Here is a 57,497-nt window from a genome sequence, read left to right on the forward strand (position 1 = left end):
GGCGGTGGAGCAGGCGTAATCCAATGCTGAAGAAGGCGCAAAACCACGAGCAGGAAGAGCAGGATTCCGATGCTCTTGTGATAGAAGTAGAGCGTATTCTGAAGGGCTCCAGGCCCCAGATCTGTCATCACCAGTCCCATTGGAACCATGATTAAGACCAGAATGGCGACGATCCAGTGATACGTCTTCGCCATGGCTGAATATCCGGCAACTTTATAGGCCATGCTCTATTCTCCTGATAATCCCAGAGGTTCCTGAAGAGCCCCTGCAATCTCCTGATCGACAGATTAATCAAGGTTCGTTACCACTAGGCTAACCTTAGGTGAGGTGAGCTGTGAACTCGGTAAAACAAGGGGGCTTGATGGACAGGGGCCACACAACACCAATACATCTGCAAGATCATCCGAATAATTCTCAGTTGACCTGCGAAAAGCCACTAGAACAGTCCTCGGGATATTTGTCTCCTGATGAATGGCAGGAGGTCTTAGCAGCATCAGTGGAGAGGCGTGCACCAGACCTACAAGGCTATGGTAGTGTGTTTGCACCCCTTTGCATGGCGCAAAAGCAATTTGTTATTGGTCAGCTTGGACAGTCAGTTGATGGCCGTATTGCAACGGTCACCGGAGACTCCAATTATGTGAGTTGTTCTGAAGCATTGATCCATCTTCACCGGCTCCGAGCACTTTGTGATGCTGTCGTGGTGGGAGTGGGAACTGCGGTTGCGGACAACCCTCAGCTCACTGTCAGGCATGTCAGTGGACGTCACCCGGCACGCATTGTCATCGACCCTTATGGCCGTATGCCTCGCGACAGTACACTCCTGCAGGATACAAATGCTCGCCGCATTGTGATTACGCGAACAGATGCCCATGCACGTTATCCTGATGGAGTGGAATGCTTTCAGCTACAGCCGAATGCAAAAGGCCGTCTGTCCTGTGCTGAAATCCGGCATGCACTGCGAGAATTTCGATGCATCCTCGTTGAAGGTGGTGCTTGGACGCTGTCTCGCTTTATCGAGCTGAAAATGATCGATCGTCTTCACTTGATGATCGCCCCACTAATCATCGGATCAGGGCCAAGAGGTCTTCAGTTACCTGCGATTGATTACCTCGCACAGGCTATCCGCCCCGATGTCACTTGGCATCCGTTGGGTGTTGATATGCTGGCAGATCTGAGCCTGAGCAATTAACTCTCCCAAGGAGTTGAAAAGAATTTCCTTTCGCCAACAAGTACTCGTATAAACTTGCGTGAATTTCCGAATAAGGACACACGCATGCCAGAGCTCATCAGACGCACCACCCTTTTGGAAGCTAAAGGGCGGATTGAGGAAGTTGAAGTGCGTGTTGTTCACGAGGATGGACGCGAGCACATCACGACAGATCCGGTATGGGTCTACGGCGATTCAATTGCTGTGCTGGCTTATGACCCTCAAGCGAAAACAGTCCTGCTCGTTAAGCAACTCCGAGTCGCGCCCTACATTATGGAGGAAGAGATTATCCTGGAGGCATGCGCTGGCGGAATCGAGATCAGCGATCTGTCCATAGAAGAAGCATGTATACGCGAAGCTCAGGAAGAGCTTGGGTGCCAACTCACCAATCTCACCAAGGTCGCGAATGTCTTCATCAACCCTGCTCGTCTTGCAGAGCGGGCGCATTTCTTCCTCACCGAGTACACATCCGGCGACCTGAATATTGAAGGGCGCGATCTGGACGAAGACGAAGATATTGAAGTTGTCGAGCTGTCATTCGAGGAGCTAAGAGAGCTCTACAACAAACAGGAAATCCGTTGCCCGCGCCTCTTCATGCTCACACAAGCATTGATCTTGAAGAACATAGGCCTCTAATTCTGAGTACTGGAAGCTAAGATCTTCATAGCTTCATTGAGGCGGAAGGCCAACAATATCAACATGTCCGACCTGCAGTTGTGATTTGCCTTTGCCAAGTGCCGCTAAACGAAATTCCAACCAGTCATCCACGATTGTATCTGATACCCCAACTTCGCGTGCCGCTTGGGCCCACCCCTTAATCAGCTCCAGCTGCAAAGCATCGTCTTCAGGTGCGCACACCCAGTCAGAGCGTCCGGTAAAGCAGGTATACCCCGCCTTAAGCAATCGCTCACGAGCATGAAACCCACCAAGCGGCCCTAATGCAGACCCAAACCCTTTGTCCGTTGCTTGATGCTGATTGAATGCCCGCTGAATAAGCCGATCTGTCGGGTGGTGTGGTTTGCTTAGTAGGATACCGTTGTACGAAAGTCCTGCAAGAAACGGGAGTTTTAGCTGACGCATACGTGCAACAAAGCTATCTAGCCAATTTGCACTCACAAGATCCAGAAAGGCCGAGGTAACAACCCCATGATGCCCTTCCAGAATATCCAGTGACCCGGCATCAGTCAGTTCGCAAACATCTGTTTTCGTTCTGGTATGAGGCAAGGGAGGAGAGATGCGTTTTGCAACTTTGAGAAGTTCAGGGTCGTTATCGATCAGTAACCACACTTGCTCTCTGTTTGACTCAATATGTTCGGCCAAATCCTGCAGAAAGGAACCGGTTCCAGCGCCCACATCTATGAGCCGGAGTGGGCCACCCTTGGGGGCATGCTCGACCAACCAGCTACAAAATTTTTTCATGACGTCTTTGTTGCGCGCACGCCGGTCTGCTTTACGACGTAATGAGAGCCATTCAGAGGAAAATCCACTCACCTGTGAGCCTCCAGTGTGCAAGCAAAGGCCTTTGCGCTGTCATTCCAATCTGGCAATGCACGAGCAGCAGCAAGGGCCCCAGTTGAAAGTTGAGAGCGTAACTCTTTGTTTTGAAGAAGTGTTTCGATGGCTTTGCCCAGAGTTAGAGGATCGCCTGCACCAACATGAAAGCCAGCTGTAGGCGGAACCGTCGATGCAACAGCGCCTTCACCACTTGCAATAATCGGGAGCCCAAAACTCATAGCCTCCGCAAAAGCCATCCCGTATCCCTCATAGTATGTTGGGAGCACAAAGAGGTCAGCTGATTGATAGAAACCCGTTAGTTCAGCTTTGGGAATGCCTCCATGAACGCGAATACGCTCTGTGAGGTCATGCTTTTTGATTTGAGATCGCACTTGGCTCGCATATTCTGGATCAAACCGCGTTTCTCCAATGAGATCCAGATGCCAGTCCAATTGCTTCAATTGCCCCAGCGCTTCAACTAAATGCAATTGCCCTTTTCGCGGTACCAACGACCCAACACAAAGCAACTTTGAGGCTGCCAGAGTATCGTTCGAGGTTGCAGCGCTCTCCGAGCCAGTTGGCCGATCAATACCGGGCAGAACAATACTGATCTTTTCTGCTGGAACGCCCATTTGAGAGACAAGCGTCTTTTGTGTCGAAGGACTGGTCACAATCACATGCTTTGCAAACGTGAGTGCTTTCGTCTCAGCCGCGCGGAGCACCTTTGCCAGCTCAGGGGCAATCCCACTTTCCAGAAACAGTGGGTGATGAACCAGCGCAATGAGATTGGAACGCTCAGCGATACTCTGCGCCAGATCAGACGAAGCCCCAAGCACCAAACCATCCACGATGATCAAAGCTGAGGGCTCTATCTCTTCAATGACTTCAAGTGCCAACTTTTTGTCGGCATCAGATGGGACCGGATAGGTGCCTTCAAGGCTAATGAGTGAGACATTCCAGCCGTGTTTCTGCAGCCCCCGAATAATCTCACGATCATATCGATAACCACCTGTGGGCGTGTTCAGATCACCCGGAAAGACAAAATAGCAAGATCTGGCAGGTGCTTCTGCTGTCTGGCCTAAAGAAGGATGTAAGTTACTCATGAGCCTCGGATGCAGTCAACGGCGCCTCATAAGACGCACGCGCATTAGGGTTCTCGGAAATTGAAACGCGCACCTTGCTAAGTTCGCTCGGTTCGCGGCCCAGTTTATGTAGATAAGCAGCATCGCACACGCGCTGGTAAATGTAGCTACAGAGAAAATCGACCGTGGTGTTCCGCCCCTTGAACTGAGGAAGGTCATCAAGATTCTTGTAGTTGAACGGATGCAGAATTTCTGCCAGCACATCAAGTGCATTGCCAATGTCTATGACAATCCCGTTCTCATCCAGTTCCTCTGCAAATATAGCGACGTGGACGTGTGCAGTAAGGCCATGAAGCTGAGAGGCAGGACCAAACACCTCTCCTTTCAGGCTGTGCGCGATCATAATGTGATTGCTGATTTCGACTGAATACATCTCAAAATCCTCATAAAATTAAGTGTAAACAATGGGTTGACATAAAGTATCTTTCTTGCCTGAAAGAACGTCTTTCAAATCCTTCGGCGCTTTTTCAAATTCGATGGGAGGCGCGAGCAAAGTATCGAGTACGTCATCTTTCAGAAGAGAGATTGCCGCCTCCATTCGCCTGCGGTGCGTCCAGCGTGGCCTCATGATGGGAGCAACCTGACCGACTTGAGACGAGATAAGACTAAGGCGCTGACTGTGAAAACTCCCGCCAAGAACAAGACCGGAAGGGCGCGAGCCATACCAGGACGCCTCCACAATTCTGGCTTCTCTCCCTGCAATTCGGATCGCAGTGTTCAAGCCAGCTTCAGAGGCGCTGCAATGCACGACAACATCTTGATTTTCGGGAGCAACTTCCGGCAAGGAAAATGCGCAGGAAAACTCGTCTGCAATGTCCTGCCGCTTCGGGTTGACGTCAATCATAGTCACGTTCGCACCTGTGATGCGAGCGCAAAGATAGCCAACCAGCGAGCCAACAGTGCCAGCACCAACCACGGCAACATTAGAGCATGGCAGAATAGCTGCATCCCACATGATGTTCAGCGCTGTTTCCATGTTTGCTGCCAAAGTAGCGCGGGTGCTCGGTAAATCAGAAGGGATAAGATAGAGCGCATCTGCGGGGAGCAGAAAGTTGCTTTGGTGCGGAAAAAGAGAAAAAACGCGCTGACCCGCTTTTAAATTATCTTTTGTTTCAATCACTTCAGAAACGTTTGCGTAGCCGTATTTAACAGGAAACGGAAAGGTCCCTTCCTGAAACGGAGCTATCATTCGTTCCCGCTCGCTCACTGGCACATCGCCACGATAGACAATGGCCTCCGTACCTCGGCTGATCGCGGAAGCATGAGTTTTTAAGTAAACACGGTTACCAGATGATTTAGAGAGTTTTTCCTCTCTTATTTCAATGGTTTGAGGCGCAGTGTACCAAAGCGCTCTGGCTAACTCAGACAAGAAACGCGCTCCCCGGATCGCTAAGTTTTCACAAATATACTCTAGGGAAACGTGAACAAAGGAAACTAGCAGAAATGTAGGTGCCTCTAAAAACAATAATAATTTGGGTAGGACATGACAAAACAATCACGGGTTCCTGAAGAGAACGCCCGCACTAGTCTTGTTGACCAGCTGCTCTCCACCAACATCATCGACAAGCATCAGGAAAATAAGCGCTTATTCAGGCGCAGACTGATCTTTGGAGGGCTCGTTCTAACCTCTTTAGCAGTGTTGACCACCATCATGTCACTCACACTGTTCCTCAACGGCTTTGCCCTTTCAAAAGTCGTGATGCTTCTCGCATTTCTGGTAACCTTACCATGGCTCGTTATCGGCTTCTGGCATGCTGTCATTGGCTTGATGCTCATGAGATTTTCTTCAAACTCTACTGCACAGGTGTATGCTGGCACGCCTCTGGGTACACTTGACCTAAAAAAGCCCTTACAGAACAAGCAAACCGCATTGCTTTCCTGCGTGCGAAACGAAGACTCGCCTGAAGTGGCTGCCAAGCTGGAAGCGATGCTTCAAGATCTGGATCGTCTGGAAAAACTCAACGGCTTCTCTCTCTATATCCTGAGTGACAGCAATGATCCTGAGCATATCCGGCAAGAAATGCGGGAGTTCTCCCTACTGCGGGCACGATGGCAAAATCGGATTGAAGTGCTTTATCGTAGACGTGAAAAGAATACCGGCTTCAAAGCAGGAAATGTCGAAGATTTCTGCCGCAACTGGGGGACACGGCATGAATATGCGATCACGCTGGATGCTGATAGCTTCCTCTCAGCAGAATCCCTATGCCACCTTGTAAGCAAAATGAATGCAAATCCGCGTCTGGGTATTTTGCAAACACTTGTTCTGGGACTTTCAACCAACTCGTTCTTCACCCGTGTTTTCCAGTGGGGCATGCGCTTGGGAATGCGCTCCTACACACTTGGCGCAGCGTGGTGGCAAGGCTCGTCAGGTCCGTATTGGGGACACAATGCGATTTTTCGTGTAAAGCCCTTCACGCAGTTCTGCATGCTGGAGCCTCTGCCAGGAAATGACGCATTGAGCGGCCCGATCCTCAGTCATGATCAGGTTGAAGCTGCGATGATGGCAGACGCGGGCTATGAGGTGCGCGTATGGCCGGTAGAGGGTGGTAGTTATGAAGAAAACCCGCCTCATTTAATCGAGTTTATCCGCAGAGATCTGCGCTGGTGTCACGGAAACCTCCAGTACTTTAAGTTGCTCAGAGAGCCCGGGTTTAAGCTGTTGGGACGAATCCAACTTGGCCTTGCAATCCTCATGTTTGCTGGTTCTCCGGCATGGCTCGTTTTTATCGCAATGGCGATTTTAACCGCATCTGTTTCCGCGCCCGAGACGATAACATTCGATCCGTTTTACGGCACGATCCTGATTGTGGCCATCATGAGTATGGTCTTTGCACCCAAACTTGCGACGCTTGCCCATGTCCTGACGGTTCGGAACGAACGCCGGGATTATGGCGGCTCTTTCTCGGTGTTTGTCAGCGCATTCTTCGAGCTGGTCTATTCCATGTTGCTAGCACCAGTCATGGCAATTGCGCACAGCATCTTTATTGCACAACTGTTCGCAGGACGAAAAACGCAATGGGGAGGGCAGGAAAGACAACCCCATGGTATTCCGTTCATTTTGGCAGTGAAGAAGTTCTGGCCCCAAACTCTTTTCGGCCTTTGCGGTGTGATTTGGATGATGGATTATACCTTTGCAGATACGTGGCTTCTGCTTCCGGTAATCCTTGGACCATTGCTAACAATACCGTTTGCAATGATCACCTCAAAACCAGCGCTCGGTATGTACTTTAAACACTCCGGGCTTTGGGTGTTGCCTGAAGAAAAGAAAACACCGCTTGAACTGCAAGGCCTCAATAAAGAGCAGCGCCGTGTAGAGTTGGAACTTGCCAAGGCAAACCGAGCTGCGGCCACGCGATAAAAGAATAAGCTGAAAGTGGTGAGAGCCGTCAGGTTTCCAGGAAAAAGCCGGTTGCGTAAATGGCACGCAACCGGCTTTCTGATTTCTGGATTTCTATTGAACTGGCAAAGCTACAGCGTATCTCCGAAAAGTGGAAGCCGATTTTCGGATAAAGATACGCAAAAACAAAGACTAAAGCAGTTCAGGTGTTTCAACTTAAATGCGAACTGCTTTAGGAAGCTGGCTTTTCCTTTGGCTTTCTCCATGGCTCACCCTTAAACCATGCCACGGTATAGGCGACGGCAATTAAGCCTGCAAAACCAAGCAAGTTTGCCATGATTCCACCTGTGACCGTGCCTTTCAAACCGAGCTCATCCCGGAAGATTGCAATGCCTTGCGCAAGAATGAGGCTCGCAAGGAAAACAGCGAGAGACTGTTGGCCTACCTTCTTGATGATCCGGACAACTTTGCCACCAAAACCGCCCATGAGCAGCCGTTGCCCGCCTTCTCCAACAGCCACCCATGCCACGTAAGCAAGGGCAAGGAAGTGGATGTAGCGCAGGAGGCCCATCTCGGATTTTACGGTGAGGCCGCTGATATCATTTGCAATTCTGCGGAGCTCAGGCACCTCATTGAGAATGCGGAAGTAAGCAAACGGAATCGTAAGAATAATAATCGAGGCGCTCAGGAACAATAGACGTTTCTTGACTGGAGGAGCCGGAATCCAGCCTTTGATGAAGGCAAATCCGGTAAAGAACAGCAACTGCCATGCAAACGGATTGAAGAACCAACGGCGATCGGACCATGGCTCAGCAGGGAAGTCCACCAATCGGAAGGTTGCGATCAGCCAAAATGCAATGATGATTGCTGCAACTGTGCCTCGTCCGGCCTTGTAGTAAGCAATCATGATCACCGGCAACATCGCAAGGATCACCAGATACATCGGCAGAATATCGAAGTAGTTCGGCACATAGGTAAGGGTCAGCAAACCTGGCAGCTGGAAGATCGGATCCTCGAAGAAGTGCCAAAGGTTCAGCTTCCCGACATAGTCGTCGCTGGTCCAGCCGTTGATTTGCAGGAAGGCAAGCATGCCCGCAACGGCGAGGAACAGGCAGATATGGGCCCAATAAACTTGCCAGACGCGATAAAGAACACGCGCGCTGCCCATGACCAGGCCATGCAGTTCAAAGACGCGCCCGAAGGCAATTGCGGAGGCCATGCCAGAGCAAAACACAAATATCTCGGTTGCATCGGAGAACCCGAAACGCGCCGGAATCCAAAGAGCCCACCCGTTTGCAGGAAGGTGGGCTATGAAGATGATGAACATTGCGATCCCTCGAAAAAAATCGAGGCGTGGATCTCTTGGTCGGCTGGCCGTTTTCATAGGGGTCGGCGGTATACTGTGCTGGTTCACGATGTCTCTGAAACTAAAAACTATAGATGATGAAATGCAGCTCCGAAATCCCCCGAAGCTGCACCTCCATTTATCCCATACGGAATCGTAGGTGTTCACTTTGCATGAGGTCGGTGGCTTCCGTCATGCGGGTTGCTTGAGCCATGCGGGTTTCACCATAGGTGTCTGATCCGCCTCTCAAGCGTGTGCGCTCATCAATCATCCGTTTTGCTTCCTGGCAAAGGCCAGCGCGCAAAGCGGCTTCAATGGTGAGGCGTTCAAATACATCGCGCTGAGCGTGGCTGCCACCAACGGTACGCAGCAGCGGACGTGCTTCTGCGAGGTGGTGGTAAGCGCTGAAGTAATTGCCGTTCTTGAACTGCATCAAGCCAGATGCTGTTGGAGAACCTGCTGTCTTCGTTACGAGACCCATCTCGTTGGTGTCTTGTTCGCCAAATGTGCGCATTCGAGTCAACAGGCGGTCAGAGGACTGACGACGGTTGTCTCCCAGCAGAGCAAGCATGTAGTGCAAGTCTGCGAAAACATTACAGGAATCGTCGACACGCTTTTCGCTGATGCTCGCCAGCTCTTCCCAGCGGTTACCAACCTTGATGCCCTCAAGCTCAAGGCGAACCAGCATGGAAGCTGCGTTGGAAATATCGCGATAATCGTCTGTGTGATCTTTACGGAACTTTTGGTCATAAAGCTCGAAAACACGCTCAACATTGCCACGATCAAGGTGCAGCAGCGCAAGGTGCCACCAAACATGATAGCCAAAGTTGTTGCAGTGTTCCCAAGCCTTTGGCTGATCATCAAGCCATTTGATACCTTCTTCGGTCTGGCCAGTCATGTCCAGCACGTGGGCAACTGCATGCAGGCCCCAGGCATCATCATGTTGAAATGCAACGGCTTCTTTGCCGATCCGTTCAGCCCGGTCAAAATCACCAGTCTCTTCCAGCGCAAAGGAGTAACAACCGTGTACATAACCTTTTGCGATATGGTCGTCTTCGTAAGATGAGATCACACCTTCAATCGAGGAGCGCATGCGGGACGGCTGGCCAAGAACGAAGCGAATAGCGTGGACGAGTTTCAGAAGGAATGCATCGCGTGGGTATTTAAGAAGCAGTTCGTCAAGGCGATCAGCAGACTTGGTCGGCGTACCCTGAAGCCAGTCATTCAAAGCCTCAACAACAGCGTCTTCACGGTCTGTAATCTGTGTATCTCTGCGGCATTTATCAGCAATTGCATAAGCTTCAAAAGCAGTTGCTGTCATTTCGCGTCTGCCAAGCAGTAGGCAGAACAGGCCACGCGCGGCTTGAGCCAGAGCGAAGTCTGGATCGGCCTCCAGTGTTTTCGCAAGATGCTCCGGCGTTGCAGCACTATGTGCCAAAAACGCAAGAATAGTGTTGTTCCAGTGTGTTAATGCACTCTTATCGGAGAGTGTTACCGTGTATTCGAACTGGTCATCAATGCGCATGGATGCGACCCGTGGTTGAGGCGACCGGTATTTCGTGCAATGTGCAATCGCTTATGAGATAAGCCATTGGGTTTACATTACTAACGACACAGGTCTGCCAGGAAATCTGTTGATCAGAACCCTTTCAAAACTGGCGATGACGTTCAACACACAAAATGGTGTTTAATATCAGCAAGCTTTGTTTATGTAGAAAATATAGTTCAACCTCATGAAGAAATAGAAAACACTATTCTATTCACTAAGAAAAAATATGCGTCAAATAGAAGCTTACTTGTAAAAACCTACTATTATTAATAGTGATAATAAGTAAGATTTTAGATATTAAGTTCCATTATACCAGTATTTATTACCTTGTGATAATCTTCTGTTTGTCGGATGAAATAGTGTTCACTGCTTCTTGATTTTCTAGTTAGTCCCCACTGTGTAATGTCCTTACTCCAATTGAGACTAAGTACGTGGCGAATTCATGGCAAATACGAGTAGCTATCAACAAACAAAAATCGATCAACAGATTCAATCACCGCAATCTGTGATCGTCATCGGAGCGCTGGTCGCGTTGGCCGGTGTTGCTCTATTGGGACTCCAGAACAACGGCTGGCGTGTTTTTGGCGGTGCTTTGATTGGTGCTCTGGCAGGCGTTGCGTTGTACCATACGAGCTTCGGATTTACGGCAGCGTGGCGCCGTATTGTCACCCAGCGAAGAGGGCAGGGCCTTCGTGCTCAATTCCTGCTTATCTCATTGGTTTGTCTAATAAGTTTCCCACTCCTCCAATACGGGCCAGACATCGGTATACGCACCGGTGGCTTTGTGTTTCCATTCGGTGTTGGAGCAGCTGTCGGAGCCTTCATTTTTGGCATCGGAATGCAGCTCGGCGGAGGGTGTGGATCAGGCACATTGTTCACTGTCGGAGGCGGTTCATCACGCATGGTGATCACCCTTGCCTTCTTCATTTTGGGCAGCGTAATTGCAACAGCGCATCTTTCATTCTGGAATTCTCTTCCAAGATTACCGGCATTTTCGCTTGTGCGTGGCTATGGGGTCGTCCCTGCGCTACTGATCACCATTGTGCCACTTGTCGCCTTTGCGATATTCTCGGTGTTTATCGAGAAAAAACAATGGGGTGAACTAGAAAAATCCCGCAAAACCACCGGTTTTTTTCAGGGCCAATGGGGCTATGTTCTGGGTGCGTTGATGTTGGCGTTGGTTTGCGTTCTTACGTTCATTGTGTTGCAGCGCCCATGGGGCGTGACATCCGGCTTCGCACTCTGGGGCGCAAAGTTTTTCTATGCCATTGGTATCCCGGTAGAGACCTGGCCTTACTGGCAATGGCAGGTTGGGGCGATCAAAAGATCTGTCTTTGCTGATTCCACATCCGTCATGAACTTCGGCATTGTGCTCGGGGCTCTGATTGCAGCTGGGCTGGCCGGAAAGTTCAATCCGGTGAAAAAAATTAATCTCAGAGATGCTGGAACTGCAGTGATCGGAGGCCTCTTGCTCGGCTACGGCGCGCGCCTTGCTTACGGATGCAACATCGGAGCGTATCTCGGGGGCATAACCTCCGGCTCTATACATGGCTGGTTGTGGCTCGTCTTCGCCTTTGCCGGGTCCATGGTTGGAACCCGTGTCCGTCATTTGATCGGAATGGATCCTGCACCTGTTACCGCAAAATAGAAGCCAGTTGCCGGATACGACTAAAACTTGGCCAATTAAAATCAAGGGAGCTTGAACAACAGCCTGTTCAACTCCCGCTTTTAAACTCATTTCATTACGAAAAGGATTGAACCATGAAACTCCTTACGGGGATGCTCGGCTTTGTTGGAACATTGATGTTCGTTATGGCCGCTTTTCAGCCATCCCAGGCCCAAATCACCACAGAGCAGGCGCAGCAGGGCAAGGTGCTGCCGCGCAATGGCTGGCGGGTTATCGAAACCACCATGGCGATTGATGAGCTACTGGACTCCCTGAAAAAAGCCATTCGCGAAGAAGACATGCTGCTCGTCAGCATGGCAAGTGCCTCTCGGGGTGCTAAAGCAAACGGCTTCGAAATCCCTGGCAACTATGTGATTGGGGTTTTTCGTAACGACTTCGCCAGACGCATGCTTGCAGCAAGTGTGCAGGCAGGTATTGAGGCGCCAGTTCGCTTCTATCTGACGGAAAGTCCGGATGGCACTGCGACGCTGTCATGGAAGACGCCAAGTTTTGTCTTCCAGCCTTACCGAGCTACAGCTTCTGAGGATCTGGTCTCGCTAAGCGAGGAACTGGATGTGATCTTCCAGCGCATTGCGGACCGTGCCACAGGCAACACCTGAGGCACTCTTTAGAAATAAAAAAAGAGTGTGTCACCTTTCCCGCGACACACTCGAAAATGCGAATGGTTCTACAGCTTACCGTCGTAGGCTCTGCGGTCAATGCGGCAAGCAAGAACAGTGAAGGTATCGCGCTCCAGCGCTGCCTTCGCTTCTTTCTTCAGGCTCTCAGCATCATCCACCCAAACACCATGCCCGCCATAAGCGTCAGCAAGTGCAGGGAAGTTGGTTGCAGAGAAGTCCACGCCCAGATTAGGGTTCTGGTTCGCACGCTGCTTCAGCTCAATCAGAGACAAGCTCTCGTCGACCAGCACACAGACAATAAACGGCACCTGCATATCTCGTAGAACCGCCAGATCACCAAGACCCATCTCCAGACCGGCATCACCTACAAACACAACAACCGGATCTTCCGGTTTTGCCATCTTATGCCCGATGCCAAGCGGCAAGGCGCATGCCATCGTACAAAGGGCAGAACTCTGCAGCATGGTGCGCGGCGAGTGACTCTCCCAAATCTGGCTTACCAGAATGCGGTGCGCACCACTGTCCGCAGTTGCAACAGTGGTATCCGGCAAGGCTTCCCGCAGGCCGTGGAACACAGTGGCCGGGCCCCAGCCACTTTCTTCCGCAGTAAAGTCGGCCTTCAGCTTTTCCTTGGCGGGCGCAATACGATCACGAAGCCAATCGCTCTCTTCAGGAACAATACCGGCCTCATCTTCTGGTGTCAGAGCCATCAGGGTCGGCTTCACATCGCCTTCCAGTGTATGGCTCACATGGTGCATGCCATGGCTGCGCAACACAGGCGTCAGCTCAATAACTGATGTCTCTTCACTCCACGGATTACGCCAGTTCACGCGCATTTCAATGGGGTCATAGCCGATCAGCACAACAAGGTCCGCATCAGCCAGCAAAGGCATCAGGTTCTTGTCAGCTTTGGGCGACAAACCTGCTCCACCAAGCGAAAGCTTATGACCTTCAGGAATGAGCCCTTTGCCCTTGTAGCTGGTGATCAGCGGAATCTGATAGGCCTCACAGAACGCCTCAATCTCATTGCCTGCATCCACGTTGACGGCATCAACACCAGCAATTGCGATTGGGCGCTGAGCAGAGCCCAGCAAATCACGGGCTTGCTCCAGCACATCACCAAATGGCAGCTGCGCAGCACGAACACCATAGTTCGGTGTTTTCTGTGTTTCGTCGCTTTCACCTTCGGCAACGGAGATCGGCACATCAATGTGCACGGGTCCCGGTTGACCAGACATGGCAATGGAAATCGCCTTATCCATCATGGCATTCAGCGCACCCGGAGCTGCTTTGAAGCTGGCTTTCACAATAGGACGCAGCAGTTGCTGATGGTCCATCACCTGGTGAGTGTAGGTCTCAGCCTCAGCAGTATCTACGCAGCCTGTCAGGAAGATCAGCGGAACGCGATCCTGAAAGGCATTGGCAATCACGTTGACGGCGTTGGTCACACCCGGCCCAAGTGTTGCCAGCAAAACAACAGGAGCATCTGTGCCTTGGCGTGCAAGGCCATGCCATGCGCCTTCAGCCATAAAGCCACCAGCATTCTCGTGCTTCACCAGATTGAATTTCAAACCAGCAAGGTTCAGAGCATCCATAAGGGCCAGCACTTCGCCGCCCGGAATCCCGAAGGCATACTGACTGCCAGCCTGATGCAGTTTTTGAGCAATAAGATCAGCGCCGCGCATAATTATGAATCTCCCAGTGACACGACACCGCGAGCAGCGAGATCGTCAATTTCTTCTTTGGTTTTTTGTAGATACTTGGTCAGCACTTCAATGCTGTCCTCGCCAAGGGTCGGCGGTGCCTTCCGGTATGTAACAGGCGTCTTGCTGTAATTGATCGGGTTACCAATCAAGCTCACCTGACCATCATCAGACTGTTTGTGTGGCAGAGAAATCTTCATACCACGATGTAGAATTTGCGGATCGCTGAACACGCCAGCCAGATCATTCACCGGACCACACGGAACGCCAACAGCCTCTAGCTCATCCGTCCAATGCTGGGCACCTTGTTTGATTGTGAACTGACGCAGCAAAGGCACCAGTTCAGCACGATTGCGGACGCGGTCAGCGTTGGTTGCAAAGCGAGGATCAGTGTTCAATTCAGGACACCCCAGAATCTCACAGAAACGCTGGTACTGCGCATCGTTGCCAACAGCCACCATGAAGTCCTTGTCAGAGGCCGGGAAGGTCTCATAAGGGACGATGGTTGGGTGCGCATTGCCAAGCCGTTTTGGGATGTTACCGTCGGTCAGATAGGAAAGGCCTTGGTTGATCAGCCATGCCACCTGACAATCCAGCAAGGAGATGTCGATGTGCTGACCTTCACCGCTTTTCTCGCGGTGGTGCAAAGCTGCCAGAATAGCGTTGCAGGCATACATCCCGCACATCACATCAGCGATGCCGACACCGATCTTGGTTGGGCTGCCGCCTTCCTCCTCAGGAAGGCCCGTGATGCTCATGATCCCGCCCATGGCCTGAATCAGCGCATCATAGCCCGCTCTATGTGAGTAAGGGCCAGTTTGGCCAAAACCGGTAATGGAGCAGTAGATCAGCCGATCATTCTTCGCACGCAGGTCGTCATAACCGAGGCCCTTGCGGGCAAGGTCACCAACCTTGAAGTTTTCGATAACGATGTCAGCGGTCGCCGCCAGCTCTTTGAGCATCTCCACGCCTTCTTCAGAACGCATGTCGATGCCGAGAGAATGTTTGTTGCGGTTGGAGCTGAGATAATACGCGCTTTCGCCAGTATCCGCGCCGCCTTTGCCTTTCAGGAAGGGAGGCCCCCATTTGCGGGTGTCATCCCCGCGTGTTGGGTGTTCAATCTTGATGATTTCAGCGCCCATATCACCCAGCAACTGGGTGCAGGTTGGGCCTGCCAGAATGCGCGAAAGGTCAAGCACCACAAGGCCATCCAAAGGTCCTTTGGTGGTAGAGGACTGGTGCTGTTCACCGTCTACTAGAGAATTCAAACCGTCTAATCCATTGGTTTTGAGGCAAGATTGACCGCAAATGGAGGGTGACTGACCCTGTCATGTACAGCAATCCAGCAGATTTTGGAGAGACGTTAGAGCACTCAGAAAAGGCCCACCACAACAATCTGAAAAATCACACAGTATCGTGATGGCCCGTGAAATTTGAAGTTTCTACCGTGATGGACCTGTGGGTTTTACCAATGCTTTGTGTTGGCAAGATCAAGCCATGCACGCCGGATCCAGTTAGCCTTCATGGAGTGTCCGCCATCATGCAGGCAAAGCTCAAGCTTCTCGCCTTTGGCAGACCACACATCACACTGCAACTCGCCAGCACTGATGGATGTCGGCTCGGTATCATAGAGACCAGCTTGCCGCTTCCAGACATCAAGACTGTCAAATACATCGGACTGACGCCAGTTCGCGCCAATCGCACGGCCCACCATCGGAACGGTTTTATCTTCAACCCCGTGGGTATGGTAAAGGTTGGTCAAAGGAGAAGGGCAGGCTGCTGGGATTGGATCCCAGAAGGCACCGGCAATCGGCGCGAAGCCAGCATAGTTCTCACCCTTGTAGCAGGCCAGATTCCAAACCATGGAACCACCCATGGAAAAGCCTGAGAGCAGGATCTTCTCACGATCAATCGGAAAGCGGTTAGAAACGTCTGTCAGCATCTCATCGAAGAACTTGAACTCGTCACGATCCTGACTCGGGGAGCCCGGATAGGACCAGGAACCGCCAATGCCCTGCGGCACAATCAAAGCAACGCCAAGCTCGTTTGCAAGATTGCGAAGGGCTTTATTCTGGATGGCGCGATCAGCTTTGCCCTTCCACCCGTGCAGGTAGATTATGGCGCCAATCTGTTCATCGTCAGCAGGAGAATCCGGAAGTGCAACATAGTATTCACCGCTCTCAACTTCACAGGGAGCAGTCACACCGCAGCTCGCTTCCTCTGCCATTGTCGCATTGGGAACCAACCCGGAAATAACCACGGTAGCAAACGTAATCGCACTTGTAAGAAGGCTCATGCCCATTCCACTTCTTGCCGCTCTCTCGGATTAAACCTATTGAAACTCATGGATGAATCCAGGAATTGCCGAGACTAATTTTGTTTATGCTAACATACGCCTCAAAGGCGGTCTTACTCTCAAAATTGATGCCGTCATTTACAGCTTACCGCGAGAGGGCCTACTGCCATTCCCCTTCCGTGGGAATGTGCAAAGTATTGCCGCAATGCTTGCAGTGAACGGCGTCATTATCGTGACGATTAAGGCCACAATCAGGACAGGCATATTTTACTTTAGACGGACGGAAAATGGTCTGGATCAGCCGCAAAAACAGCGCCACGCCAAACACCATGATGACGATTGTAATCCCGCGGCCCATCGTATCCGTCATGGTGATGTCGCCATAACCAGTCGTTGTCAGCGTTGTGACGGTAAAGTACAGCGCATCCATGTAGGAGTTGATGTCCGGGTTCAGGTGCGCCTCAATCACATAAACAATTGCACTCACCATAAACACGAAGACCAGCAGATTCATCGCTGAGTTGATGATCTCTTCATGCTCTTTGAACCACGAGAACGTCTCCCGCAGATCCTTCACCACATGGTAGGAGCGCAGCAACCGCAACATGCGGATCACGCGCAAAAAGCCGAGGTTCTCGATGAGGGCTTCAGCAAACAAAGACAGGATCACAATGAGGTCTGCAATGGCCGTGCTGTCAAAGGCCGCTCGGGCAGGCCTCAGCGCAATTGTGAGGCGGAACCCGTAATCAATCAGCAGAATGAACCCGATGGCCCAGTCCAGCCGCGGATAGCTCTCCAGCTGAGGAAGCGTTGCAGACAGCACGAAGTAGAGGATCGTGACCACATCAAACATCAGCAAGCCGATACGCCAGGAACGTCCAGCAGTGGTCTGCCCGAAATACAGACGTCGCAAAGCGCCCCTGAAATCGGTTATTGCTTCCTGCATAAAATTAGATCCCTCAATCCCGATAGCGCGCCCAGATAAAATCTACTAGCAAATGTGGGCATTTCTGCAAAGTCACTCAAGCTCGTCACGCATAAACTTTCGCGTGAGCGACGCTGTCTTGACCCAGCAAGAAAACCTTACGCTTTCCCTCAGTGAGTTTATCGAAAAATTCTGCAACTGATTAAAGGGTTTCTGCTCTACTTCTGACATGAAGAAAGCCAAGGCCATTCCGGTGCCACCACCTCCCGGGTATTTGGAGGAATGGCGGGCAACCAACAACACCTGTCTGGTAACGGGCGCGACGGATGGCATCGGCAGAGCGCTTGCAATCCGTCTGGCAGATGCTGGCCAAACCCTCGTCATTGTGGGGCGTTCTAAGGAGAAAGTGAGTGCCGTCCTCAAGGATGTTGGCGACGCCGGCCCCCATCACTCCCACCGCGGTTTTGTGGCAGACCTCTCTCTCATCTCAGAGGTGGACCGTCTCGCCGATGAGATCTCGCAAAAGCTGCCGAACCTGAGCCGTATCGTCCTCTGCGCTGCCGAAACACCGGGGTTTCGCAGCATCACAGGAGAGGGGATTGAGGCTGGGTTTGCGGTTAACTACCTCAGCCGATTTCAGCTGCTGAATAAGATCACACCGCTGCTCAAGGACCAATCTGCGCCAAGGGTTGTCTCGTTTGCAAGCCCGGTGACAAAGTTCGAACTACCCGACCTGAACATCCTCAACGATCCTGACTGTGAGCTCGACAGCTGGAACCGAGGAAGTGCACACACCAACTGCAATCTGCTCTTCTTGATGGAACTGGCTGATCAGCTGAAGGACACAGACATCTGCATCAACGCGTTCGGACCCGGCCTTGTGCTGACAAAGCAAATGCAGGGTTACAGCGCCATGAGACGGTTCTGGCTAGGCATGAAAAGCTCGCTGGTCGGCAAGTCTGCCCCCTATGCGGCCTTACCAGCTATGCACATGCTGCTCTCTCCGGACTTTGCGGGCAAGACCGGAGGGTTCTACGAATGCGGAACAAAAATCCCGCCGGACACGCAAATCCTGAGCAAAGAAATCCGCCAGCAATTCTGGACAGAAACCACTCAGCTTGTGCACCTGGCACAGGCGAACAAGGGGTAAAAATTTCCAGAAACCGCTTTTTGTGACACCAGTCACGGGCTTTCCCTCACGAAAGTGGGAGGACAAATGCACTTCTCAGTCTGACTTGATTTGAACGTTGCCAGGGGACCTTGGCAGCGAAGGATAGAGCTGTGCCCAACGCCATCAAGGATTGAGTCACTTCCCTTAGGTAATGTTAGGCAAGTGCTGCCAGCAATTCTCAATGTGTAAGAGTAAAAAATGAACAATAAAATGGAATTCCCTGCCGGCCGGAATGGAAATCTGCTTTCATCAACGCGCAAAGCCGCCCTCGCATTTCTGGGGGCGTCTCTTGGCACATTTCTTTTCTCCTCGGCAGTCTTTGCTCAGGAAGCCCCCCCCCCTCCAGGTGTTATTGTTGAACCTGCACGCGAAGAAGTTATTGAAGAAGAACGTGTTTTCTCTGGCCGTACCGAGGCAATCAGTCAGGTCGCACTCATTGCCCGTGTCGGCGGGTTTCTGGAGCCGCTGGAATTTAAAGAAGGCCAGACAGTTCAGCAAGGCGACCTGCTCTTTGTGATCCAGCAGGAGCCCTATGAGTTCTCAGTAGAGCAATCCCAAGCCAATCTGGAAAGTGCTCAGGCGAAGGTTGATTTGGCAAAAGTTGACTTTGACCGCAAGGAGCAGCTCGTCAACCGGGATACAATTTCAGTCTCCGAACTCGACACAGCCCGCGCAAACCTGAAAGAGGCCAATGCCGCACTGGCTCTGCGTCAGGCAGACCTGAAGCTCTCCGAATTGGATCTGAGCTACACCGAAATCCGCGCTCCGCTGGATGGTCAGATCGGAACCGCTGCCTTTAAAGAAGGGGCCTACGTCAATGCCAACAGCGGAACTCTGGCAACCATCACGTCTTTGAACCCCATTCGCGTGGCGTTCCCGGTTCCACAAGCACTGATCTTGCAATCTCAGCGCGCCAACAACTTCGTCACCAATAACATACTCATTCGAATTCGCCTGTCAGACGGCAAGTTCTACCAGCACAACGGAAAGCTGGACTTCCTTGAAGCAGAAGCCAATCCAGGCACAGACACCGTCACCGCTTATGCTATCTTTGAAAATCCTGACCACTTGCTGTTTGACCACCAGCTGGTTGATGTCGTTGCCAACGCCAAAGATGCCACGCCTGTTCTGGTTGTCTCTCAATCCGCACTGCTGCTGGATCAGGAAGGCCCGTATGTGCTGAAGGTGAATGACGAAGACGTGGTTGAGCAACAGCGCATCGCCGTCGTCGATCAGATCAACGGCCTTGTTATTGTTGGAAGTGGCCTCAAAAAAGGTGATCTGGTGATCACATCCGGCATCCAGAAAGTTCGTCCCGGAATTAAAGTCAACGCACAGCTGGCAGGTCAATAAACCATGATCTATGACATGTTTATTCGCCGGCCTCGGCTGGCGATGGTGATTTCGATTCTCATAGTCGTGGTCGGTGCGATCTCGATTTACTCAATTCCGGTATCACAATACCCGACCATTGCTCCCCCAACCGTGCAGGTAAATGCCACTTACATCGGTGCGGATGCGCTAACGGTGGAAGAGAGTGTTGGCCAGCTTGTTGAAGGGGCAGTCAACGGCGTAGACGGCATGCGCTATATGAAGTCGTCGTCTTCCAGTGATGGCACCTACTCGCTAACGGTCTACTTCGATCTGACAACGGACCCGGATATCAATGCGGTGAACGTTCAGAACCGAATAAGCACCATTGAAAGCAAGCTTCCGCAGGAAGTTCGGGATCAGGGTGTCAACGTTACCAAAAAGGCCGGTGATCTCCTGCAGGCGATTTCCTTCTATTCGCCCGATGAGACACATGATGGCCTCTTCATTTCCAACTACGTCACCATCAACATCGTAGACGAACTGAAGCGTATTCCAGGTGTGGGTGATGCCAGCGTATTCGGCGCGCAGGATTACTCCATGCGCATCTGGCTGGATCCGGTCAAACTAAGAGCCCTCAACCTGACAGCAGAAGACGTAATCTCTGCAGTTCAATCACAAAACAAACAGGCTGCTGTCGGTCGTATCGGTGCAGCTCCTCTGGCGGCTGATCAGCAGCTCCAGCTCACCGTCACGGCGAAGGGCCGTTTGAACACGGTTGAAGAGTTTCAGAACATCGTTCTGCGTGCAAATCCTGATGGCTCTGTGGTTCACCTGAGAAACGTCGCCCGCGTAGAACTCAGCAGTGCCTCCTATGACATATTGGCAGAATACAACCAGCAACCAACAGCGATGGTGGGGATTTACCTGTCTCCGGGTGCAAACGCTGTGGCTGTGTCAGAAGCGGTCAACGAGCGTATCGCATTTCTGGCAGAGCGCTTCCCGGAAGACCTTACATACATCTCCATCTTCGATACCTCCCTCTTCGTGAATGAGATGATTTCGAAGGTGATCCACACGCTGCTGGAAGCCTTCGTGCTGGTGACCATCGTGGTTTACGTCTTCCTCGGCAAGTTCCGCGCAACCCTCATTCCGCTGATAGCGGTACCCGTATCCATCATCGGTGCTGTCGCAGTGGCCTTCATGATGGGCTACACGGCCAACACCATCTCACTGCTGGCCTTGGTGCTTGCCATCGGGATCGTGGTGGATGATGCGATCATCGTGGTTGAGAACGTTGAACGCATTATGCATGAGCACCCCGATCTCACACCGGCTCAGGCAACATCAAAAGCGGTCAGCGAAATTGCAGCCCCCGTGCTCGCAACCACGCTGGTGCTGCTCTCCGTGTTCGTGCCTGTGGCCTTCTTGCCGGGATCGTCCGGTGTACTCTTCAGAGAGTTCGCGGTCTCCATCTCCGCGGCAATGGTGATCTCCACCATCAACGCATTGTCACTGTCTCCTGCTCTTTGCGCCATCTTGATGAAGTCAGAAGACCTGACAGGCGTCATGGCCAAGGTTTCCAAAAAGATTGATGACGTCGGCCATGGTTACGCCGGCCTTATCAAGCGCATCGCAAAAATGTCGCTACTTTCGCTTCCTGTCGTGGTGGGCTTCGCGCTCTTTGGTTTCCTGGTTGTTTCCAACACCCCGGATGGCTTTGTCCCGGATGAAGACAAAGGCTACGCCATGGTGCTGGTCAATCTGCCACCGGGTGCGTCTCGCAACCGTACTGAAGCGGTCATGCGCAAAGCCGACGATATCATCCGCAAAGACCCGGCAGTCAACTCCACAACAATGATCATCGGGCTCGATCTTTTGGCAGGTGGCGGCTCATCACCAAACGCGGGCGTTTTCTTCGTCAAACTCAAGGATTATGAGGAACGTCCATCACGTGAACTGTCTTCGTTCGCCTTCGTTTACAGAACATACGGAGCTTTGGCAGGCATTCCCGAAGCAACCTTCTTCCCGGTCAACCCAGCTGCAATCGATGGTCTCGGCACGGTAGGTGGCTTTGAGTTCATCGTGGAGGCACTAGAAGGTCAGGATCCAACGGTTCTTGCGCAAATTTCCCGCTCCCTGATTGTCGCGGCTAATGAAGCGCCGGATATCGCGTCTTTCTTCACGACCTTTAACGCAAACACACCGCAGTTGAATGTGAAGCTGGATCGTGAGCGTGCTCAGGTGCTTGGTCTGAATGTGGCAAGTGTTTACAACGCATTGCAAGCCACGCTGGGCGGTTATTACATCAACGACTTCAACCTCTACGGTCGCACATGGACCGTCCGCCTGCAGGCAGAGCAGAAGTATCGCTCTGGTGTTGAGGACATCGGCTCCATCTTTGTCCGTTCAGACACAGGTGAGATGGTTGAACTGTCCTCCGTCGTGCACACTGAACTGTCACGCGGGGCAAACACCATCACGCGCTACAACAACTACCGCGCAGTCGCGTTCAACGGCAATGCAGCTCCCGGTGCAGGCTTGGGTGAAGCTTTGACAGCGATGGATGGTGTAGCGGCCAAAGCCCTGCCAAAAGGCTATGCCTATGAATGGACGGGGCTGGCACTGGAACAGAAAGAAGCTGCGGGTCAAACTGCGCTGGTACTGGGGCTAGCCTTCCTGTTTGCCTATCTGTTCCTTGTGGCGCTTTATGAAAGTTGGAACACACCAATCCCCGTTCTGCTTTCGGTCGCTCCCGCCTTGGCAGGTGCCTTGCTGAGCCTCTGGATCTTCGGACTAGCGTTCGACCTGTATGCGCAGATTGGTATGGTCATTCTGATCGCGCTGGCGGGTAAAAATGCGATCCTGATGAACGAGTTCTCACTCGAAAAACGCATTGATGGCATGGGGATCTACGAGTCGGCAATTGAAGGCGCTCGTTTGCGCTTCCGTCCAGTGATGATGACATCACTTGCCTTCTCCGCAGGCCTTGTTCCGTTGGTCATCGCATCCGGCCCAGGTGCTGGAGCCATGGTTGCGGTGGGTGTGCCGGTGCTGGCAGGTATGCTGTTCTCAGCGACTATCGGTATCTTCCTCATCCCGACCCTTTACGTCAGCTTCCAATGGATGCGCGAAAAGGCCGGTTGGACCATCGAGGAAGGCCGTGCAGCAAGAGGTTCCAGTGGTGAACTGGTCATTGATGCCAAGGAAGACAAGCCATCTGAAAATTGATCTGAGAATGATCCTGATAACAATGAAGAAGGCGCCTCTGGCGCCTTTTTTGTTAGGCTACACGCAGCAAGGCGAACCAGTAAAATGCCGCAAGCCCGGCAATCGCGTGGCTGGTGGAAACCGCCACCCATGACCGGCGATACTGGAACATCACGCCCCAATAAAAACTCACCATAAACGTCAGCAAAACGGCCAGTTTGGAATAGGGCAGATGGATGATGGAAAAGGCAACAGAAGCAGCAAAGTTGCCCCAGAACACAGAGGAAAGCTTATGCGGCCCCAGCGCGGCTGTCACAGGAACCTGCATGCCACACCGTACAATGAATTGCTGAATAGGGCACATCACCAGCGCATAAAATATCGCAAACGCCACCTCTGGCCACCCCATGAATGGCCCCTGTACCTGATGCGCGAGAAAGTAGAAGGAAAACGACTCTTCTGAGGGGTGCACAATGTACCGGATAACTGCCATCACCAGAATAATCGGAACAGTCATCACCACCCCATAACCAAACTGGCTTGGGAGATGACTGAACTCAAGCCCGAAGATGCGTGGCGGCAAATAGAGGTTTTTCATGATGTAAAACAGAATAGCCGCGAGAATGAAGTTCAGGCTCAAACTGTAAACCGTCATCGCAATGAAGCCGTAGCCGTAATCATCAAACGTATTTTTGTAGAGGCTGATGAACAACGCAAACGACGACATGGCGATCATGTTCGCCACTAGCAAAACCGCGTAGGCCTGTAATCGACGGGATCGGATCTTGATCTCTTCCAGCACGCGGGAGCTGCTTTGTTCCAGCTGATGTGCCGCCTGCCGGGCAAAATAACGAAACAGCATGGAGTTGGTTTCGGTCGAGGTCGGCAAGGTGCCGTACCGGTTCCAGCTCAATGCAGCGACAACCGTATCCCGTTTGGCTCGCACGCTCGCTATGTAACTTTGTGGTCCTACATGGGCGCGAATATAAGCCAGTTCTCCTGCCACATCACCGGCTTTCAGGTGCCCAAGAACAGTATCGGCTCCATCCTGATCTTCTTTGATAACCTCCAGATCCCCTTCAAGAATGATGAAAAACCGGTCCGCACTTTGCCCTTGTACCAGCAAATCCTCATGGGCTTTGAGGGAGTAGTACTGGGCACAATCCAGCACCTCACGAATAACAGGCTGTGTCGGCAAGCCCAGGTCGAGAAGACGCTGATGCAATTGCGTGCGATGGCGTGGAATATTGCCATAGCTCACCTCAAGCTGTGATTTGTTTTTTTTAAGAGACTGTTCCTCATCGCGCTGGGACAGGAAGCGCATCTATGGGCCTTCTTTCAGTAAAATCCTTGGCTGAAAAGCACTGCACTGGATTTTAGCGTGCCAGTTCCATCCTGCATGCACTTTGGTAAATCATGGTAATCCTGCACCAATGGGATCTCTCAAATTCCATTCAACTCTATAACGTATTCCCCAAATCTGGCCGCTATGTCTGGCCAAGAATACGCACCAAGCTCTAAGGGGATAGGGAGTTCTCTGGAAATGGTGGGAAAGATTTCAGAGTGGCGCCAAACAACAGTGCACGCTTAGATATCGGAAAGCGCAGGAGGGTTGGTTGGTCTTTTCATTGCTGCAATACAAATCCTATCAGTGGATGCCGCGAGACAGAGAGGAACACCACTGCGAGTTTATCTCCAGCAGAGGCCTTGCCAAAGCCTGCCAAAGCCGGAACCAGAAGCTGAAATCCTCGGTGCCTGACCTTGATGATGACTTGCTGGAGCATCACCACGAAGGTGCCACGCTTTACATCACCACTGATGCCCTGCCGCATTTCGTCCAAACCAAACTACTGCACATTCGCCAGCCATTCGTCCTGCTCAGCGGCGACAGTGACCTGCCCGTTGGACCGGACACGACCCTGCCAAACACGCTGTCCTCACTCGATCTGAAGAACCTGCTCTCCCATCCGCTGCTGGTTGCATGGTACGCGCAGAACCTGGCTATCGAGCACGAAAAGGTCTTCAACCTGCCCATCGGTTTGGACTACCACACTATGACAGCCCGCAAATCTCACGCTTGGGGGGACTTCCAGACACCGCTTGAGCAGGAAGAGTGCCTGCGCGTCGTAGCTACCGATGCCACGCCGCTGGAAGCACGGGAAGCCCGAGGCTACTGCAACTGGCACCATGCAGCCCATCGTGGAGACAGAGCAGAGGTGATAGAGATAGCGGATAACTCTACCGCTTACTTCGAAGGTGACCATCTTCCCCGAGAGCAATCCTGGCGTAAAAACGCACAGTTCCTCTTCACAATCAGCCCTTTTGGGAATGGAATGGACTGCCACCGCACTTGGGAAGCGCTGTTTCTTGGCGCGATTCCCATCGTCAAATCCTCAAGCCTGAACCCGTTATTCGAGGACTTGCCAGTCGTGGTTCTCGAAGATTGGAGTGAGTTGACCAGTGAACGTCTGCTTGAAGAGAAACAACGTATTCTGGCAGGAATCTTTGACTTCTCCAGTCTCTACCTGAGCTTCTGGCAAGACCGCTTTCTGGGCCATGAACCTGCACGCCAAGGTCTTCTGACCTATCAGCAGTTCTTAGATACTCTTTGAAAAATGATGCCCCGAAAAAGAAAAAGACCAGAGGAACGAATCCTCTGGCTCAGGTAAAGGGTCAATAGCCCTTGGGGGGAACTTGATCGGGATTTCTGAACATGCTGAAAAATGCTCAGAGACACCCTGCAAAATAAAGCAAGTTGCAGACTCAGAAATAACGCAACCTGCTTTTGCGGAGCTGACGCTCCAACAAAATTGTCAGATCGCTAGATAGGTTTGCCGTAGCTCTTCGTTGTCGAGTACTTCCTGTGCCGTCCCATCAAACACCACTTCGCCCATGTCCAGAATAACCGCACGGTCCGCAAGGTGCAGGGCAGCCACAGCGTTCTGCTCCACGATAATCGTCGTGATGCCCAGTTCCTTCACATTCTCAAGAATGCGCTCAATCTCCTGAACGATCACCGGCGCGAGGCCCTCATACGGCTCATCCAGCAACAGCAGCTTTACATCACGAGCCAGTGCACGGGCCACAGCCAGCATCTGCTGTTCACCACCAGACATGGTCACAGCTTCCTGCTTGGCACGCTCGGCAAGGCGAGGGAAGTGATCGTACAGGCGCTCAATCGACCACCCGTGCGGCTCCGAGATCTGCGCCAGCTGAAGGTTTTCCTCAACGGTCAGCCCCGGGATGATCCTGCGATCTTCCTGCACCAGTTGGATTCCGTTCTGAGCTGCCAGATAGTTTGGCATCTCATGAATAGGCTTATGATCCAGCCAAATCTCACCATGTGTCAGCTGCGGGTCGCTGGCACGTGCAATCGCGCGAAGAGTAGATGTCTTCCCAGCCCCATTTCGTCCCAGCAACGCAAGAATTTCACCTTCACGAATATCAAAGCTAACACCCTGAACGATATAGCTTTCACCATAATAGGCATGCAGATCCCAAGCCGAGAAGTAGGCCGGAGCACCACCCTTGGAACGCACAGGCGTAACACCCGGTGCAGTCGCGCCTTTGAATTGATCTTCGAGAATGGTCATACGTGCGCCCCTCCCAGATAAGCTTCCTGAACGCGTGGATCGCCTTTGATGTCTTCTGGTTGCCCCTCAGCAATCACAGTGCCCTGTGCCAAAACGCTGATTTTGCTGGCGAGGGAGAACACCACATGCATGTCGTGCTCGATAACAATCTTGGTAATGCTGCGCTCACCAATACGCTTCAGAAGATCAATGGTGTTGTTGGTATCAGCACGAGACATGCCTGCTGTTGGCTCATCCAAAAGCAACAGTTTTGGATCCTGAACCAAACACATCGCCAGCTCCAGACGCCGCTTGTCACCTCGTGAAAGAGAGTCTGCAGTCATGTCTTTCTTATCTGCAAGCCCAACATCCTCAAGCATATGCATGGCTTTGTCGCGTATCTCGCCCTGACCATCCACACGAGCCCAGGCATTCATAGTGAATGCCCCATCTCGCTTGGCCAGCGTTGGGATCATCACGTTTTCCTGCAATGTCAGATCACCAAAGATCTCTGGCGTCTGAAACACGCGGGAAACACCTGCCTGATTGATCTCATGCGGCTTAGCACCAATGAGATCCTTGCCCAGAAAGGTCACAGAGCCTGTATCAGGGATCAGGCGCCCTACAAAGCAATTGAGCAATGTGGATTTGCCCGCGCCGTTTGGCCCGATGATGGCATGCACATGCCCTTGCTCGATGGAAAGGTTCACGTCATCGAGAGCTTTCAGGCCACCAAAGCGCTTGTTCACGCCCTTAACACTAAGAATTTCCATGGTTGCCTCTCTTTATTCCGCTGCATTGGCTGATGCTGGAGAATGCGAATGACCTGTTCTCTTGCCAACACGCGAAGGTCTCCGGCGGAACAGCTTGGTTATCCGGTTGAAGCCTTCCATGATGCCACCCGGCAGGAAGATCACGATCACCATGAACAACAAACCAAGCGTCAAATGCCAGCCTTCGCCCACAAACAAGCTTGCAAGGCTCACTACTGCTCCCTCCATGAAGTCAGGCAGGAAGGAGAAAATGGCATGCAGTGTCTGCTCGTTGTATGCAGAGAAGATGTTCTCGAAGTACTTGATGAGACCTGCACCTAGGATCGGCCCAAGCAGAGTGCCAGCACCACCCAGGATGGTCATCAAAACCACCTCACCAGATGCCGTCCACTGCATGCGCTCAGCACCCGCAAGCGGATCCGTCACGGCCAGCAGGCTACCTGCAACACCAGCAAACGTGCCGGAAATGACGAAAGCAGTAAGGGTGTAAGGCCGTGTATTGAGGCCGGTATAACTCATGCGGTTCTGGTTGGATTTCACCGCACGCAGCATCATTCCAAAGGGGCTGCGGAAAATGCGTTGTGAAATGTAAAATCCGATGATGAGCAGAACAGCACAGAAGTAGAAACCCGAGTACCCGGTCATCTCAATCCCAAACAGATTGGAAATCAACGGACCGGACGCTTCTGAAGTGCTGTCAAACAACCGTGGGTCAGATTGCAGTACCCGCAAGCCAGTCTCACCATTGGTGATTGGGGTTAGCACAGAGTACGCCAGATTATAGCTCATCTGCGCAAACGCCAGCGTCAGAATGGAAAAGTAAATGCCTGACCGGCGCAGCGAGATATACCCAATGGCTACCGCAAACAGGCTGGAAAACACCACGGAAAAGAGCAGTGCTGGAATAGGGTTCATTCCCAGCAGTTTGAAGCTCCAGACCGCGGCGTAAGAACCGATGCCCAGAAAAGCTGCATGACCAAAGCTGAGATAACCAGTCAGGCCAAACAGCAGGTTGAAGCCCAGAGCAAACAGCCCGAAAATCGCAAACTTTTGCAAGAGGTCTGGATACCCGGCACCAATCGGAGCCAGCCAGATTGGCATTGTCAGGATTGCAGCTGTAAACAGCACAAGCATGAGCAGGTCGGAGCGTGGAGAAATCTTGGTCATCATTGGCTCAGGTCTCCATCACACCTTTACGGCCCATAAGTCCACGTGGACGAACCAGAAGAATAATAACTGCAACAAGATAGATAATGATCTGGTCGATACCCGGCAGAATGGTCTTCACCTCATTCATACTCGCAAAGCTTTGCAAGATGCCCAGCAGGAAGCCAGCGGATACGGCACCGGGCAAAGAGCCCATCCCCCCCACGACCACCACCACGAAGGACAGCACAAGGAAGTCCATACCCATGTGATAATCTGGCGGAAGGATCGGCGTGTACATAACGCCAGCAAGACCTGCGACGACGGCAGCAACGGCAAAGACCAGCGTAAAGCGACGCTCAATGTTGATGCCAAGAAGGCCAACAGTTTCGCGGTCAGCCATGCCAGCGCGAACAACCATGCCAAAGGTGGTGAACTGCAGGAAGGCAAAGACCCCGCCAATCACGCTAAGTGAGAAGAACAGATACACAATGCGCCACTGCGGATAAACGACAGTTCCCGGATCAAAGCCGATCCAAATGCCCAGGTCCATCGCGCCGCGCACCATGTCTGGTGCAGATTGCGGAATAGGGTTTGCCCCGAAATAAGTTTTGATGATCTCTTGCAAAACAATGGCCAGACCAAAGGTCACAAGGATCTGCTCAGCATGTGGGCGCTTGTAGAAGTGGCGGATCAAACCACGTTCCATCACATACCCAACCAGCAGCATGACCGGAATGGCAAATGCAATAGACAATGGAACGGAGTAGTTCAGCATCGTCGTGCCAGTGTCACCCAGCCAAACCTCAATGTAAGGCACACGGGTTTCCAAAGGCGTACCCCAGGCCGTGGTCTTGGTAGGATCGACGACAACCTGCTCAAGGCCGATCAGTTTATTGAAAGCTACGGCACAAAATGCGCCAAGCATAAACAAGGCCCCATGGGCGAAGTTCACAACTCCAAGCGTACCGAAGATAAGCGTTAGCCCAAGCGCAATCAAAGCATAGGCACCGCCCTTATCAAGGCCGTTGAGAATTTGAAGAACGATGGCGTCCATCCGCTCTTCTCCCTTTAGATTCGTGAGAAGGTGCAAGGCATCCAATGCGGAACATCAGTGGTTCAAGCAGGAGCCATTACCCGGCTGCAAAAACTGCAGCCGGGCAAACGGTGCTGTTAGACCTTGTAAGGTCCAAGCTCGCCACCAAAGATCTCTGGGTCATACGTGACTTGAGAAGCAGGTGTCACTTCAACAACTTCCAGAAGGTCAAACTGGGAAGTCGCGTTCTCGTTACCTTTCACGACCAGCACATCCTTGAAGCACTGGTGATCAGAGCCGCGGTAAAGAGTTGGGCCGTTACCCATACCGTCGAACTGGTGATCTTCCAGAACTTTGATAACCTCTGCTGGATTGAAGGTGCCCGCACGCTCACACGCATCTGCATAAAGCAGTGTCTGAACGTAGCAGGTGTGTGCAGCCTGGGATGGTGGGAAGCCATATTCCTGGCCGAACGACTTAACAAAGGCCTTGGAACCGTCGTCCTGCAAGGACCAGTTCCAGTTGGTTGTGCCGTAAATACCCTTGATGTTTTCGCCTGCACCCTGAGCCATAAGGCGGGAGTAGAGCGGAACGATGATCTCAAAGTTCTTGCCATTTACAAGCTTGTCACGCAGACCAAACTGAACAGCCTGCGTCAGCGAGTTGATCATATCCTTACCGTAGTGGTTCAGGATCAACACATCAGCACCAGAGTTCAGAACAGGTGCAATGTACTGAGAGAAGTCACCAGCACCCAATGGAGTACGGACTTTGTTGACGGTTTCCCAGCCAAGGCCTTCTGTGGTGTTGGCAATGGACTCTTCCTGTGTCCAGCCCCATGTGTAGTCAGCTGTCAGGTGATAAGCACGGCGGTCTTTGCCCATCTCTTTTTCAAGCACAGGGCCAAGCGCTGCACCGGACATATAAGCGTTGAAGAAGTGGCGGAAGCCATAACGCCGCTTGTCCTTGCCGGTGGTGTCGTTGGAGTGAGTCAGGCCGCACATAAATACGATGCCCATTTCCTGCGCCAGAGACTGCTGTGCAATCGCCACGCCGGAAGAAGAGCCACCAGACCACATGACAACGCCGTCTTTTTCGATCATGCGCTTTGCAGAGGCGCGGGCCGCATCAGACTTTGTTTGAGTATCACCGGTGACGTAGTCAACTTTCTTGCCAAGAACGCCGTTACCATTGAGCGAAAGCGGCTTCATGGTGCTCAGCATACCGCCGTCACCTTCACCGTTCAGGTGTTTGACGGCCAGCTGATAAGCGCGCAGTTCGTCAGCGCCTTCGTCAGCATATGCGCCTGTTTGTGGCACGTTGAAACCGAAGGTGACTGTTTTAGAATTGGTTGGGTCATTACGGAAATTGGTTTCAGCCCAGGCGCTGCGGCTGATAATAGTTGGGGTCGCCAGAACCAGACCACTGGCTGCTCCCGCCTTCAATAGGCTACGCCGATTCATCGGCCTACGAATAATGCTCATGAAATCCTCCCGAAAGGCAAAATGCCCGAATTGACGTGATAGAGGTCCCGTCCTCCTAAGAACCTGCCGCGTTCACCATTCCTTGTTCACCAGAAACAGTTACGTCAGCTCACGCAAAGGAAAGCCTAGTTCGGTAGTATAATGAATCGCAATTCGACTTATGGTTTTTAAACCAAAGGTTAATACCAAGTAAGATTCTATTATATGTTGTAAATCTTTTGTCCTATTTAGTTTTAAGGAAGTGTTGCACTGCAAATGTGACCTGAATGAAATAAATGCATTTTACGTAAGGTGTTCGTTAAAACTGTAAAATACTGAATTCATGAAGAATGTCGTTTAAATTTCTCAGGATATGCAGAGCACTGGTGTTTGTCTTTAGCTTGAAGGACAAACACCAGTTTTTCGTAGTGCAGCTAACGCAAGTGCGAAGGCTTTCTATCTCAAGTTGCCGAGAAAAGTGCCAACCGACGAACGCAGGTCAGCAGCCTGATTGGATAAAATTTGTGCAGCATCCAGCACGCCAGAAGCGGTTTTGTCGGTTTCATCCGCCGCTTTTTGTACCTGGCCGATGCTATCTGACACCTGCGTGGTTCCCAATGCAGCATCCTTGATGTTCACGGCAATGGATTGCGTTGCGATGCCTTGTTGTTCAACCGCGCTGGCAATGGCATTTGCACTGTCATTCATCTCTTCAATGATCTCTTTGATCTCAGAGATCGCCTCTTTGGACTCGCTTGTGCTCTCCTGAATCCCAGAGATTTGATCGCTGATCTGCACAGTTGCATTTGCTGTTTGCTGAGCAAGCGACTTCACCTCGTGTGCAACCACAGCAAAGCCTTTGCCCAACTCACCGGCACGCGCCGCTTCAATGGTTGCGTTGAGGGCGAGCAGATTGGTTTGCTCCGATATTTGAGTAATTAAATCAATAATGTCACCAATCTCGATTGCCACTTGAGACAGATGATTGACCTGCTGGAAGGCCTTTGTGGATGCGAGTGTCGCGTTGGAGGCTGTAATCGTTGTTTTGTGAACCTGCTCGGCAATCTCGGAAATGGCAGTCCCCAGTTCCTCAGTTGCGGAGCGCACCGCCTCCACATTTTGAGAGGCATCCAGAGACGCTGCTGCCACGCTGGAGCTGATCTCGTTGGTGTGCTCTGAGTTACCGGAAAGAGAAACTGCAGACCCATGTAGCTGATCTGCAGCGCTGGCAATGGAGGACGTGACTTGGCCCACGGATCCCTCAAAATGCTCTGCAAGGTCCGTCAGAAACTCTTGACGCGCCTCTTCCCCGGTCTGGTCATAAACCGCCAGCGCAAGGTCCATATCAAGCAAGATGACCTTGTTGAGGATGCGAGGCAGGTTCTTGCTTGGCCGGCTGGAACGGGAGAATAAGCCGCCACCAGACTGCTCAAGAAGAGCAGCGCTGAGCAACGTCCCCAACCTACTGTAAGCTCCGATATACCATTGCGGTGTTAGGCCGAGTCGCTGATGCGTTCTGCCGATCCGCTGCACAGACTGTGCATAGTCATCATCCAGCTTTCCACTGCATATGAGCCGCCAATGCTCATGCTGTTTCTCCCGCGCATGACGCATGTGCTCTTCATTCTTGAAAAACTTCATGGTCTCAGGAAAGTTTCGAATGTGTCTATAAAACTCATCCAAGACCTCCGGCATGATCGCCATGATGATATCCTGGGAGTTTCCAAGTTCTTCCAACTCCGCTGAAGATATACAGTGATACGTCAATCGATCATCGATAGTTTCGCTCATTAAAAATCCATACTTAATAAATCATAGTTTTCGTTTCTTTCAGTTATTACGTAAGGAAATATTGGGGTCACGAAAGAAAAAAACGCAAAAAAAGTTATTTACGCTAAGTATAGAATGTAGATTCTAATTGACCCAGCGTAATGGTTTGGATGTGTGTAGTTGGTAATTGTATTTATATTTTGATAACTTTTGATGGAGATCAATGTTCCCATGTGAGTACTGCTCTTTTGTAGTATATGACCGGTGTCAATCAATAAAAATAATACCCCAAATGTTTTTATTAACTGTAATTCGATGAAGCAATTTCAGCTTTAGAGTAAGGTCGAGGTACCTATGAAATTAACTGGGATGACAGATGTAGCGGTACGCATACTGATGCTCATGGCTGTCAACCGGAGCGATAAGTGGACAATTGACCGCTTGTCTGAGGCAACCAACAGCGGGCGTCCTCAGGTCGCCAAGGTCGTGCAGATCTTAAACCGGAAGGGCTACATCAAATCCAGACGAGGGCGATTGGGTGGTCTGATGCTTGCTCATGCGCCAGCTTCTATCAACATCGGTAAACTCATCCGGAATGTTGAAGATAACTTCGCACTGGTGGAGTGCTTTGCATGCAATCCCGCCAAACCATGCCCGTTATCGGGTGTCTGCCGTTTCAAAGGCAAGCTGAAGCATGCGCTGAACTCTTTCATGGAAGAACTGGATGCAATCAACTTGACACAAATTATTGAAAACGCAGACGAAATTAGGACAAGCGTTGAGGTGAACGCTGAGAGAAAGCTAGAGCTCTCTGCCTAGTACGATGCAATTAAAGTGCATTTAACCAACCTGCTTTCGTGAGCATTAACCGACAAAACTCATAGTTTGGTAGTGCTCACGCCTGCTTAAGACAGTTTCGCGACAATCAGGCCTTGTTCATGAGACCTCTGTGCCCTCACGCACGAGGTTTTTGTTCATTTGGCGAATAGCAAACTGTTCGGCGCAGGCAATTTCTATGAGACGAGTCCGGCACTCAATTTCTCTTAAACTAGCAATCATCTCTGTTGTCGCCATTGCTCTATCTTATTTTGCGCTGACATTTCTCGTTGTAATTCAGTGGGAAAGAACGCTCCAACTCCAAAGCGAACAGCTCTCCCAGATCGCCGTAAACCAATTCTCCACCACGCTTGAGCGTGACGTAGCGCTGGTGAGACACCGTATTCAGTCTCAGCTATCCGAAACAGCAGCCAGCCTTTCTGCCATTGGTGAGCGCGGTGACATCGTAAAAGCTGCAGAAACACGGGTCTGGGCAGGGGATGTGAACATCCTGTCACTGGTGCAGGAAGGCACGCCGCTTGACGCTATTATCCTGCTGAACTACCGCGGCCAGATCGTCGGAGCATCCAAGCGCGCCGATCCGGGACTGATCCAGAAACAGCTCCTCAAAGTTCATCTGAAACAGTCGCTTAGCACTGTCTGGACGCCGTCCACGGGCACAGGCCCAGCCGTCCGATACACGCTTCTTCCAGCCACTCAATTTGGCCCGTTATTGCCGGGGGAGCCTGATGCAGGCGTCTCTCAAGTCCTTTATTCCTCACTCATCGACCCGGGCACACAGTGGCGTGGAGCCTTGGTGGCGCAGCGGTGGTTTCCCTTCAACTCCGGAGTGATTGACGAATACAGCAAAATCTCAGGTGCCGAGATTGCGATTTTCTATCAGGACAAGCTGGTTGGTGCCTCGCCACATGCACCGGTCGAAGCGCTGCAAATGCCTGAAAACCTGCGTAAACTTAAGATCCTGAACACTGCATTCGAGTATTGCGATAACGGTCCATCACCGCTCGTGATTTGCGCCTTCAAGCCACTCGAAGTCTTGCTGGACGCGCAGGAACGCCTACGCAATGTGGGGGAAGAGACCAGCGCTCAGACTTTCCAGCGGCTTATTGTGTTGGGCTTTACCGCCTGTCTCATCATCTTCATCGTAGCCCTGTTTGTTTCCCGCAAAATGTCCCAGCCACTGCAGCGCATCGCAGATGCCCTCTCTGATGTGGCGGGCGGTAACTTTGATGTGCGGGTAGAGGGCACCAGAAGGATGGATGAAGTCGGTGAGATCGCCCGCGCTGTTAAAGTGCTCCAGGCCTCCGCGCGGGAGCGTGACAGTTTGCGCCTCAATATCCAGCGCAAGAACAAGGAATTGCGCAAAAAAGAACAGGAATTGGTGAAGCAGAATACGTTATTCGACGCTGCATTGAACAATATGTCCCATGGGTTGTGTATGTTCGATACACAGAAAAGATTGATTGTGTTCAATCAGCGCTTTGATGACATCTTCGCTTGTGAACAAGGCGAGGGCAAAATTGGCATGACATGGGATGAAATGGTCCAATGTATGCCTCTGGCCCAGGAGTTTTTGCAGGATGATGGCGAAAACTCTGTCGCACAACAACACTGGCCGAGCACCGTCCGCAGCACGTTTACACTTACTTTGCAAAGTGAACAGGTCATCTTGATGACGCTGGAACCGCAAGATGGCGGCGGCTGGGTTGCGATCTTCGAAGACATCACCGACAGGCAGCGCATCAGTGATCATCTGAGCTATCTCGCAACGCACGATGCCTTGACTAAACTGCCCAACCGTTTGCTGATGAATGAGCGCTTGCAAGAGATGAAACAAGCTGCTCTGGCACAAGATGAGCACTTCGGCATTTTGTGGTTGGACCTTGATGAGTTCAAGACAATCAATGATTCATTGGGTCATGCAGTTGGCGATAAGCTCTTGTGCCACGTCGCAAAAATCCTGCGAGAAAAGGTGGCGAACAAAGAGATGGTCGCCCGTCTCGGCGGTGATGAGTTCGCGATCCTATCTAAGTTGCCTGCCTCCCGAGAAGATCTGGAACAACTTGCCAAAGAAGTGCTGAAAGTCATCGCTTCTCCGTGTTTCCTGGAAGGTCATGAAATCGTGGTCGCCGCAAGTGTCGGTATCGCCACATTCAGCAAGGAATATCAAAACGTGGATGAGCTCATTCGTTTTGCTGACCTTGCTTTGTACCAGGCCAAAAATGATGGTCGAAACACCTTCCGCTTCTTCGAAGATGATATGGCTGCCAAGATTAAGCAGCGTCAGACATTGATCACTGACCTCTATAAAGCCACCGCAAATCGGGAGCTGGAGGTTTATTTCCAGCCACAGGTCATCTTGGCAACCGGCGAAATCTCCGGGTTCGAAGCACTACTGCGCTGGAACCACCCACGCTACGGTTTCATCTCACCATTCGAGTTTATCCCCCTGGCAGAAGAAACGGGTCTGATTCTGGAAATCGGGGCATGGGTACTGGATGAAGCTTGCTCTCTGGCTGTCGGTTGGCCCAAGCGGGTGAACTTGGCAGTCAACCTGTCACCACGTCAAATTTACTGCGAGCAGCTGCTACCGGTTGTTGATGATGTGCTGGCCCGTACGGGTCTGGATCCCGGACGGCTTGAACTGGAAGTGACAGAAACTGTGTTACTGGCAGATCATCTGCGCGTACGTCAGACTCTGGCGAAGCTGCAGCAAATCGGCGTTAAGATCTCTATGGATGACTTCGGAACAGGCTACTCCTCACTGAGTACACTCCGCCGCTTCCCCTTTGACAGGATCAAAGTCGATAGGTCTTTTGTGATGAGTATGACTGAAGATGATGACTCCCGCTTCATCGTGAACTCCGTCATCGACCTTGCAAACAGCCTCGGCATCACAACAACAGCAGAGGGCGTTGAAAGCAAAGAGATCGCAGAGCAATTGACGGCAATGGGATGTTCTGAAGCGCAGGGCTATTACTTTGGCAAGCCTGCACCTCCCAATCAGGCGCTCTTCTGGATGCTGGAAGAAGCACGCGGCGTCACGCTGGAAGCGCAGGTCAACAACTCAAAACTGACTAAGAAAGCCGCAGGCTAAATCGTCACTCAGCAGGTTCCATCGCGGCGGAGCCATCAACTTGCTCTACTGCATCATCCCATGGCTGAAAGTTTGGAATGCGTCCGTAAGTGGCTTGCGCATCTATGAAAACATGCTCAAGGCCGGCAATAAAGTCGCGCGAACCAGCCATGTAAGCCATGTCAAACTCGGTCAGATCTGGCAGCAGTGCCTGCAGGGTTTCAGTTGCGCCATCACCTTGCAGGTTCGCAAAGATCGGCTGTATGCCACGACGGTTCAGCCAGTTAAACACCTGCTGAAACTGGTCCTGCTTCAGCGACTGATCCAGAATGAGCACCTTCTCACGGCGCGGCTGCCCCATGGCAGAACTCAAAGCCATCGCCCAGATCGGAGGTAGGCTGTTCGGTCCGGCAACCATAATCAGCGGCTCGTCATCATGCCCAAGGAAGGAAGAGCCATAAGGGCCGGTGATGCCAACCCGCCCCTTCACATCGCCCTTCTTCGCAAGCATTGCGAAGAGATCAGGGGTGTTGGCCCGTTCTATGAGAAAGATCAGCGTATTGAACTCAGTCCCGGCATCCAGAGCAAAACTGGCAAACAGGTTCACCCGTTCCTGACCACGAAACTCGACATGGTAATACTGGCCCGGACGCCATGAAATCGGCTTGGTAAAGCTCAGGCGCAACTCGAAAAGGTCATCCGAAACCTTCCGCACTGCAGAAACATGCCCCTTAAGCGACTGCAATTCAGAGGATGCGGGCAGCTTCAGCTCAGCATCGCCAGCAACCGTTGCCTTACAAGCAAGAACGGTACTTTTCAGCCGAGAGCCATTGGCTTCCACCTCACCGGAAATCACAGTAACGCGCGTGCTTTCACAAGTGCTATTCCCGCAGTCACACTGCAAAGCTAGTCCACCACGCTCAGCGACTTCTAGAAGTGTTTCACCAAGCTTGGCATCAATTGATCTGCCATTGATATTAAGACTGGTCATGGGCACCCATGTTGCTCCGCGTATGTGACGGACGTATCTACGGTTGTGCAAGTTATAGAACTACACGCTTATTTCCTAGGGGGAAATCTAAGTCATTCGCGACATTAATACAATTTTAACAATTAATAGTCACCTGACTTTATCTAGTTATTTTTACGCCCTTAGCTCTTCTTGTAGGCCGCAATAACCAGATGACCCGGAACTGGCTCACCCTGTTCAAAGCGAACGGTGATTGGCGAAAGATCAAGAATGGTAAAGCCACTGCTCACCAGCAAGTTCCGAACATAGCTCTCAGCATGTGCAAACCGATGGTACTTGCCCACCATGAAGTTCTGCTCGCCTAACTCCTCTGCAGGAAGTGTCTCAGAGGAAAATGCAAAGACACCATTGGCTTCAATGTTGTCCGCTACACCGGCGAAAAACTCTTCCAGCTCGCCCATGTAGGGCAGCACATCAGTCGCGACGATGAGGTCCCAGCGCTCTTCTTCCTCAACCTTGAGAAATTCAACCACTTCACCCACGTAGAGGTCGTCGTAGATTTCTTTCTCATCCGCAACTTCAACCATCCCCTCGGCAATGTCCACGCCGGTTTTATGGGGCACCAGGTTATTCAGGGCTTCGCCGGAAAGGCCAGTCCCGCAACCAAGGTCCAGCAAACGTTTGAAGGAGCCAAGTTCCAGCTTTTCAATCTTGTCACGTACCATCAGTGGAACGGAATAACCGAGCTGATCCACCAGAACCATGTCGAACACTTCGGCATGCTGATCAAACAGCGTGCTCACATAAGCATCCGGCGCTTTGAGGGGCGCATTCCCTTTGCCCATACTTGCCAGGCGAACGGCCACGCCACCATGATCTTCCGGATCTAACTCCAGAACTGCTTTGTAGGCCTCAGCAGCCTCATCAAACTTGCCTGCTTTTTCCAGATCCAGAGCCCGGTTATATGCGTCAGCAAGTGCTTCATTGTCTAGTTTAGTCATGGGGACAGTTGAGCCGCTGTAATATTGAAATTGAAGGTCTTCCTTACACAAGAAATTCTCGAAAATCTACGCAATACATAAGGTTTTGTTGCCGCATCAGAGTAAATAAAATGGATCACCCCGATTAAAATACGCAGATCACTTTTAAACGGCAAGTGAGGTCATGCTGATAGAACCAAGGCTGGTGAACAGTGAGGCCCGTATGGAAGGTGCGCAACCTGAGCTAATTGAGATTGATCCATTTACGACAATCACAATTGCAATCCTTGTTTTGTTTGTCGGACGAGAGCTCGTTCGAAAAAGTGTAGCCCTTCGCAAACTGACGATCCCTGACCCTCTGGCTGGCGGATTGCTGTGCGCCATTCTTGTTACTGTGCTGACGGTCTGGTGGGGTGTGAAACTTAAATTCTCGACAGAACCGATTGATTTCTTTCTGATTTATTTCTTCGCGGCAATTGGCCTTCGTGCAAAGGTGAGTGACCTTCTTACAGGTGGCAAGCCACTTGTCATTCTCATCATCATTTCCTCGGTGTTTCTTGGTGTTCAGAATTTTGTCGGCATGGGGGCGGCCAGCGTCTATGGCTATCCAGTACACACAGGCATCATCGCCGGGTCAGTCTCGCTATCCGGCGGGGTAGGGACAACGCTTGCATGGGCACCAATTTTTGCTTCAGAACTTGGCGTCGCAAATGCGCAGGAGATCGGTATTGCCTGTAACACTGTGGGCATCGTGTCTGCGTGTATTATCGGCGGACCAATTGCTCAGTACCTCATGAAACGGCATAAACTGGCAGGATCCCTCAGCACAGACGAAGCTGTCGGGCAGAATTTCAAGGACGATGGTAAGCTGAATCTGCACTACTACGATGTTCTGGGGGCAGTCTTCTTCATCAATATGGCAATTTTCATCGGCTACATGATGTATCTTGGCCTGCAGGAAGCTGGCGTCGTTATTCCGGTATTCGTGCCAATTCTTGTCGCAGGCATCATCATAAACAACGTGGGCCGCCTGCTGTTTCGCAACTACGACAATGTTGGCCGCGAAAAAGGCATGGCGATGATCTCAGACATCAGCCTCGGTATCTTCCTCAGCATCGCGCTGATGACCATGGACCTGCTGGTGGTTTGGCAGTTTATGGGCTTCGTCGCACTGGTGATGTCCCTGCAAATCGCACTTGCCATTAGCTATGCCCTCTTTATCGTCTTCACCTCCATGGGCAAGGATTATGATGCAGCTGTTATCGCAGCAGGCTTTGGCGGGATAGCGCTCGGTTCCACCGCTACAGCCGTGTTGAATATGACCTCCGTCACCCGTCAGTTTGGTGCATCGCCTAAAGCATTCCTCATTGTGCCACTCACCTGCGGCTTCTTCATTGACCTGATGAACACCTGGGTGATCTCAAACCTGATTGCGCTTTGATGAGCATGAAGTTGAAGTTCAAAACATGGCTGGAGTAATTAAGGTCGCACGAGCAAATATCGCGAGACCGTTGCATACGGTCCGGCCTCATAGTGCACCAGCTCCATTGTGTCAGAGTTTATCATGCGCCCCTGCATAGTGCCTGTGTCAGGGTGCTCAACAAGTGTGATGGAAGCCCCATCCCAACCGATCATCCCAATCACAGGCTCTTTGGATTTTGAGACCTCGGACCGCCCATCATGATCTCGCCCGGACCCGGGACTGACCTGCCAGAAGAAAACTCCCTCCAGCACGGGTCCTGTTTGCTCATCTATCCGCAAATGAGAAGGTCCGTTCTCCTGACTTTGGATATCCCGATGCCAGTAAACAGCATCTTTCTTGATCACCACCCATTGCCCGACCAGCTCTGGATAATGCTGTGGCGGCTTGCCATCAATTGCAAAGGCAACAAACGTGGCACACCCCATCATCAGTGCTGCAATCGCAGTCTGAACAGGAAGTTTCCATTGCCCCATTTATGCCTCCCCAACTCAACTTGAACTCACAGGGCAACACATCTCAGCCAAGACCTAAATCCCTGGGATTTGATGTGGTAGTTCAGATCAAAGAAATCTGCCTGTATGGAAGCAAGAGCATCTGTTTTGTCGTTCTCATAAGAAAGGGATAGCCAATCCTGCCTCTGGAACATATAGTGAACAGAATCTATTGTAAGCGATGGCGATCAACCCGGATGATTGTTCAAAAGGATATTTGAAATGACGAAGATTGCAGTGATCCTCACCCAAGGCTTTGCCGATTGGGAATACGCATTGATTGCTGGCACTGGCGGCCCATTTTTCGGCATGCAGGTTGAGTTCTTCACCCCTCAGGTCGGTGAAGTGAAATCGCAAGGCGGGCTAGCTGCGATTGTCTCGCGTAAGCTGGATGAGATCAGGACGTTTGAACCAAGTGTTATTGTCGTTGTTGGGGGAACAATCTGGGAAACTGAACAGGCTCCGGATATCGCAGATCTGCTCAGGGCTCACCACGAGCGCGGTGGTGCTGTTGCTGGAATTTGCGGTGGCACATTGGCTCTTGCCAGAGCAGGTCTGCTGAATGAAGCGAGACACACATCAAACAACGCAGAATTCCTGCAGCAAAATGCGAAAAACTACAAAGGTGCTGAACACTACCAGTCAAGTGCATCCACCATCTCGGATCGTGGCGTGATTTCCGCTCCTGGAACGGCCCCGGTATCCTTTGCAGCAGCTGTTCTTGAAGCCGCCGGGCTCGCCACTGATGCTCTTCAGCAGTTTAAGGCAATGCTTGGCGCAGAGCATTTGGAACCGGCAATGGCTGAGGCGACCTCTTAAAACCTGAGTCAGTGCCCTGGGTTGATAGGGCACTGACCAGTTTCTGCTGACTACACGAAAGCAAAGTCGCTTTCGCCAAGGAGTGCAGCATCCACATTCACCAGAGAAATGGAGTTTGTTCCAAAGGTGATCACGGTATCTCCGCCATCGTCAAAGATGGTGAGGTTGGCAAACTCTGCCATGCGGCTCTTGATCATGATGAGATCACTGCCAAGTTCAAAGTCGTTGATGGTGTCATCACCTCCCAGATTGAAGAAGCAGAAGTTGTCAGCGCCTGAACCGCCTGTGAGCGTGTCGTCACCAGCACCTGCAATCAACTTGTCCGCACCAGAGCCTCCATCCAGAGTATCGTCCCCGGCACCGCCTTTCAGCACATCATTGCCAGAGCCACCACGCAGGGTATCGTGACCGTTTCCGCCAATCAGCTTGTCCTTGCCACCGTTGCCGAGCAGCGTGTCATTGCCAGCTTTGCCAACTAGAGTATTGCCAGCCGCATTGCCGATGATGGTGTCATCGCCGCCACTGCCAATCGCGTTCTCGATAACGGCGTTGTAAGCAATCGCCAGATTACTCAGGCCACCACCCACATCGGAGAAGGAGCCATCAATGAGGCTGATCATCTGGTTGACTTTACCAGCACCTGACATGTCGATGGTGTCATTACCACCGGCATCCCAAATGGTCACCGCGCTGGGCATCCCCTCGGAAAAGTCATAGGCACCACCAGCATTGGAGTTGTAGCCGTAGACCGTGTCATCCGCACGGGTGGTCATATTCACCCCGTAAAGCTGCTGAAGTGCCAGCACATCCAGCGGCATGAGCGTGTCCGGGAAGCCACCGTAGCCGAGGTTGGAATCGGCGTTACTCTCATCAAAATAGCTCATCACAGAATACTGCTGCGTATCCTGACGGAACTGAGCATGTTCATCATAAGTAATTCGAACACCCGGACCAGCGTTGTAGTCCCCCGGATGCGCCAGCCCCACAGCATGACCGATCTCGTGCATCACAGCAAAGTGGCTGTAAGAGCCGGTTGGCAACTCATCGGTTGAGACACTGTTCGTGTTCAGCCAAACGTCGCCTTCATTTTCACCAGCCTCCGGCGAACCTGGATAGTATGCATAGGCACCAGCACCATCCGTGGTGGAGTTGTAGTTGGAAAACAGCATGGTCGCATCGTCGGTGTATCCGTCCGGGTTCACCCGATCAAACGAGATATTGGCAATTTCTGAGTAGGAGGCCAGCACCTTCTCAATAGCTGCAATCTGCTCATCAGTGACATGCGCAAACGTGTCTTCAACCCCGTTGTTGTTCTCACGGAAGCCATAAGTCACTGTCGCAGCTGTACCCGGTCCACTCCATGAGAGGCCTGGGCGAAGCAAGGCACCAGCACCCATATTACCGTCATAATAAGCTTTGTCGCCTTCCACAGCAGACAAGCCGTACTGGCCGGTGCCTTCATCACCATAGGACGCCACATCAAGATAGAAAGTCCCGCTGGTTGCTGCGGTAAACGTAATAGTGGAGTGCGTGCCCGGTCCGCCATCATCGTCATCCACCAGCAGGTTCCCATCGGAATCCCGCAGGCGCAGATAAGGGTCAACCAAGCGGCTTTCGCCATCAAAAGTGCCAATAGCAGCAAAGGTATAGGTCTGCCCGGCAACCAGCTCAACTTCATACCAGTCGTGGTCGCCGTCACTGGCTATAGTGCCCTGAACTGTCTCGAAGATATTGTTGTCCGATCCCTGCGCATCCTGCCCCGTGTCCCTCAAACGGTAGGATGTAGACGTGTTGTCTGCGGCATCTCTGGTCTCATAGAGATTTGTCATTATGTTTCTCCAGCTTAAAATGGACATTCAGATGAATGAGTTCATTTTGGCTGGGGCTTCGGAAGGTCGTCCGTCCGCCCAGCATCTTCCAGGCACGCACGTTCCACTTGCTCAATGGCATATTGAACAGTCCGCTGTTGCTCCTTGCTACTTTGCAAGGGGCTGCCAGCCACAGCCTCCTTCAACCGTTCAATGGCATAGGAACAAGTGGGGTCTGAGTAGGGCCGGTCAGGATTAACCGGCATTGAGGCTCTCACGCCGAAAGCGGAGAAACAGAAAGCAACAACCGCAATAAGCAATCTGGCGTTCTTCATGTGTCACAGCATCCAGTTCAAAAGCTCATGGACCATCAGAGAAGAGCAAAACACAGGTCAGGCAACAAACAATAGTTATTCATGACCGGTAGAAATGACGTCTACCGATGGCCTCCCACACATTATGTAATGATCATGCGTACGTGAATTTTCTAACAGTTGACGTAGGGGCAGAAAAACGAAATATCCTTAGGTGAATACATGCAAAAAGCATTATTCATCAAAGATCTGGCATAAATGATAGATTAGGTAGATTTATCGTGTATTATTATCAACTAAAATTACGTCAATTAATGTAATTATATTGCGCCTATGGTGGTTGGGTTAGTTTTATTCATTAGATTTCACGTGGATGAGCTGGCTGATTAATTGTTTTTCTAATCAGCCAGCAATCTACGCTACGGCAATCAAGAGTCCTCATCTTTCAGGCCAAACTTCTCACTGAAGACTTCGATCACTTCTTTGCACTCAGCGCCAACCTTGTCCTGCTTTTCACTCAGGCAGGTTAGAACACGACCACCGCCAACTTCTGTTTCTGAACACTGAGCTTCAATATCTGGAGCACAAATTGCCAGAGCCTGTCTGGCGTTCGCGAAGAAAAAGTCCAGGGCATCGGCGAAATCATCAATCGCAGTGGAGCATTGCTTACTGAGTTTATCCTCGTAGGCATACATGCATGCAAAAATGCGACCTTCTCCGGGTGTCACTTCCTTACAATGAGATTTTATCTCTGGTTCACAGGCTTCAAAAACGCCTTGGGCTGCATTCTTTCCTGCTGTATCCTGCGCCATCGCATTGTGTCCGGTGGCCGCAACCAACAAGCCAAGACCGAACAAGACAGCTCCGAGTGATTTAATCATTTTGGGGTCTCCAGAATAGAAAAATTACGGATTAACAACGATATAGACAGTCACGCCGTTTTGAAGGACAGGTCTGTAATAGACGCCGCCACAATTGTAGTAAGAATTGTATGGGCTGCAGCCAGATATGGACTGACGATAGTTGGTGCGTCTGGATGTTCTGCGAGATGTTCGCCGTGATACGCGTCTTGATTGATTGAGATGAGGGTTTTGGGCGTTAGCTTTGCCGACAGAAAAGAGGAGAGCCACGCCTGTTGGAAGCTCGGTAAAGTCGATCTGGCTGGTATAGCCGAGTGATCCTGCGATGACCGCTGCTGCGAGTAGTTTCAGTCGCATGTTTGTTTCCCTGAGTTGATGTGGTCTTTGGCACCAAACCAGTCCGATGAACGGGTGCATTGGGTTTTTGCCAATCGCTTCAGCCGTCGGCTTCCACGCATTTGAAGATGCTTAAGGACAAACGTTAGAGTTATCTTTCAGGGGCTACTCGCGTTTTAGTCATACAAAACCTCAGGCCACTTCGTGGGGCACCTGTTCAAGTCAGCATCAAGTTTTTATGGGGTGAACGCTTCAAGTTTGCTCAAAGCTTGAGAGATCTCCTTCAAACTGTTTTCACTCAAACTCTCATATATGGAGGCATGAGCTTTCTAGCTAAGCATAATGGGTCGCAAAGAAATTAAGCTGTCACCGCATTGGTCTGGAGTTGCTGAATGCCGGATGTAGACGCACAAACCATGTCACCAGAGGTCGAAGCCTGGGTGGAAAATGTACTAAGCGCTTGTAACCTCAAGTGGACTGGTCCGACGAAAAATTTTGAGCGCGAACCCAAAGAGAACCTGCGCATTGATGGCAAAACGCCTGTCGCGGATCACATCAATTACCTACGCAAAACATTGAAGGATACATATGCCAGGCGATCTGAGATTGCCGGCAAGGCGAAACTTGACCGAGAGCTTGCGGTGCACCTCCAACACTTTGATCAGGCCTATGTTGCAGTCGATAGTAATATCGACAAAGCACAGGCCAGTATGGGCAGTGGCGATGCTGGAGGCGCAATCAGTGACGCCGTGGACCAGCTTGAGTTCATGAGGGATGCGCTGGAAGCAGCTTATTACTCCGCAGCAAAAGACCCGGAAGAAGCCTACGCCGAGTTGCGTGAGAAAATTGATGCTGCCAAGGCTGAACTGTACGAGCTGGGTAAGGAAAAAGAAAAAATTCAGGATGATAACGCCCGAGAAGAGTTTGAGGACATCTACTCAGAAGCCAAGGATGGGCTGGATCAATCTTTGAAGACGTTGGAAGCTGACAAATTCCTCGAAGCTGAAGAAGAGTTGGAAGAAGCCAAAACCGTGATGCTCGATTTGCGACCTGGCAACAGTGAGGATATCGCCAAACGAAAGAAAGAGTATCAAGCTGCTGCCGAGGATGCCCAAAAGAACATCAAAAACCTGTCTGGCAAGCTGGGTACTTTGAATAATCCGGACAAAGTCGCCGAATTCAACAAACACAAAGCCTCCGCAAACAAGTTGATCAAGAAGGTCGAGACCGCTCTCAAGAACGGCAAGGTAAAGTCTGTCCGCTCAGATATTCCGAAGCTGAAGGGTGAAGTCGAAAAGATGAAAGCCTGCTTCAAGGTAGAGCCAAAAGCAAAAGCACCGCCCAAAGGCAAATCTGGCAAAAAGTAACCTTAGGCGCAAGCTGGGCAAATGGCCGCTCGCCAAGATGCTGCCAACAACAGAACAACACAATCAGGAAATGAGTGCCCCATGAAAACCACAGGCAAAGCCCTCGCGATGTGCGCTGCAATCTTGTTGAGTGGCTCAGCATTGGCTGCAGAGACTGACCAAAAGACCATCATCAATCCTGACACCCTGTCAGATTCAACCAAGTCTGGGTATGCGCAAATTGTCGTTGTCGCTCCGGGTGCTCGCATCGCATATGTGGCTGGTCAGGTGGGCATTTCCAAGGATGGATCAAACACCTTTGAGGAACAGGTCGACCGAACGTTCGACAACCTGATCAAAGCGCTCGAAGCTGCTGGGAGCAGCGTGGAAGACACGGTGAAAATCACGGTGCTGATTAAAGATCATGACCAGTCCAGACTGGACTATGTCAACAAAAAGCGCCGCGAAATCTTTGGTGCCAGCCCACCAGCAAGCACACTCATTCCAGTGCCGGTCCTCGCAACGGAAATCATTGAGTTTGAAGTGGATGCGATTGCAATCGTACCAGAAAAAACACCTGCTGATTAAGGTGCTTGCCTGCGAAACTTCTGCCTGTACTGGGCTGGTGAGACGCCAACCTGCGCAAGGAACGAGCGCCTAAATGCGTTCTCGTCAGAATAGCCCAATGCCTCAGAGATCGTGGTTATTGGTGTCGTCGTATACTCCAACTGAGACTTCGCACGCTCACAGCGGATGTTCAAAATGAATTGCTGCGGAGACAGTGACAGTTCTCGCTTAAAGTGCCGCAACAGGCTGCGTGTGCTCATACCCAAAAAGCCAGCAAGCTCCTGTACTTTGAGGGGGCGTGAGGACAAGTTGTTCTGCACCCATTGGTCCGCACGTTCAATCGTCTCATCCCGTGTTTTTTCATGCCACGGGATCATGAAGGGCTGCTGCAAGCCTCGGTTTTCTTCAAGAACCATAAATCGCGCACATAATCTGGAAAGGGCAGGGCCTTCCAGCCGGTTGATGAGATGTAGTGCAAGGTCCAGAGAGGAAGTGCCTGCGGCGCTGGTAATGACATTGCCTGCATCAACGAGAATTTCATCACCGGCCAGCTCCACACCTTCATAAGCCGCACTAAATTCCTTCTGCTTCCACCAGGTTGTTGTGGCTTGCTTTCCCTCCAGCAGTCCCGCTTCAGCAAGTAGAAACGTGCTGGTACAACTCGCAGCAATGATGCTGCCGTTTTGAGAATAGTGCTGAAGTTGCTCAGCAACACCACGGAACCAGTTTGTGCTGATCGTGCATTGCGGCGCTGAGGTCGTGCCAATGCCGGGAAGAAACACCACATCAGGTGCAAAAATATCCTCTAAAGAGCCATCAGGGGTCACCAAAATACCGTTTGAAGATCGAACAGGCTCGCCATCTATAGAGTAAGTCTGGACCTGAAACGGCATGACCTCGTCGCCACGCACCTCTGCAATCTGGTTTGCAGTCTTGAACATGTCTGCGGACCCAAAGGCTGCGAGCCCCAGAAAGTTCTCCAGCAGCAAAATCGCAATGGTTGAAGTCATGTTCAGATCTCATGTGGCGGATTATGTATGATTTGTGTCTAGTCGGACTATATCAAATTCCCTGCCAAAAACTAGGATCAACGGACCAAGGTCAGGTTGGAGCAGTAGGTCAGGATGAAACTTCACTTTCTTCGCAATGCAACCCTCATTATTGAGCACAAGCAACACCGCATACTGGTTGATCCCATGTTGGGTAAGGTTGGATCACTGCCAAGCTACAGCTTCATCCGACATAAAAGCCGGAGAAATCCGATGGTTCCGCTGCCTGATGGTGCCCAGCAAAACCTTGAGGGTCTTACTGCGGCACTGGTAACGCATTGCCAGCTTGGCCATTCAGATCATTTGGACGGAGCAGCAAAGAAACTTCTGCTCTCCCAAAAGATCCCGACTTACTGCCGGTTGGATGATGAGGATTTCATTGGGAAAAAGGGAATTCCCACCGTGCCGCTGAAGGATGAGCAACGCCAACCCTTCTTCGACGGTTACATCACCCCAATCCCAACAGTGCACGGCTACGGCTGGATTGCGAGATTCATGGGCCCCGGCGTGGGTTACTTTCTCGAGTTGCCTGATGCACCCTCGCTCTACATTTCCGGCGACACTGTCCTCACCAAAGATGTCCGCCACTGCCTCAAAACCCTGAGGCCCGACATCGCAGTTGTCGCAGCAGGCAACGCAAGTCTGGATATCGGCAAGGACATCCTCATGTCGCTGGATGAGATCATGGAGTTCATCAGACTAGCGCCGGGACAAGTTATCGCAAACCATCTGGAGGCCATAAACCATTGCCCTGTAAAGCGAACGCAGCTACGGGATCTGGCAGAAAAATCTGGTGTCAGCGAAAAACTTCTGATCCCGGCAGACGGTGAAACACTCACGTTCAGCAAACAGCCGGAGTTCGCCTGACCTTAATGAGGCGATCCGGCGCGTGCCTGCTCAGCCCTCGGTTCCCATCAGGTCATCCCAGATGGCTTGCGCGACAACGCCAACGTCTCTGTCGCGCTTGCGGATCTGAAACAGGCGGGACTGGCGTGGCTGGAAGCCTTCAACGTTCAGCTGAACCAGTTCACCACGCGCCAGTTCCTCGATGATCATATGTTCGGGAATGCCGCCCCAACCGAGTTTGGCCCGCAGGATCTCCTTCTTGGCGGCAAAGTCCGTCACCGTCCAACGCAAACCACCCGGCAACAAATCCCGGCTTTGGCTGAGCGCACCGCTACCGCTGTCTGCCACGATGATCTGGGTATACGTCTGCATTTCAGCAATGGTTTTCATATGCCTGCTCTGCGCAGGCTCAAACGCGGGGTGCGCAACGGGCAGGATGGTAACATCCGCAAAAGACACCGCTTCCACCTGCTCAACGGGCACACCATCCATGCTGGCGATAATAATATCTGCCCGGTCATGGAGCAGCTGTTCAATCGGGCCACTCATGCTCTCGCGCGACAGGTGAATATGCGTTGCCGGGAACTTCGCCCGCACATGGCCAATAACCTCAAGAACGCGTTGTAACGGCAACGTTGCCGCAATCGCCAGCGAGACTTCAGCCTCCTGTGTTGCATTCAGCGTTTTCGCCAGACTACCCAGCTCATTCATCTGCTGCATCACACGGATGGCTTGCCGGTAAAAGACCTCTCCCGCAGGCGTCAGTTTAGGCCGATACGCCTCTCTGGACAGCAGAACCATATCAATCTCGGCCTCTAACTTCTTGAGCATGTGACTGATTGCGGACTGAGACTTGTGCAAGCGATCCGCCGCACCGCGAAAAGTCCCTTCTGTCACAATCGCATGCAAAACAACCAGCTGCTCATAAGTCATAGAATACACTCACTCAAGATGATCTGAATTTCTAATCATTATCGTGAATATTCAATATTATCAATTAATCATGAGGGGCATTACTTCCTCAAAGCCTGATAACAAACACCTTGAGGAAAGAGCTTCCAATGAAACTGTTTTACAAACCCGGCGCATGTTCCCTGGCAACGCACATCACGCTGAATGAGATCGCAGCCACCTACGAGATCGATAGCGTAGACACCGATGCAGGGAAGACCAGCACGGGCGTAGATTTCAAAACCATCAACCCGAAAGGCTACGTTCCTGCGCTCCAGTTGGCGTCAGGAGAAGTGCTCACCGAAGGCGCTGCAATCCTCCAATACCTCGCAGACAATCACCCGCAACACGGGCTTGCTCCAGCAGCTGGAACTGTTGCCCGCACGCGTTTGCAGGAGCACCTGAACTTCACCAGCTCAGAACTCCATAAAGCATTCACCCCGTTCTTCACCGCATCAGCAACCACACAGGACAAGGAAAAGGCCGCAAAGAACGTTGCCGCCAAGTTCAACTATCTGGAGGCTCTGTTCAGTGACGGCAGAGCCTATCTCCTGGGCGCGGAATTCTCTGTTGCGGATGCGTATCTGTTCGTTGTCTGCAACTGGTCGAATTTCGTCGGCGTAGATCTGATCAACTGGCCGTCCCTCGCTGCCTTTGTCCAGCGCACAAGCCAACGCCCATCGGCACAGGCAGCAATGAAAGCTGAAGGCCTGATCTGATGAGCAACCCACAAGCCATTGCAGAAGTTCAGAAGGTGATGACAGGCTACTTTGACGGCCTCTACCACGCCGACACCAAGGCTCTGGCTGAGGTGTTTCACCCCGATGCGCGCTACGTCAACATGATCGAAGGGGACTACATGCATAAGTCCCTGAGTGAGTACTTCGAGATGGTGGATCGCCGTATCCCACCTGCAAAGAAAGGGGCACCGCGGCAGGATCGCATCCACTCCATGGAATTCGGCGGCTCTCAAATGGCCTTCGTCAAAGCCTCAATGACCATGATGAACCGCGAGTATCTGGACTTCCTCACCCTGACCAAAGACCAGCACGGTTGGCGGATCATGACCAAGATCTTCACCTACATCGCAAAGCCGGAGGCAAGCTGATGCCATATGTAAACATCAAGATCACCAGGGAAGGTGGACCGGATGGCAAAGGTCCAACCGCAGACGAAAAAGCCGAGTTGATCCACGGCGTAACAGAGCTTCTGTCCCGCGTGCTCAACAAAAAGCCAAGCACGACCTTTGTGGTGATTGATGAGGTTGCCCTTGAGGATTGGGGCATTGGCGGCCTGCCAGTCATCCAGTATCGCCAGCAGGTCTCTTAAAGCACCTCAAACAAAAACGCAGGGCCCAAACCCTGCGTTTTTCAGTTAGCTCTATTTCGGCAGAATCTTCAGCGTCACATTCCGGTCTGGCACCAGAAAATCTGATGCTGCCACGACCAGATCGTCCGGGGTGATCTGCTCCAGAATTGTCGTGTAATTCTGATAGCGCTGGATTGCCTCAGGATAGCTTACAGCCTGACTTGCCAGTTCAAACCACAATCCATTGCTGTGTTCGGCATTGTTCATGGCTTCCAGAATAGGCTGGCGCGCACGCAGCAACTCATCCGCTGTGATATTGCCCTTCACCTGCAGCTCTTTGACGATATCCTGATAAACAGTCTCCGCCGCATCCACATCATCCAGTTTCAACTTGCTGGACATTCCAATATAGCCGAAGCCTTTGATTGTATTGGAGTTCATGCTGAACGCATAAGGGCTGTAAGTCGCGCCCATAGCCTCACGCAGTTTATCGCGCAGGCGTAGCTCTATGACGCCCTGCAACAACTGCAGCGTATAGCTCTGCGTTGCATCTGCATCATCGCTGGTTTTCCAATAATGCTGCAAAAGCGCCGCGTCACTGTCACCCTCATGGGTCAAAGATACAGCCTGCGCCTCTGGAAACTCAATACCAGTTGCGTAGCTATGCTTTGGAGCCTCAAAGGATTGCTGTAAAGCGCCGAAAGTCTCGGCAACCGCATCCAGAGCGGTTTGAACCTCAAGATCGCCTACAATACCAATCTCGATCGGGCCCTTTTGTGCGATGCGGGAGATGATTGGCTTCAACTCCTCATAGTTCCGCTCCAGCAGATCTTCTTCACTTCCTGCACCCCAGCGTTTGTCGCCGCTATGCAAAATGCGGGAGAACTCGCGGCCACGAACAGCTTCAGCAGAACTGCGGGAGTTCTTGTAGGTCTCTTTCAGGCTCTTTTGGTAAAACGCTTGCCCCTCAGGACGATAAGCCGGATCCGTCAAATACGCTGCGACCACCTGCAATTGCAGCTTCAGATCGTCCGGCGTTGTTCCGTATTGCCCGGAAATACCATCTTCGCCAAAGGAAAGACCAACGCCAACCTGAGTACCAGAAAGTACCTTGTCCAGATCAGCGACCGAGTACTTGCCAAGACCACCAACAATAAACGCGCTCTGGAAGAAACCGGCCAAGCCATCTTTATCAGCCGGCAGGTCTTCAATACCGCGGCCCGTGCGCAGAGACACAAACACCTTACCCTTGTCAAAGTCAGTCCGCTTGAAGTTCAGCACCACGCCGTTTTCAAAAGTGTAAGAGCGGATTTGCCCAAAACTGCTGATTGTCTGCTGGGCAACTTTGCCTTTGGGGCCAAAGCTTTCATAGTCAAAGCTGGTCAACGACTTGGCTTCAAAGGCTGCAACTGGCTGCTTCTGGCTTTCTTCAAACACGGAAAGAATGGTCTCTTCAGCATTTGGAAAGGCCTCGGCAGTCGTCATAAACAGGTTTGGTTTTGCGCCTTCCCAAAGCTCAAGCAGTGCTTTTGAGACTTGCGGCGCTTTCAGATCAGAAAAGTGTTTCTGGAAGAAGGCCAGATCATCAGCAGAGGATGTGGTGACACTCTCATTGAGCACATCGCGTACGAGTATATTGGCGATTGCACGGTTTGGAATAGTCTCTTCCGCTTTCACCGCAACTTCCAGCGAGTTGAGCCGGTTCACCAACTGCCGGTCAACTTCTTCCTGTGTCACGCCATAAGCCAGTGTTTGCCGAAGTTTCTGCTCCAGCAACGCAAAACCGTCCTGCCACTTGTCGGTGGCAACGGTCGCGCTGGCAACAACGGTGTCGGCAAAGTCCTCGCTGTAATAATCCGTGCCGGCAGTGACCATAGTATCGTGAGAGGCAAGGGCTGCATCACGCAGCCGCTCTTTCAAAATACTGATCCCGATCCTGCGCAGCGTGTTCTGAATGCGGTTTTGTTGGTTATCAATCAGCTCTTGAGAAGGTTTGACGAGATAGATGCTCAACACGGTAGGCAAAGACGGTTCTACAAAAAGCGCAGCACGCGGGGCTTCGGCAACCTTCAATCTCCCAAAATCCGGCTCTTCGCTGTCCAGCTGCTCTGCATTCGCAGGGCGCTCCCAATCCGCAAAGTGCTTTTGAATAGCAGCTTCTGTTGCTTCAACATCAATATCGCCAGTCACAACCACTGTGGTCCGACCGGGCGTGTAATAGCTCTCATAAAAATCGCGCAGGGTTGCCTGGTCAACGGCATCAATGCCGTCCATTGTGCCAACCGGCAGCAAGGTGCGCTGTTTAATGCCCGGATAAAGGTAATCAAATCTGGCAACCAGCGCGTCATAGCTCGGACCGTAATTGCCGCGCACTTCAGAGGCGACAACACCGCGCTCACGGTCAATAGCACTTGTTGAGAGCGTCAGTTCACTTGCTGTCTCACGCATAATAAACAGCGCAGTGTCCAGCAACTCCGCATCAGCTGAGGGCAGGGAAAGGCGGTATGTGGTGCTGTTCAATGTGGTCGCTGCATTGGTTCCAGCGCCAAACGCCAGTCCCGCGCGCTCCAGCAAGGCCACCATCTCGCCTTCCGGCACATTGGTAGAACCGTTAAACGCCATATGCTCCAAATAGTGAGCAGCACCCGGTTCCAACCCTTTTTCCAAGGAAGAGCCAGCATCAACCGCCATACGAACCTCAATCTGGTTCTTGGGGGATTGGCTCTGAACCAGCAAATACCGCATACCATTGGGCAGCTGACGAGAGATTATTCTGGGATGCAGTTTAAGGTCAGTCTCAGGAAACCAATAGGACTGCTGATCTTGAGCAACCTGCAACGCCGGCTTGGGCTGAGGGGCCGCGGCATCCTGCGCATAAACAGGAACAGAAAAGACCAGTCCAGTGCTCAGCAGTGCTGGCACCATAAGGTGTCTGATTACGTGCATTGTTGTTTCCCTGCGCCCTGCCCAAATTGCCTATGTGCTCTTGTATTGGTGTTCCCGGTGTGAAGATGTTCACGAAAGCACACCCCCATGCTTCAGCGCGCAGGTTTTGCAGACTTTGTTGAAGCCCGTCACAAAATAATTCCTAAGCTGAACCCGAGTACCCGCGAGGTCTTCACCTCATAAAAGCTACATCTGCGTAATTATCATAAACTTTGCTGTTTTTCATATGCTTTTGGTTCATGTTGCTTTTGTGGCAAAGCAGCGCAGGTGGATAAAAAACTATGGTTGGTTTGGTATCAGATTTAAGTGTGCAATGATTTTGGTTGGCTGACTCGCCATCCACGGGCTCTCTGGATTTATGAGATCAGTCCGCATTTCTAAGCTTTTGATTTTTTATGGAATACCAATATGAACGGGCAAATTATTATTCTGCACGGTCCCTCAAGTAGCGGAAAGTCAACCACTGCAGTTGCGCTGCAAAACGCGATTGAGCTGCCGTTCTGGCATATTTCAATCGATCATCTGCGGGATGGGGGAGTACTGCCGACGAAACGCTTCAAAAATGGGGATTTTAATTGGTCCAACCTGAGAAAAGCATTCTTTGAAGGCTTTCACGCATCACTAGCTGCGTATGCCCATGCTGGCAATAATCTGATTGTGGAGCATATTCTCGACAATCCTGATTGGCTTCCGGAGCTAAAAGAGCTGTTTCAGCCGTTTGATGTATACTTTGTTGGTTTGCATTGTGATTTAGAAGCGTTGAAGCAACGTGAAATCGCCAGAGGAGACCGACCCATCGGGAGTGCAGAGCAAGATTTCCACTCAGTCCATGTTGATCGTGTTTACGATCTTGAGATCAGAAACACCGCATCAACAGAACACAATGTAACAGCCATTCTTGAAGGGTGGCGCTCCGGCATTAGAAAATCTGAATTTGCGACGCGGTGAGGGTGCCGATTGTTGCATGGTTTAGATGGCTGAGGCTTTGAAACTGAATTAGAGTTGTTAATACGGCTAAGCCTGCCAACTAAAAACGCAGAGCAAAGGCCCTGCGTTTTCATGAAACCAATATGTCTGGCTAAAGAACCGCTTAGAGCGGCAGTTCGCTGACACCACCGTTGGCGGCGGACCATTCCAGCGGATTATTGAGGAACTTCTCAACTTCGTTCACCTTCTCAGCTGAGAAGTAATCGTTTGTGCGGCAAACGCGCAGGATGTCGTGCCATGTGGCAAGGTAGTGCAGGTTCACACCATGTTCTGCCAGCTTGCCTTTCGTTTCCGGGAAGATGTCGTAATAGAACACCACCAGCGTGTCGGTCACTTCAGCACCCGCCTTGCGCAGCGCTTCGCAGAACTTGATCTTGGACCCGCCATCGGTGGTCAGGTCTTCCACCAGCAGAACGTTCTGCCCCTCGTGAATATCACCCTCAATTTGCGCATCACGGCCATAACCCTTTGGCTTTTTGCGCACATACTGCATTGGCAGTGCCATTTTGTCTGCAATCCACGCAGCAAACGGAATACCAGCCGTCTCACCGCCTGCAATCGCATCAAACTTCTCAAAGCCCGCATCACGCAGCAGGGTTGCCACGGCAAACTCCATCAGGGTGCCACGAATGCGCGGGTAGGAGATCAGTTTACGGCAGTCGATGTAAACCGGGCTCGCAAGACCGGATGCCAGAATGTACGGCTCTTCTGGACGGAAGTTCACCGCCTTGATTTCCATGAGCATTTTTGCGGTCAGTTCCGCCATCACTTCGCGGTCAGGAAAAGAATTGGAAAACATCGCTGTCCCTCAAGTCACAGTAGGTGGTTTAGAGCGTATTCCCGAAAAGTGGTTCCGGTTTTCGGATAAGAATACGCGCGAAAACAAAGATCTGGAATGTGTGGGATGACAGGGAGCTGGCATCGCACGCATTCACGTCAAAAAAAAGCAGCTTGCCCCGGCCATATTAGGTGCAAACTGCTTTGAAACTCATCTTTAGGTCTCAACCTTCCAGAATATATCAAATCCCGGATTGAAGAGGGTCACCGGCCCGTCCGGTGTTGGAATACTCGGCGGGTAACTGACCTTTTCATCGGCCTTTACCAGATCAATGGTCGCCTCGTTTGGTGCCATGCCATAAAACGCCGGACCATTGAGAGAGGAAAATGCCTCAAGCTTGTCGAGTGCGCCTTCCTGCTCAAACACATGTGCCAGGCAGCTCATGGTATTTGGTGCGGAGAAGATGCCAGCACAGCCACACTCACACAGCTTGTTCTGGTCAAGATGCGGGGCGCTGTCCGTTCCAAGGAAGAAACGGGCATCGCCAGAAGTGGCCGCAGCACGCAGCGCAAGGCGGTGTTTCTCACGCTTCGCCACAGGCAGGCAATAGAAGTGAGGCTTGATGCCACCGACCAGAATGTCATTCCGGTTGATGATCAGGTGGTGCGTGGTGATCGTCGCCGCCAGATTGTCACCACCAGACTTGGCATAATTGACGCCTTCTTCCGTGGTGATGTGCTCCATCACCACTTTCAGCTTAGGGAACTTGCGGCGGATCGGGTCCAGCACAGTCTCAATGAACACTGCTTCACGATCAAAGATGTCCACGTCAGACGTTGTGACCTCACCATGGACCAGAAGCGGCAAACCGATCTCGGCCATGCGTTCCAGAACACCCGCCACCTTATCAAAGTCGCGCACACCACTTTGTGAGTTGGTTGTCGCGCCAGCAGGATAAAGCTTCACCGCAGTCACCAGACCAGACTTGGCTGCCTGCTCCAGATCATCCGCATCGGTGGTCTCTGTGAGATAAAGCGTCATGAGGGGAGTGAAGTCGTGCCCCTCTGGCATGGCTGCCGGAATGCGATCCCGATACCCGGCAGTATCCTTGCTGGTGACAACAGGTGGGACCAGATTAGGCATGATGATCGCGCGGCCAAAGTTTGCAGAAGTTGACGGCAGAACGGCCTTCAGCATCTCGCCATCACGTAAGTGCAGGTGCCAGTCATCAGGCCGTCTAATGGTCAGGCGGGTCTCGGTCATCTTCATGCTCCGTGTGGTCGAAAGGCTGCGCGACACCGGTTTACTGCCCAATGCCACCAAATCTCAAGGAAAAACTGATGCTTTCGAGCATCTCGCACAAATACGTAGTTATGGGAACTAGCCCTTCGGGTGAAATGCGCTGCGTAACATTGCGAAAAGTACGCAGCTAGGTACTTCCCACTATCCACATCTTCATAGTTTCAAAGTGCCCCGCACAAATCCTATGCGAATCTACCTGTCAATTCTCACAGGTCGCCAAGCCCCAAATTTACATGGATTGATCTGGTGGGTGGATTATCATAATGTTCCTGTTATGTACTAAGTTAATTCACTTTTAGTTCTGGTTTTTGCAGGCGAGTCGTTACGGCAGTCTTCACAGCTTGATCTCTTTCAAATGAAAATCGTGTCCATGTCAGTTTTCACGACCTTCGCCTCATCCGGCCATTCAACTCTCAAGGAGAAGATCACCTCCTTGCCATCACGTGTTTCCCCTGTTCACCATGGCGCAGGTGAGCAGGGGCGCGTGTACTTTATCGAAGAGGTCATCCGCTCAACCGTGCTCTATGATCTGCTGAAGACCCTGCGTGACGCCCGGTTGCCAGATGCCTGGCTCGCGTCAGGCGCAATCTACCAAAGTGTCTGGAACGCACTGACGGGCAGGGAGGCCGGACACGGCATCAAAGACTACGACCTGATCTACCATGATGAGGCTGACACGTCCTACG

51 protein-coding genes (2 of these 51 only partly in view) are annotated in these 57,497 nt (G+C 51.7%); 21 read left to right on the forward strand and 30 right to left on the reverse strand.

Features of this window, described 5'->3' with window-relative positions; all coding sequences use genetic code 11:
- Positions 1-224, reverse strand: partial view of a cytochrome b/b6 domain-containing protein gene (locus PsAD13_RS04050; protein ID WP_057461680.1) — the 5' end (the start) only. It extends 334 nt beyond the left edge of the window; 224 of the gene's 558 nt are visible here — the first part of the coding sequence; its start codon is at positions 222-224; its stop codon lies off the left edge, out of view.
- Positions 225-361: 137 nt separating this feature from the next.
- Between PsAD13_RS04050 and PsAD13_RS04055 the strand changes: the two genes are divergently transcribed.
- Together PsAD13_RS04055 and PsAD13_RS04060 are read left to right on the forward strand one after the other, a co-directional pair.
- The gene (locus PsAD13_RS04055) at positions 362-1,189 is read left to right on the forward strand and encodes a RibD family protein (RefSeq protein WP_063295004.1); all 828 of its coding nucleotides are present in this window, start codon (positions 362-364) and stop codon (positions 1,187-1,189) included.
- Between the two features lie 84 nt (positions 1,190-1,273).
- Entirely contained in the window at positions 1,274-1,843 is a 570-nt protein-coding gene (locus PsAD13_RS04060) for an NUDIX hydrolase (RefSeq protein ID WP_063317323.1), read from the forward strand.
- 33 nt (positions 1,844-1,876) lie between these two features.
- Here PsAD13_RS04060 and PsAD13_RS04065 read toward each other — a convergent pair whose 3' ends face one another.
- From PsAD13_RS04065 to PsAD13_RS04080, 4 genes are read right to left on the reverse strand one after another with little or no spacing between them, the layout of a single operon-like run.
- Complete coding sequence (locus PsAD13_RS04065; RefSeq protein WP_063294148.1) at positions 1,877-2,698, reverse strand: hypothetical protein; 822 nt, start codon at positions 2,696-2,698, stop codon at positions 1,877-1,879.
- Complete coding sequence (locus PsAD13_RS04070; protein ID WP_063317324.1) at positions 2,695-3,804, reverse strand: glycosyltransferase family 4 protein; 1,110 nt, start codon at positions 3,802-3,804, stop codon at positions 2,695-2,697. The genes PsAD13_RS04065 and PsAD13_RS04070 overlap by 4 nt, the downstream gene beginning before the upstream one ends.
- Positions 3,797-4,216, reverse strand: coding sequence for a 6-carboxytetrahydropterin synthase (locus PsAD13_RS04075; protein WP_057461690.1), 420 nt, complete (start codon positions 4,214-4,216; stop codon positions 3,797-3,799). Before PsAD13_RS04075 ends, PsAD13_RS04070 begins: the two co-directional genes overlap by 8 nt.
- A gap of 18 nt (positions 4,217-4,234) precedes the next feature.
- On the reverse strand, positions 4,235-5,212 hold the full coding sequence (locus PsAD13_RS04080; protein ID WP_063317325.1) for a zinc-binding alcohol dehydrogenase: 978 nt from the start codon (positions 5,210-5,212) through the stop codon (positions 4,235-4,237).
- 114 nt (positions 5,213-5,326) lie between these two features.
- Between PsAD13_RS04080 and mdoH the strand changes: the two genes are divergently transcribed.
- The gene (gene mdoH, locus PsAD13_RS04085; RefSeq protein ID WP_063317326.1) at positions 5,327-7,201 is read left to right on the forward strand and encodes a glucans biosynthesis glucosyltransferase MdoH; all 1,875 of its coding nucleotides are present in this window, start codon (positions 5,327-5,329) and stop codon (positions 7,199-7,201) included.
- Positions 7,202-7,412: 211 nt separating this feature from the next.
- On the opposite strand, the gene PsAD13_RS04090 is transcribed toward mdoH, so the two are convergent.
- Both PsAD13_RS04090 and PsAD13_RS04095 read right to left on the reverse strand, forming a co-directional pair.
- Positions 7,413-8,564 (reverse strand): OpgC domain-containing protein, encoded by a 1,152-nt coding sequence (locus PsAD13_RS04090; RefSeq protein ID WP_063317327.1) that lies wholly within the window; start codon positions 8,562-8,564, stop codon positions 7,413-7,415.
- Between the two features lie 100 nt (positions 8,565-8,664).
- The gene (locus PsAD13_RS04095; RefSeq protein ID WP_063294144.1) at positions 8,665-10,050 is read right to left on the reverse strand and encodes a tetratricopeptide repeat protein; all 1,386 of its coding nucleotides are present in this window, start codon (positions 10,048-10,050) and stop codon (positions 8,665-8,667) included.
- Positions 10,051-10,516: 466 nt separating this feature from the next.
- On the opposite strand from PsAD13_RS04095, the gene PsAD13_RS04100 reads away from it, so the two are divergent.
- The gene (locus PsAD13_RS04100) at positions 10,517-11,722 is read left to right on the forward strand and encodes a YeeE/YedE family protein (protein WP_063317328.1); all 1,206 of its coding nucleotides are present in this window, start codon (positions 10,517-10,519) and stop codon (positions 11,720-11,722) included.
- 113 nt (positions 11,723-11,835) lie between these two features.
- Positions 11,836-12,360, forward strand: coding sequence for a DUF302 domain-containing protein (locus PsAD13_RS04105; protein WP_063317329.1), 525 nt, complete (start codon positions 11,836-11,838; stop codon positions 12,358-12,360).
- Positions 12,361-12,428: 68 nt separating this feature from the next.
- On the opposite strand, the gene PsAD13_RS04110 is transcribed toward PsAD13_RS04105, so the two are convergent.
- From PsAD13_RS04110 to PsAD13_RS04125, 4 genes are all read right to left on the reverse strand, one after another.
- Positions 12,429-14,066, reverse strand: coding sequence for a thiamine pyrophosphate-binding protein (locus PsAD13_RS04110; protein WP_063317330.1), 1,638 nt, complete (start codon positions 14,064-14,066; stop codon positions 12,429-12,431).
- Positions 14,067-14,068: 2 nt separating this feature from the next.
- The gene (locus PsAD13_RS04115; protein WP_063286627.1) at positions 14,069-15,352 is read right to left on the reverse strand and encodes a CaiB/BaiF CoA-transferase family protein; all 1,284 of its coding nucleotides are present in this window, start codon (positions 15,350-15,352) and stop codon (positions 14,069-14,071) included.
- 197 nt (positions 15,353-15,549) lie between these two features.
- Positions 15,550-16,380: an alpha/beta hydrolase-fold protein gene (locus tag PsAD13_RS04120; RefSeq protein ID WP_208986406.1), complete on the reverse strand. Its 831-nt coding sequence runs from the start codon at positions 16,378-16,380 to the stop codon at positions 15,550-15,552.
- 160 nt (positions 16,381-16,540) lie between these two features.
- Positions 16,541-17,326, reverse strand: coding sequence for a potassium channel family protein (locus PsAD13_RS04125; RefSeq protein ID WP_063306161.1), 786 nt, complete (start codon positions 17,324-17,326; stop codon positions 16,541-16,543).
- A gap of 208 nt (positions 17,327-17,534) precedes the next feature.
- Here PsAD13_RS04125 and PsAD13_RS04130 point away from each other — a divergent pair, with 208 nt between their 5' ends.
- The 3 genes from PsAD13_RS04130 to PsAD13_RS04140 all read left to right on the forward strand — a co-directional run bounded on the left by PsAD13_RS04130 (position 17,535) and on the right by PsAD13_RS04140 (position 23,018).
- A complete protein-coding gene (locus PsAD13_RS04130) occupies positions 17,535-18,455 on the forward strand; it encodes an SDR family NAD(P)-dependent oxidoreductase (protein WP_063317332.1) in 921 nt (306 codons plus the stop codon).
- A gap of 219 nt (positions 18,456-18,674) precedes the next feature.
- On the forward strand, positions 18,675-19,829 hold the full coding sequence (locus PsAD13_RS04135; protein WP_208986407.1) for an efflux RND transporter periplasmic adaptor subunit: 1,155 nt from the start codon (positions 18,675-18,677) through the stop codon (positions 19,827-19,829).
- A gap of 3 nt (positions 19,830-19,832) precedes the next feature.
- On the forward strand, positions 19,833-23,018 hold the full coding sequence (locus PsAD13_RS04140; RefSeq protein WP_063317333.1) for an efflux RND transporter permease subunit: 3,186 nt from the start codon (positions 19,833-19,835) through the stop codon (positions 23,016-23,018).
- A 52-nt stretch (positions 23,019-23,070) separates the two neighbouring features.
- Here the strand turns inward: PsAD13_RS04140 and PsAD13_RS04145 are convergent, their stop codons facing one another.
- Entirely contained in the window at positions 23,071-24,321 is a 1,251-nt protein-coding gene (locus tag PsAD13_RS04145) for a cyclic nucleotide-binding domain-containing protein (RefSeq protein ID WP_063317334.1), read from the reverse strand.
- A gap of 292 nt (positions 24,322-24,613) precedes the next feature.
- Between PsAD13_RS04145 and PsAD13_RS04150 the strand changes: the two genes are divergently transcribed.
- On the forward strand, positions 24,614-25,609 hold the full coding sequence (locus PsAD13_RS04150; RefSeq protein ID WP_208986408.1) for a hypothetical protein: 996 nt from the start codon (positions 24,614-24,616) through the stop codon (positions 25,607-25,609).
- 201 nt (positions 25,610-25,810) lie between these two features.
- On the opposite strand, the gene PsAD13_RS04155 is transcribed toward PsAD13_RS04150, so the two are convergent.
- The 6 genes from PsAD13_RS04155 to PsAD13_RS04180 all read right to left on the reverse strand — a co-directional run bounded on the left by PsAD13_RS04155 (position 25,811) and on the right by PsAD13_RS04180 (position 32,778).
- Complete coding sequence (locus PsAD13_RS04155) at positions 25,811-26,590, reverse strand: ABC transporter ATP-binding protein (RefSeq protein ID WP_057461711.1); 780 nt, start codon at positions 26,588-26,590, stop codon at positions 25,811-25,813.
- Entirely contained in the window at positions 26,587-27,342 is a 756-nt protein-coding gene (locus tag PsAD13_RS04160; RefSeq protein WP_063317335.1) for an ABC transporter ATP-binding protein, read from the reverse strand. The genes PsAD13_RS04155 and PsAD13_RS04160 overlap by 4 nt, the downstream gene beginning before the upstream one ends.
- Before the next feature lie 12 nt (positions 27,343-27,354).
- Positions 27,355-28,476, reverse strand: coding sequence for a branched-chain amino acid ABC transporter permease (locus PsAD13_RS04165; protein WP_244275099.1), 1,122 nt, complete (start codon positions 28,474-28,476; stop codon positions 27,355-27,357).
- A gap of 40 nt (positions 28,477-28,516) precedes the next feature.
- Complete coding sequence (locus tag PsAD13_RS04170; protein ID WP_057461714.1) at positions 28,517-29,545, reverse strand: branched-chain amino acid ABC transporter permease; 1,029 nt, start codon at positions 29,543-29,545, stop codon at positions 28,517-28,519.
- 116 nt (positions 29,546-29,661) lie between these two features.
- Positions 29,662-31,008, reverse strand: a complete 1,347-nt coding sequence (locus PsAD13_RS04175; protein WP_193777021.1) for a substrate-binding protein — start codon at positions 31,006-31,008, stop codon at positions 29,662-29,664.
- A 435-nt stretch (positions 31,009-31,443) separates the two neighbouring features.
- Entirely contained in the window at positions 31,444-32,778 is a 1,335-nt protein-coding gene (locus PsAD13_RS04180) for a globin-coupled sensor protein (protein WP_084404321.1), read from the reverse strand.
- Between the two features lie 333 nt (positions 32,779-33,111).
- Between PsAD13_RS04180 and PsAD13_RS04185 the strand changes: the two genes are divergently transcribed.
- Entirely contained in the window at positions 33,112-33,576 is a 465-nt protein-coding gene (locus tag PsAD13_RS04185; protein ID WP_208860038.1) for an Rrf2 family transcriptional regulator, read from the forward strand.
- Positions 33,577-33,772: 196 nt separating this feature from the next.
- Complete coding sequence (locus PsAD13_RS04190; protein WP_063286634.1) at positions 33,773-36,691, forward strand: EAL domain-containing protein; 2,919 nt, start codon at positions 33,773-33,775, stop codon at positions 36,689-36,691.
- Between the two features lie 4 nt (positions 36,692-36,695).
- Here the strand turns inward: PsAD13_RS04190 and PsAD13_RS04195 are convergent, their stop codons facing one another.
- On the reverse strand, positions 36,696-37,661 hold the full coding sequence (locus PsAD13_RS04195; protein WP_063317337.1) for a 2Fe-2S iron-sulfur cluster-binding protein: 966 nt from the start codon (positions 37,659-37,661) through the stop codon (positions 36,696-36,698).
- 161 nt (positions 37,662-37,822) lie between these two features.
- Positions 37,823-38,641 carry a methyltransferase gene (locus PsAD13_RS04200; RefSeq protein WP_063317338.1) on the reverse strand — a complete coding sequence of 273 codons (819 nt, stop codon included), beginning with the start codon at positions 38,639-38,641 and terminating at the stop codon, positions 37,823-37,825.
- Positions 38,642-38,804: 163 nt separating this feature from the next.
- On the opposite strand from PsAD13_RS04200, the gene gltS reads away from it, so the two are divergent.
- Entirely contained in the window at positions 38,805-40,061 is a 1,257-nt protein-coding gene (gltS, locus tag PsAD13_RS04205; protein WP_208986409.1) for a sodium/glutamate symporter, read from the forward strand.
- 38 nt (positions 40,062-40,099) lie between these two features.
- Here the strand turns inward: gltS and PsAD13_RS04210 are convergent, their stop codons facing one another.
- Entirely contained in the window at positions 40,100-40,576 is a 477-nt protein-coding gene (locus PsAD13_RS04210) for a hypothetical protein (RefSeq protein ID WP_063317339.1), read from the reverse strand.
- Positions 40,577-40,816: 240 nt separating this feature from the next.
- Between PsAD13_RS04210 and PsAD13_RS04215 the strand changes: the two genes are divergently transcribed.
- Complete coding sequence (locus PsAD13_RS04215; RefSeq protein WP_057461720.1) at positions 40,817-41,413, forward strand: DJ-1/PfpI family protein; 597 nt, start codon at positions 40,817-40,819, stop codon at positions 41,411-41,413.
- Between the two features lie 50 nt (positions 41,414-41,463).
- On the opposite strand, the gene PsAD13_RS28455 is transcribed toward PsAD13_RS04215, so the two are convergent.
- From PsAD13_RS28455 to PsAD13_RS27210, 4 genes are all read right to left on the reverse strand, one after another.
- The gene (locus tag PsAD13_RS28455; protein ID WP_153040838.1) at positions 41,464-43,242 is read right to left on the reverse strand and encodes a M10 family metallopeptidase C-terminal domain-containing protein; all 1,779 of its coding nucleotides are present in this window, start codon (positions 43,240-43,242) and stop codon (positions 41,464-41,466) included.
- A 41-nt stretch (positions 43,243-43,283) separates the two neighbouring features.
- Complete coding sequence (locus PsAD13_RS04225; protein ID WP_084404629.1) at positions 43,284-43,556, reverse strand: hypothetical protein; 273 nt, start codon at positions 43,554-43,556, stop codon at positions 43,284-43,286.
- Positions 43,557-43,963: 407 nt separating this feature from the next.
- Entirely contained in the window at positions 43,964-44,416 is a 453-nt protein-coding gene (locus PsAD13_RS04230) for a cysteine rich repeat-containing protein (protein WP_057461724.1), read from the reverse strand.
- Positions 44,417-44,440: 24 nt separating this feature from the next.
- The gene (locus PsAD13_RS27210) at positions 44,441-44,752 is read right to left on the reverse strand and encodes a hypothetical protein (protein WP_063300249.1); all 312 of its coding nucleotides are present in this window, start codon (positions 44,750-44,752) and stop codon (positions 44,441-44,443) included.
- 371 nt (positions 44,753-45,123) lie between these two features.
- Between PsAD13_RS27210 and PsAD13_RS04235 the strand changes: the two genes are divergently transcribed.
- Entirely contained in the window at positions 45,124-46,098 is a 975-nt protein-coding gene (locus PsAD13_RS04235) for a hypothetical protein (protein WP_057461725.1), read from the forward strand.
- Between the two features lie 81 nt (positions 46,099-46,179).
- Entirely contained in the window at positions 46,180-46,665 is a 486-nt protein-coding gene (locus PsAD13_RS04240; protein WP_057461726.1) for a RidA family protein, read from the forward strand.
- Here the strand turns inward: PsAD13_RS04240 and PsAD13_RS04245 are convergent.
- On the reverse strand, positions 46,662-47,654 hold the full coding sequence (locus tag PsAD13_RS04245; protein ID WP_057461727.1) for a helix-turn-helix domain-containing protein: 993 nt from the start codon (positions 47,652-47,654) through the stop codon (positions 46,662-46,664). The two genes, PsAD13_RS04240 and PsAD13_RS04245, sit on opposite strands and share 4 nt — an antisense overlap.
- 114 nt (positions 47,655-47,768) lie before the next feature.
- Between PsAD13_RS04245 and PsAD13_RS04250 the strand changes: the two genes are divergently transcribed.
- Entirely contained in the window at positions 47,769-48,560 is a 792-nt protein-coding gene (locus tag PsAD13_RS04250) for an MBL fold metallo-hydrolase (RefSeq protein ID WP_084404630.1), read from the forward strand.
- A gap of 30 nt (positions 48,561-48,590) precedes the next feature.
- Here the strand turns inward: PsAD13_RS04250 and PsAD13_RS04255 are convergent, their stop codons facing one another.
- Positions 48,591-49,472, reverse strand: a complete 882-nt coding sequence (locus PsAD13_RS04255; RefSeq protein ID WP_063317341.1) for a LysR family transcriptional regulator — start codon at positions 49,470-49,472, stop codon at positions 48,591-48,593.
- Between the two features lie 128 nt (positions 49,473-49,600).
- Here PsAD13_RS04255 and gstA point away from each other — a divergent pair, with 128 nt between their 5' ends.
- Genes gstA through PsAD13_RS04270 form a run of 3 tightly spaced genes read left to right on the forward strand, consistent with a single transcriptional unit; the run spans position 49,601 to position 50,819 of the window.
- The gene (gstA, locus tag PsAD13_RS04260) at positions 49,601-50,209 is read left to right on the forward strand and encodes a glutathione transferase GstA (RefSeq protein WP_063317342.1); all 609 of its coding nucleotides are present in this window, start codon (positions 49,601-49,603) and stop codon (positions 50,207-50,209) included.
- Positions 50,209-50,598 carry a nuclear transport factor 2 family protein gene (locus PsAD13_RS04265; protein ID WP_063317343.1) on the forward strand — a complete coding sequence of 130 codons (390 nt, stop codon included), beginning with the start codon at positions 50,209-50,211 and terminating at the stop codon, positions 50,596-50,598. The genes gstA and PsAD13_RS04265 overlap by 1 nt, the downstream gene beginning before the upstream one ends.
- A complete protein-coding gene (locus PsAD13_RS04270) occupies positions 50,598-50,819 on the forward strand; it encodes a 4-oxalocrotonate tautomerase family protein (protein ID WP_063286648.1) in 222 nt (73 codons plus the stop codon). Before PsAD13_RS04265 ends, PsAD13_RS04270 begins: the two co-directional genes overlap by 1 nt.
- A 51-nt stretch (positions 50,820-50,870) precedes the next feature.
- Here PsAD13_RS04270 and PsAD13_RS04275 read toward each other — a convergent pair whose 3' ends face one another.
- On the reverse strand, positions 50,871-53,744 hold the full coding sequence (locus PsAD13_RS04275; RefSeq protein ID WP_063317344.1) for a M16 family metallopeptidase: 2,874 nt from the start codon (positions 53,742-53,744) through the stop codon (positions 50,871-50,873).
- A 408-nt stretch (positions 53,745-54,152) separates the two neighbouring features.
- Between PsAD13_RS04275 and PsAD13_RS04280 the strand changes: the two genes are divergently transcribed.
- Positions 54,153-54,692, forward strand: a complete 540-nt coding sequence (locus PsAD13_RS04280) for an AAA family ATPase (RefSeq protein ID WP_063286650.1) — start codon at positions 54,153-54,155, stop codon at positions 54,690-54,692.
- Positions 54,693-54,834: 142 nt separating this feature from the next.
- Here the strand turns inward: PsAD13_RS04280 and PsAD13_RS04285 are convergent, their stop codons facing one another.
- Together PsAD13_RS04285 and pyrC are read right to left on the reverse strand one after the other, a co-directional pair.
- The gene (locus PsAD13_RS04285) at positions 54,835-55,530 is read right to left on the reverse strand and encodes an orotate phosphoribosyltransferase (protein WP_057461032.1); all 696 of its coding nucleotides are present in this window, start codon (positions 55,528-55,530) and stop codon (positions 54,835-54,837) included.
- 195 nt (positions 55,531-55,725) lie between these two features.
- A complete protein-coding gene (pyrC, locus tag PsAD13_RS04290) occupies positions 55,726-56,772 on the reverse strand; it encodes a dihydroorotase (protein WP_063317345.1) in 1,047 nt (348 codons plus the stop codon).
- A gap of 409 nt (positions 56,773-57,181) precedes the next feature.
- Here pyrC and PsAD13_RS04295 point away from each other — a divergent pair, with 409 nt between their 5' ends.
- Positions 57,182-57,497, forward strand: the start of a protein-coding gene (locus PsAD13_RS04295) for a nucleotidyltransferase family protein (protein WP_208980862.1). 356 nt of this gene lie beyond the right edge of the window; 316 of the gene's 672 nt are visible here — the first part of the coding sequence; it begins with the start codon at positions 57,182-57,184; the stop codon falls past the right edge of the window.

Source organism: Pseudovibrio sp. Ad13 (assembly GCF_001623225.1).
In the GTDB taxonomy this organism is placed as follows: domain Bacteria; phylum Pseudomonadota; class Alphaproteobacteria; order Rhizobiales; family Stappiaceae; genus Pseudovibrio.

What these genes read in the sequence shown, in the direction of transcription:
- PsAD13_RS04225 (WP_084404629.1), bottom strand. Translation starts at nt 43,556, where the DNA reads ATGAAGAACGCCAGATTGCTTATTGCGGTTGTTGCTTTCTGTTTCTCC.
- PsAD13_RS04230 (WP_057461724.1), bottom strand. Translation starts at nt 44,416, where the DNA reads ATGATTAAATCACTCGGAGCTGTCTTGTTCGGTCTTGGCTTGTTGGTT.
- mdoH (WP_063317326.1), top strand. Translation starts at nt 5,327, where the DNA reads ATGACAAAACAATCACGGGTTCCTGAAGAGAACGCCCGCACTAGTCTT.
- PsAD13_RS04285 (WP_057461032.1), bottom strand. Translation starts at nt 55,530, where the DNA reads ATGTTTTCCAATTCTTTTCCTGACCGCGAAGTGATGGCGGAACTGACC.
- gltS (WP_208986409.1), top strand. Translation starts at nt 38,805, where the DNA reads ATGCTGATAGAACCAAGGCTGGTGAACAGTGAGGCCCGTATGGAAGGT.
- PsAD13_RS04255 (WP_063317341.1), bottom strand. Translation starts at nt 49,472, where the DNA reads ATGACTTATGAGCAGCTGGTTGTTTTGCATGCGATTGTGACAGAAGGG.
- PsAD13_RS04190 (WP_063286634.1), top strand. Translation starts at nt 33,773, where the DNA reads ATGAGACGAGTCCGGCACTCAATTTCTCTTAAACTAGCAATCATCTCT.
- PsAD13_RS04235 (WP_057461725.1), top strand. Translation starts at nt 45,124, where the DNA reads ATGCCGGATGTAGACGCACAAACCATGTCACCAGAGGTCGAAGCCTGG.
- PsAD13_RS04140 (WP_063317333.1), top strand. Translation starts at nt 19,833, where the DNA reads ATGATCTATGACATGTTTATTCGCCGGCCTCGGCTGGCGATGGTGATT.
- PsAD13_RS04170 (WP_057461714.1), bottom strand. Translation starts at nt 29,545, where the DNA reads ATGGACGCCATCGTTCTTCAAATTCTCAACGGCCTTGATAAGGGCGGT.
- PsAD13_RS04210 (WP_063317339.1), bottom strand. Translation starts at nt 40,576, where the DNA reads ATGGGGCAATGGAAACTTCCTGTTCAGACTGCGATTGCAGCACTGATG.
- PsAD13_RS04130 (WP_063317332.1), top strand. Translation starts at nt 17,535, where the DNA reads ATGAAGAAAGCCAAGGCCATTCCGGTGCCACCACCTCCCGGGTATTTG.
- PsAD13_RS04135 (WP_208986407.1), top strand. Translation starts at nt 18,675, where the DNA reads ATGAACAATAAAATGGAATTCCCTGCCGGCCGGAATGGAAATCTGCTT.
- PsAD13_RS28455 (WP_153040838.1), bottom strand. Translation starts at nt 43,242, where the DNA reads ATGACAAATCTCTATGAGACCAGAGATGCCGCAGACAACACGTCTACA.
- PsAD13_RS04185 (WP_208860038.1), top strand. Translation starts at nt 33,112, where the DNA reads ATGAAATTAACTGGGATGACAGATGTAGCGGTACGCATACTGATGCTC.
- PsAD13_RS04245 (WP_057461727.1), bottom strand. Translation starts at nt 47,654, where the DNA reads ATGACTTCAACCATTGCGATTTTGCTGCTGGAGAACTTTCTGGGGCTC.
- PsAD13_RS04075 (WP_057461690.1), bottom strand. Translation starts at nt 4,216, where the DNA reads ATGTATTCAGTCGAAATCAGCAATCACATTATGATCGCGCACAGCCTG.
- PsAD13_RS04070 (WP_063317324.1), bottom strand. Translation starts at nt 3,804, where the DNA reads ATGAGTAACTTACATCCTTCTTTAGGCCAGACAGCAGAAGCACCTGCC.
- PsAD13_RS27210 (WP_063300249.1), bottom strand. Translation starts at nt 44,752, where the DNA reads ATGCGACTGAAACTACTCGCAGCAGCGGTCATCGCAGGATCACTCGGC.
- PsAD13_RS04090 (WP_063317327.1), bottom strand. Translation starts at nt 8,564, where the DNA reads ATGAAAACGGCCAGCCGACCAAGAGATCCACGCCTCGATTTTTTTCGA.
- PsAD13_RS04215 (WP_057461720.1), top strand. Translation starts at nt 40,817, where the DNA reads ATGACGAAGATTGCAGTGATCCTCACCCAAGGCTTTGCCGATTGGGAA.
- PsAD13_RS04155 (WP_057461711.1), bottom strand. Translation starts at nt 26,590, where the DNA reads ATGACCATTCTCGAAGATCAATTCAAAGGCGCGACTGCACCGGGTGTT.
- PsAD13_RS04100 (WP_063317328.1), top strand. Translation starts at nt 10,517, where the DNA reads ATGGCAAATACGAGTAGCTATCAACAAACAAAAATCGATCAACAGATT.
- PsAD13_RS04095 (WP_063294144.1), bottom strand. Translation starts at nt 10,050, where the DNA reads ATGCGCATTGATGACCAGTTCGAATACACGGTAACACTCTCCGATAAG.
- PsAD13_RS04180 (WP_084404321.1), bottom strand. Translation starts at nt 32,778, where the DNA reads ATGAGCGAAACTATCGATGATCGATTGACGTATCACTGTATATCTTCA.
- PsAD13_RS04110 (WP_063317330.1), bottom strand. Translation starts at nt 14,066, where the DNA reads ATGCGCGGCGCTGATCTTATTGCTCAAAAACTGCATCAGGCTGGCAGT.
- pyrC (WP_063317345.1), bottom strand. Translation starts at nt 56,772, where the DNA reads ATGACCGAGACCCGCCTGACCATTAGACGGCCTGATGACTGGCACCTG.
- PsAD13_RS04105 (WP_063317329.1), top strand. Translation starts at nt 11,836, where the DNA reads ATGAAACTCCTTACGGGGATGCTCGGCTTTGTTGGAACATTGATGTTC.
- PsAD13_RS04125 (WP_063306161.1), bottom strand. Translation starts at nt 17,326, where the DNA reads ATGCAGGAAGCAATAACCGATTTCAGGGGCGCTTTGCGACGTCTGTAT.
- PsAD13_RS04240 (WP_057461726.1), top strand. Translation starts at nt 46,180, where the DNA reads ATGAAAACCACAGGCAAAGCCCTCGCGATGTGCGCTGCAATCTTGTTG.
- PsAD13_RS04280 (WP_063286650.1), top strand. Translation starts at nt 54,153, where the DNA reads ATGAACGGGCAAATTATTATTCTGCACGGTCCCTCAAGTAGCGGAAAG.
- PsAD13_RS04250 (WP_084404630.1), top strand. Translation starts at nt 47,769, where the DNA reads ATGAAACTTCACTTTCTTCGCAATGCAACCCTCATTATTGAGCACAAG.
- PsAD13_RS04055 (WP_063295004.1), top strand. Translation starts at nt 362, where the DNA reads ATGGACAGGGGCCACACAACACCAATACATCTGCAAGATCATCCGAAT.
- PsAD13_RS04165 (WP_244275099.1), bottom strand. Translation starts at nt 28,476, where the DNA reads ATGCTTGTGCTGTTTACAGCTGCAATCCTGACAATGCCAATCTGGCTG.
- PsAD13_RS04275 (WP_063317344.1), bottom strand. Translation starts at nt 53,744, where the DNA reads ATGCACGTAATCAGACACCTTATGGTGCCAGCACTGCTGAGCACTGGA.
- PsAD13_RS04145 (WP_063317334.1), bottom strand. Translation starts at nt 24,321, where the DNA reads ATGCGCTTCCTGTCCCAGCGCGATGAGGAACAGTCTCTTAAAAAAAAC.
- PsAD13_RS04195 (WP_063317337.1), bottom strand. Translation starts at nt 37,661, where the DNA reads ATGACCAGTCTTAATATCAATGGCAGATCAATTGATGCCAAGCTTGGT.
- PsAD13_RS04270 (WP_063286648.1), top strand. Translation starts at nt 50,598, where the DNA reads ATGCCATATGTAAACATCAAGATCACCAGGGAAGGTGGACCGGATGGC.
- PsAD13_RS04160 (WP_063317335.1), bottom strand. Translation starts at nt 27,342, where the DNA reads ATGGAAATTCTTAGTGTTAAGGGCGTGAACAAGCGCTTTGGTGGCCTG.
- PsAD13_RS04060 (WP_063317323.1), top strand. Translation starts at nt 1,274, where the DNA reads ATGCCAGAGCTCATCAGACGCACCACCCTTTTGGAAGCTAAAGGGCGG.
- PsAD13_RS04175 (WP_193777021.1), bottom strand. Translation starts at nt 31,008, where the DNA reads ATGAGCATTATTCGTAGGCCGATGAATCGGCGTAGCCTATTGAAGGCG.
- PsAD13_RS04200 (WP_063317338.1), bottom strand. Translation starts at nt 38,641, where the DNA reads ATGACTAAACTAGACAATGAAGCACTTGCTGACGCATATAACCGGGCT.
- PsAD13_RS04265 (WP_063317343.1), top strand. Translation starts at nt 50,209, where the DNA reads ATGAGCAACCCACAAGCCATTGCAGAAGTTCAGAAGGTGATGACAGGC.
- gstA (WP_063317342.1), top strand. Translation starts at nt 49,601, where the DNA reads ATGAAACTGTTTTACAAACCCGGCGCATGTTCCCTGGCAACGCACATC.
- PsAD13_RS04120 (WP_208986406.1), bottom strand. Translation starts at nt 16,380, where the DNA reads ATGAGCCTTCTTACAAGTGCGATTACGTTTGCTACCGTGGTTATTTCC.